Below are 57,671 nucleotides of genomic sequence, written 5' to 3' on the forward strand. Positions count from 1 at the left end.
ACTGCAGTTTGGATTCGTGGCTTTAATGCACCTTGAGGCTTTACTGCTTCACGGAGTTTGCCAGTTACGCTTTGGGTCTCTTGTCGAGCCCAAGTCTTGTCGAAGTTTGGCATGACTTGAATTTAGAAATTTAGTCTTAATGCATAGTGTAAATTTAGATCAGTTTTTGGCTAAAATTAGCTAACAAACTATATTCTGAGACTCTTTTTGTAATGTTGTGGCTAGAATTGCAGTTTTTGATTCAGGACTAGGCTCACTATCCATAATTCAAGAGATGCAAAAATCATTCAAATCTCAAATCATCTATTTTGCTGATCAACAAAATTATCCATATGGCAAAAAATCTCAGGCTCAATTGAATAGAATCATGAAAAAATCTATCAAATTATTGCATGGTTTTTCACCAGATTTCATAGTTGTTGCATCAAACACACCAAGTCTTATGTTAAATTTGTCTACATCAAAAATTTTTGATGTAAAACCCCCGCTTAAAGAAGCAAAAAAACTCTCAAAGTCAAAACATATCGGAATTCTTGCAACTGAATCTGCCATAAGAAGTAAGGGGATGTCAAAATACATCCAAAAAAACATTTCAAAATCTTTTAAAATTTCCAAAATTAATGGTTCCAAACTTGTAGATTTAGTTGAATCTGGAAAATTTCTTACAGAAAAAAAATTTTGCAAAAAAATTATTAAAAAAGAACTAAAAATACTTGTTCAAAATCAAATTGATGTGGTCACATTGTCTAGTACACATTTGCCCTTCTTAAAAAAATATTTAGAACAAGAATTTCCAAATATACGATTTATTGATCCAGGAAATATTGTAGCTAAAAAAATCTTTTTAAAAATAAAAAATACACAATCAAAAAGAAATTCTTTGAAAATTTTTACCTCAGGAAACATAAAGAGTTTTCAATCAAAACTGTCAAAGATAGGAATCAAAAACAAAGTTAATTTTTTGACTTTTTAGCTTTTCTATAACCATGACTAAATTTTTTATCATATAATTTGGAATACTCGTATGTTTGTGGATCAATTACATCACTAATAATTACAATGGCAGTTCTAGTGATCTTTTCTTCTTTTAGTTTTTTTGCAATATCTGCAAGAGTTCCCTTGATTATTTTTTGATCCTTCCAACTTGCTCTATACACTACAGCAACAGGTGTTGATTTTTTGTATCCACCTGCAATTGCTTCTTTAACTAAATTTGAAATTAAATGAACACTAAGATAGAAAATTAAAGTTGCTTTGTGTTTTGCCAACTCTGAAATTTTTTCTCTTTTTGGAACTTTAGTTCTGGATTCTGCTCTAGTTACAATAATGGTTTGGGTAACTCCTGGAAGAGTCAATTGTGTTCCTAGAGCAGCAGCTGAGGCTAAAAATGCAGTAATTCCAGGTACAACTGTAGATTTTATTCCTTTCTTTGTAAGATTATCAATCTGCTCTTTTATTGCACCATAAATTGATGGATCTCCATCGTGTAGTCTTACAACAAGTTTGTCTTTTTTTGCGTTCTTGTACAATAACTCGAATATCTCTTCTCTTACCATTCCAGCAGCATCATAGAGTTTTCCTTTTTTACATAATTTCAAAATGGATTCTGGAATCAAAGAACCAGAATAAACTATAACCTCTGCCTTCTGAATCAACTTTTTTGCTTTGACTGTAATTAGTTCTGGATCTCCTGGTCCACAACCAACAAAAAATACATCAGACACGTTTTACCACCAGAATTGAAAAATATTTTGTAGTCAATGTATCATCATTTACTTCACCTAAAGTCATCTTTCTGATTATTTCATTTTCAGTTCCTAGGTCTTGTCCTATTGCAAATATTGAATTATCTGGGAAACCAGATTCCTTTAGAACATTAATTACTTGATCAAAATATCTACCATCTTTAAGAAATATCATGGATTCAGAATTTTTTGCAATCTCTTTAACACTGCTTAGATCATAACATGATGGGATTATTGCAACTTTTTCTGCACCTTCTGCAATACTTACTCCAACTTTTGATGCAAATGTAAACATTGAAACAATTCCGGGAATTACACTGATATCTATTTCAGGATATTTTTCAGTTATATCCCTGTGCATGTATATCCATGTACTATATAGAAATGGATCACCTACTGTAAGATAGACTACGTTTTTTCCTAATAATACAGTTTCAGCCATAATTTTTGCATTTCTTTTCCAAGTTTCTTCAAGGACATCTTTGTCTTTTGTCATAGGAAAGATTAGTTTAATGATCTCTTGATTTTTTGATTTGTCAATAATTGAATCAACAACAGATAATGCGATACTGGGTCTATCTTCTTTTGAGGCAGGACACATGATAATGTCTGCATTTTGAATTGCCTTTACAGCTTTGACTGTGAGAAGTTCAGGATCTCCAGGACCTACTCCTATTCCTATTAATCCAGGCATGAAAGAAGTGAATTTTCTCCCAATTAAAAGCTAGATTAGATTTTGGTAGCAGAAATTATGGTTACAGGATTTCTTGCAAGCATCATGGTTCCTGTAGTTGTTTTTCTGCTCTTTGATATCGTTACCTGAGTAATGTCAACTGCTTCAAATTGCAATTTATCTAAAACTTGTAACACGGAATATAGTGTTTCAATAAGGATAATTCCAATCACAATTCGCCCTCTAGATTTTAACTTATTCTCTGCCAACTCTACGATTTCTTTGGTATCTGCACCAGTTCCTCCAACAAATATTACATCAGCATCTTCAAGTTTGGATATTTCCTCTTTAGCGTTTCCAAATATTGCCGAAATATTTGAGATGCCAAATTTTTTTGCATTTTTTTTTGTCAAATCTACTGCGTTTTGATCATAGTCAATTGCCAAAACTTTTCCAGACGACTCTACCTGAAGTGCCGATTCTACAGAAATAGAACCGCTACCACAACCAATATCATAAACAGTCTGTCCTGGTTTTAGTCTTGCCTTGCTGATTTGTATGGTTCTTACTTCTTCTTTTGTTATGGGAACTTTTTCGGTTCTTTCAAACTCTTCATCAGGAATTCCAGGAGTTTTGTAATTCCACATTAGACAATCACCTTTTGTAGGATGATTCTGCTAGATGTTAATTCCAGTAGAAACACTTCCAGAATGAACTAGTGTATAAGTTACAATCCATGTAAACAAATACAAGAAAACATAGCTACCAATCGCTTGTGTAACAACCTTCTTTCTGTCTGAAGATGGTAACTGCATCTTCATTCCCTTTGCAATAATTATTGTTCCAAAAAATACGATAATCATAAATCCAATAGATGCCCATCTTCTTTCTTCCCCTTCAATGTCTTCAAAGATGAAGGTTGCTGCAGTACCAGCAATAACCGCTAGTGCTACACGTAGCCAAAATAATTTATTTAATTTTCTATCTTTTTCACTTTTCTCAGCCTCACTAATTTGAGGTTCCTTGGGTTTTTCAGGAGTCGTAGATTCTGGTTTTTCTGTTTCAGGAATATCTGTTGACTCCTCTTTAGACTCCTTCTTAGAGTCTTCAGGCTCAGGTGTGGGTTTTGATTTTTTCTTTTTGAATCTTGCCAATTAAATTTCTAGCGTGTCTCAAGCAAACCATGTTTAATATCTTTGGTCAAAAATTGAGCACGTCATAGCAAGGGTATAATTTTAGATGTAAAATATGATAGCTATGGCATTATCTGGAATAGAATTACGATATTTGGTAGATAAAATCTCAGAGCAAGTTGAAGACTACTATGTAAGTAACATCTATGGGATAACAAAAGACAGCATACTCTTCAAGCTACATCATACTGAAAAGAGTGATCTCTTCATGATGATCTCGACTTCAGGAGTTTGGTTAACTGAAGTAAAAATTGATCAAGTGGAACCAAACAAGCTACTCAAAAGATTACGAAGTGATCTTCTCAGGTTAAAATTAAAAAAGATAAAACAGATTGGGGCAGAACGAATTGCGTACTTTACATTTGAAGGATTTGGAAAAGAGTTTGTGTTAGTTGGTGAATTTTTTGGTGATGGGAATATCTTACTCTGTAATGATGAAATGAAGATTCTAGCATTGCAGCATTCAATTGATGTAAGACACAGAAAGCTAAGTGTAGGTTTAGAATATGTCACGCCTCCTCAAAGTGGGCTGGACATTTTTAATTTATCAGAATCTGACTTTGAAGATATTAAAACTACTGAACTGGTCGCAGCAAAATGGTTTGGAAGAACTCTGGGTTTACCAAAAAAATATGTTGAAGGTATTTTTGAAATTGCAAACGTAGATCCAAAAAAAATTGGAAATCTCTTAACTGATTTAGAAATTAAAAGAATCTTTGAGACCACAAAAAAAATTGTTTCAGATATTATTTCAGAAAATCATGATCCTGTAATTGTAAGAAATGAAAAAACAGAAGTTTTGCCAATCCAGCTTGGAAAATTAGAAGGTAATGTTACTAAAACAAACAGCTTCATAGAAGGACTAGATACTGTTTTTACACAAAACATCGTAGAGAAAGGAAAATCCATCCAATCAAGTGGTTCTAGTAAGAAGATAAAGGAACTCCAAACCCAAATTTCTGAGCAAGAAAAAGCAATTGAAACAGTAAAAGAGAGATCAAAAAATATCACAAATGTAGCAAATTCTCTTTTTGAGATGGTCTCAAAAGGAATTATATCAATTGAGGATGCATCGGCCCAAGAAATTTTATCAAATAACAATGCAAAACTGATTACTGAAAAAGGAATTCCACTAATTGTAATTCAGGATGAAAAAATAAAGATAAACATCAAAGCTCCTCTTCAGTCAATTGCATCTACATTATTTAATGAAGCAAAGAAGCAGTCAGGTGCAATCAGCTCAATCGAAGAGATCAAATCAAAAACCTTGAAAAAATTAGAAAAATTACAAAATAAAACGGACTCTGAAAAAGATTCAGTTCTGGTTTCTGAAATTAGAAAGAAGAATTGGTATGAAAGGTATAGGTGGTTTTACACATCTGATGGATTTTTGGTAATTGGTGGCAGAGATGCTGCATCAAACTCAGCTGTTGTAAGAAAACATTTGGCCAAAAATGATAAAATTTTTCACGGTGACATTTTCGGTTCTCCATTTTTTATTATCAAAGATGCACAAAATGCACCTGATACTAGTATGAATGAAGTTGCACATGCTACAGTTTGTTTTAGTAGAGCATGGAGAGAAGGAATGTATGGTGTAAGTGCATACTGGGTTAATCCAGAACAAGTGAAAAAATCTGCTCCAAGTGGAGAATTTCTTCCAAAAGGATCATTTACAATTGAAGGACAGAGAAATTTCATTAAGAGTGGAAATCTCAAACTAGCTGTGGGAATTATACCGCAAGAAGATGGCTATGCGTTAACATGCGGCCCTCCAGATCCAATTAAAAAAAACTCGATCTGTTATGCAATAATTGAACCTCAAGGAATTGAGATGGTGGATGCTGCAAAAAAAATTAAGATAGAGTTCTTAAAAATTCATGAAGAAATTACTAAAAAAATTAGTATTGATGAATTTGTTCGTGTAATGCCTGCAGGAAAAAGCCAGGTAAAAGATGTGAGTAGGGGCGAAGCAGATATTCAAAATTTTATTGATAGTGAATTGGATTAGCAGAATCAGTGTCAAGTGATAATTTCATTCCGTTATTAATTGAAGAAAATTCTTTCTCAGATAGAATTACTAGTGGTATGTTTGCAAGTGCACACCCAGTAGCCACTGTAAGATCTGCCTTTTGACAAATCATTGCAAGAGGTGCAGTACCATTTGATTTGATAGAATAAATTGTATATGCGCCAACACTACTTCCAACACCTGAAGGAAAAACTAGAATCGTATCTTTGATTGATTTTTGATATAGGTCATGACTTTTGTCACTAATGACTCCAGTTTTTTTATCTACCGTACCTAGAAAATTAATGGCATCTCTTGATTTTAGGACGGTCCCTTCAACTTTTCCTGAAACTAATACCTTCATCTCGTCTCATCTTCTATGATTTGGGATAGTGGTTTTAGATTTACACCAACACCATTGGAATTTTTTAGATAAAATGCACCCTTGATGCTATTAGTGGTGACTGCATCAACATTGTCTTTGTTAATTAGAGGAGTAAGACAGGTACAACAATCAGAGAGAATCTCGCATCCAGCACGTTCTAATTCATTTGTATAACCAATCTTTCTTGCTTGTTCTTTTACAGTTCTTGGAGTAAATACCATGCATCTCTTCTCAAATGAACGACCCTTTAGTTTTTCAGCAAGATCTGAAATCTCTTCTAACCCTAACTGTGGACTACCAAGTGTAATGATATCACCTTTCTCAGATGTGTTTAATTCATCATGAACGTTTTGCATTGCTTTCTCATCAAAATCTATTTTTTCAGAGTCTGGATCGCCTTCTCCAAAAATAAATTTGGCACACGTTCCAGAAGTTCCCATTCCACCACACATTGCCTTACATTGACGATTATCCATCTCGCCTAAACCCAAAATATTTACAGAAACATCTCCAACTTTACCTGCAAAAAATCCTAACATTCCATATGTGAGTTCATTTGGATTGTCCACTTTCATTTTGATTGTTACGTTTGGAGAATCATCTTTACGCAATGATGAATATGGACTTTTTCCAGTTAATGCACTAGCTAAAGCACTAAACGCACTTTCCTTATTTGTTTTCAAGTTATCATAAGAATTTGCATGAATTGCTGCATTGCTTTCTGCAAATGCAACCTGAGTTCCATCTTTTGGAATATCAAAAATTTCGTAAGGTATACATGAAAAAGATGGAATCACACCCATTGCCTCATAGGATTTTCTAATCGATAGTTGTTTTGAAATAAAATTCTCATCTAAACCATAATCATGTACATTGTCAATATCAAATCCCATTGGATTCAGAGTTGTCTTTACTTTTACTCTGGCATCTTTACTAATATTTGAGAGAAATTCCTCACCTGCATCACCTATGGTGTTGTAATTCACTCCTGAGAGATGGGTCCATTCAATTGGGATCAGTTTTTCTGCATCTGTTGCCTCGCCTGTTGCGACAAGAATTCTGTATGCCATTTGCATAATTTCACCTTGCTCGCCTTTTAGTGCAGATTCTTCTCCTCTAGTTAATTCCAATGAGAGTGATTTGGATTTACAGTTATAATACTTGTACGTAGTTTTTCATATGAAAATGGAAAAAATTCTAGCTAAAATGATGGATACGATGAACTCTGTAAAGACTCCACGAATAACTGCACTAAGAGATCTTCATGATGCAGAGACAGGACCATTTAGTATTTTGATTGGAACCATTCTTTCTGCAAGAACAAAAGATGAAAGTACAACTAAAGTGGTCAAAATATTATTTTCAAAATATAAAAATCCAAAACAACTTGCAAACGCTAAGCTAAAAGATGTTGAAAAAATAATAAAACCAATTGGTTTCTATCATGTAAAATCTAAAAGAATCATTGAAGTTGCAAAAATAATTGATTCGAAATACAAAGGCAAAGTTCCTGAAGATCTAGAAACACTAGTAGAGTTGCCAGGAGTGGGAAGAAAGACTGCAAACTGTGTCTTAGTTTATGCATTTGAAAAACCAGCAATACCAGTTGACATTCATGTTCATAGAATTTCAAACAGAATAGGCTTAGTTGATACAAAAAATCCTGAAGAAACAGAACAAGAATTGATGAAAAAAATTGATAAAAAATTCTGGATTGACATCAATGATACTTTTGTAATGTATGGCCAAAACATTTGCAAACCAATATCCCCAATGTGTGATGTGTGCAAAATAAAAAGAAACTGCAAGTTTTACAAATCTAAAATAACATAGACATGAACTGTTTTTCTTAAATTTTTTATTTTGATAAATTAAATTTTTCATAAAATATGAAATTATTTTAAATCGATCAAAATTAATTGAAATTTTTTTAAAAAATTATAATTTTTCCTGTTTCCAAATTGGTACTTACTTTAATCCCTAACAACCGTATTGGGCTCTCTTCTGACACATACTTTCCTCGTTTTTTATCTGTTTTAAAATTGAATTTTTTTCATTAGAAATGAATAAAAAATTTCACTCAATTGCGATCGTTTCGATATTACTTCTATCTCTGATGTCATTTGATTATTCATTTGCCATAAATTATGATTATGAAAATGATTTGACAAATAAACTTCCTCAAATATTGGAAGTAAATCTATCCGAACAAGTTGGAATTACCACAAATGATTTTCTAAATTCAATTGATAAAGAAAAATCAGAACACCACTCAATCCACTTAGTTGAAACTGTAGGTGTTATATCTCAAAACGAACTTCCATCAGAAATACATTTTGTGAAATCAATTGATGAAAAACAAACTATGATGGAAAGAATCTGGAATGCTGAAAAAATTAGATATACATCAAAACAAGTAAAAACATCATATTCTCAATTTCAAATTAACAATGAGTTAATTTATGTTAATAACGACCTAATCTTTGAACAACAAATACCTGATCACGGTTTTGACTTCTATGTTCTAGACAATGTTGATACTGCCATAATTCAATATGTAGGTGGTTTAAGTGATGAGGACACATCACTTTCATTTTTATCTTTAGTGTTATTCCCAATTGCAGCTTTTTCTTTGTTCCAGATAGAAAATAGAGAGAATAGAATTACAAATACTAGAAAAATGTTTTCCGCATTTTTTGTGGTTCTTCTTGTTTCAACTGTTGCTATCACACCATTATCCATATCTTCATCTTATTGGGGTATAGCTTATGCAGAAGAATTTTCTTTTGAAGGACTAATTGATGATGTCAATAATACGATACCCTCTGATTCTACTTATATTGAAAATTCAACCGATGTTGAACCCATTCTAATTCAAGTTATCGAATCAAACTCAACTTCTACACTCATCGAATCAAACTCAACTTCTACACTCATCGAATCAAACTCAACTTCTACACTCATCGAATCAAACTCAACTTCTACACTCATCGAATCAAACTCAACTTCTACACTCATCGAATCAAACTCAACTTCAACTGAACCTATTATCGAATCAAACTCAACTTCTACACTCATCGAATCAAACTCAACTTCAACTGAACCTATTATCGAATCAAACTCAACTTCTACACTCATCGAATCAAACTCAACTTCAACTGAACCTATTATCGAATCAAACTCAACTTCTACACTCATCGAATCAAACTCAACTTCAACTGAACCTATTATCGAATCAAACTCAACTTCTACACTCATCGAATCAAACTCAACTTCAACTGAACCAGAAATTATTATCCCGGAAGCTACTGTTTCATTCCAATTTGATGAACCTATTATCGAATCAAACTCAACTAAATCCAAATCTACATTGGAACTGAATGGAAATGATAATTTCATTCAGATTCAAAACGTTACAGTTACTGATGATGTTGATGGTATGACTGTAACTGCATGGATAAAACCTGATTATTCATCTGGTTCCCCTGAGTTTACAGTACTAAGTAAAGAAAAATCCTTCTCATTTACTATTAATAATAAACAAAATGATCATTCTGCTTCATTTGCAGTATTTGATGGAATTAAATGGACATCTGTTAAATCAACTACTCATATCACTGAAAACTGGAATTTTCTGTCATCTACATTTGATGGTGATAACATAGCGATATTTGTAAATGGAACAAGAGAAGGAACACAGGAAGTTGTAGGTATTCCTACACTTACAGAAAATGGAAAATTAACTACAACTACTGTTGAAAATATTCAATCCGAAGAAGACATTGTTATTGGTGCTACAATAAACACAAAGAACGAAATTCCGAAACCCAGCAACAAATTCTCAGGAGAGATAGATGATGTTTCGCTTTATGACTATGTTTTAGATGATGAACAACTTTTTGCAATGTATGAGCAAACAAAAGAAATCTATGAAGAATTAGCAGCCATCTCTGAATTAAGCATTGAAGAAATTATTGCACAAATAGAAGCAGAACAAGCAAATTCAGATATTTTATCAGAGAATCAAACTACAACAGAGCCTGAAAATGTTATCATTGCTAACCAAACATCATCTGATGTAGAATCTAAAGTAGTTGATTTGCCTGTATCTCCAAAATTATATCCAATAAAGAAGACATTTTCTATAAACGAAAATCCTAATCTGGAGTTTGAGTTTAACGACAAATGGGATGCTGAAGAACAAATTGTAACTGAAATCTTTGATGCAAACGGAAATCAAGTAACAGTTGATACTTCACTTGTAAAAATTAGAGATGGAAAATTCAAAATTGATCTAGATTTTAATGAAAATCAAAAACCTGGTCTATACAAAATAAAGACTACTCTCTCAGTTGATGGAGAGATTCACGTTGTAGAGTCGGAGTTTGCATGGGGACTGGTTTCTCTTAACACAAAAAAGAGCATATACAAACCTGAAGAGACAGCCGAATTCATTATAGTTGTTCTTGATTCTGAAGGACACCCAATAGATAATGCTGAATTGTCCATGTCCATAACCAGTCCAGCTAATGATGTCACTAACATTTCATCAGGAAACGGAATTTTTGCAGGAGATGAAGTTGGATTGTATGATGCAGAATATGATACCACAGTTGAGGGAACATACAATATTACAATACATGCAACAACTGATGAAATTGACACAGATTTTGAAACCACATTTGATGTAGCATCATCTTATAAGTTTGATATTATTAGAACTGCACAAAGTAAAATTGATCCTACTATAAATCTAAACGCATTTGATGTTATAATTGACATTGAATCATTTACCAATAAAGATACCATTACAATTACAGAAACCATTCCTACAATACTTGATGTAGAAACCGACGCAAACGTAGTAACAATTGGAGACAGAAAGATTTTGACTTGGACTAGGAATTTGATTGATAATAAAACAACAGTAGAATATACTTATTCTGTTCCATTTGTTTTTCCAAGTTTGTATGATCTGGGACCTGTTGAAATTAATGATGGTGATATAATATTCACTGAGGCAAGAGCATGGTATGTAGCAAATGATCCTTGGACTGGATGGCGAGTTCCTGGTGCTTCCAGTATTGCTAGTGGTACTGTGGGTAATTCTGGTACGGTTAGTGCTGTAACTGCAGTAGATTCAAGTTTTATGGGTGGCACTGGTGCATCGACATGGGATGCTACTGAGGCAGTTAATTTTTCTACTTTTGGTTTTACATCTCCAGGAAATATTCCTAGTGGTGCAACAATTAACAGCATTACTGTACAAGCTCATATGACAAGTTCAAAAACTGGTACTCTTGGTTACACAGTGACTCTTCTAGGTCCAAGTATTAGTGGCTCATGTTCACAGACTGATACTAACATTGTTACAACAAAAAATGTTTATGTAAATGGCACAACAACTGGCGTTGTTAATCAAGGTAGCAATGGATGGGATTGTACTGGTATTGATATTGCTGATATAACAGACACTGCTTTTGGAGCCAGAATTAGATTAGATAGTACTACAGCTACTGATATGGATCTTGATTATGTTGCAATACAAGTTGAATACGTAGTACCATTAACCAAATCACTCTCTGACTCAGTAACTATCTCTGACTCAGTATCTGCTTCTATTGTCCAAATCAAATCACTCTCTGACTCAGTAACTATCTCTGACTCAGTAACAACTACTATATCACTGAGCAAATCATTCTCAGAATCTGTCTCAGTATCCGATCAACTCTCACTCTCACTCACAAAATCACTCTCTGACTCAGTAACTATCTCTGACTCAGTATCTGCTTTTATAGTTCAAACAAAATCACTTTCCGATTCTATATCGATATCAGACTCTATCTCATTGTCCCTCACAAAATCACTCTCTGACTCTGTAACCACTAATGACACCATATCTAATGCTGTTGATGGTCTTGCTGGTTCCACTGGAACTAGTGGAAATGCAAATCCTATATTATCAATAACCGCAGATGCCTCTGATACTATTCTTGTGGCATGGATTACTGATGAAGCAAATCTTGATACTACTGCAGTATCATCCAATCTAAACTCTACTGGTTGGCAATTTCTTGGTGGAACCACATCTGCTCCAAGATTAGAAGTATGGTATGTTCAAAACCCAGCAATTGGTTCTCACACAATTACATTTACCAAAGCAGGAGGAGATGCAGGATTTGGAGCTTTGCTCTTAACTAATACTGACATATTTACTGATCCTATTTTACTTGATACTACTATTGGTACTTCTGTAAGTCCTTCAAGTGGTGCATTTGATACTGCAACTGCAGGAACAGATAGCACTGTCTTAGGATTTGTAGGAGCTAACGAGGCAGATGATTTTACAGCTGATCAAGGAACTGATATTCTGGGAGTATCTGGAAGTGGTGGTAACAAAGTAAGAACTGAAGTATCATCTCAAGATAATGTAAATGCAGGTTCTGTAACAGTTACTTCGTGGACTCAAACTAATCAAGGTGGTCAAGATCCTGACTGGTCAGTTGTTGCAATGGAGATATTTGAAGCAGGTACTGATTACAATGAAAATCCTGCTGAATCAATATCAATATCAGACTCTCTTACACTCTACTCTGTATCAGTATTTGATTTAGTAATGACTTCTGTAGCTCAATCGCATTTACTCTTTGATGGTGTAGCCATTAACGATACAATACGTTTCTCTCTCCTAAAGTCACTCACTGACGCCGTATCAGTATCAGACCGCATATCTCTGACACTTGCAAAATCACTCTCTGACTCTATAATCATTACAGATACTGTAGATACTGAAAAATTGATTAACATAGTTTCATCTAAAGTGATTTCAGATACTACAATTGATTTGACATTCTCAGCAAATATTGATTCTGCTACCGTCTCTACATCTGACTTTACAATTAGCGGATTTACTGTAACTGGAGTATCTGTTGTTAATAGTATAGTTACACTAACTATTTCACCTGCATTATCTGCCAGTGCTACTCCAACAGTCCAGTTAACAGGATCTGTATCTGATGTTTCAGGAAATGTTTCAGTAAATAATCAAAATATAGTGTCTAGTGCTGATACTGCCGCAGCTGCACCAAAAATTACCATACTTTCTACAAACGGTACTTCAATAACAGTATCTGGTACATCCGAATCAAATTCATCAATTGAAATATTTGCAGGTATTACTTCTATTGGAAATTCTACTGCAAACAGTGATGGAAACTGGAGTAAAACAACAACTATTCTTGGTAATGGTACTTACTCAATTACTGCTAAACAAACAGACACTTCAAATAACATATCTGTGGCATCAACTGCCACTTCTGTTACACTTGACTCTACCAATCCAACTAAATTACTAAAGACAACATCTTCTACCACTAGAGTTCAAGTAGACAGTAATAATTCACAAGTCATTATGACTACTAATTCCAGCGTTAATACAATAGTTATGGATGATGATGTAGATGAGTCTGTCATATTAGATTATTCTAGTGATGCTTCTGGTGGCAAGGTTCCTGCAATATCTACAGGGTTTGATGTACAATTCAAAACTTCTCCGCTAAACAGTACTTCAAAAATATCTAGCAAAGTCACGTTTGCATCTGGCACGTCTTTTACTGGATCTTCTGGATGGGATGGAAAATTAAAACTCCCTACAAAAACTACTGTCTCTGTTCCAACTGTGACATCTAATGGAGTTACAAAGACATTCACTAACACAATTGTCTTTGAAATAGGTGACAGCTCCACTTCTATTAGTTTAGACAAGCCTGCAAGAATTGAATTGACTGGACTTGCTAATGATAGCTATGAAGCATTCTTTGTGTCTCCTGGTAATACTTTGAAATTCATTGATAAACAATGTACTGCTGATTCTGCTGATGGATTGGGTTCAAACAATGAATGTACACTTGAAGTAGGTAATGATGTCGTCATTTGGACTAATCACTTTACACAGTTTGGTGCATCTAAGGCTACATCCACCAGTTCCAGTTCCAGTTCCAGTTCCAGTTCCAGTGGTGGTGGTAATACAGGTGTGGGACCAATTGGTAAGGGCTCTGGCCGTGGAGGATTTGCAGGAATCTTGGGAACTCCACTTACAATTAATGAAGTATCATATGACAAGTGTGAAGAAAACATTGCACACATCCTAGTTTCTAGCGATGCTCAAAATCCACCAAAAGTCATAGTTCATACAACAAAGACTGGAACAGTAACTGCCACACTATCTGATGATCAACCCTATGAAGAACTAAACAAGATCACTAGAGTTGACAAATACCTATATGAAATTCCAATTTCCTCAAGTGAGATATTCTTGATGGTAACTGTAACTGAAGAAAAAGGAACAATCCAAAATACTGTAAATGCTGCAATCCATCTCACATCCTGTGACGGAGTTGTTGTGATTTCAGATATTACTGAAGACAAGGCAACTGAGATATCACTTGATGCACCTAGAATATTTGATGTGAAATTCCAAATTGAGAATGGAACAAAACACATAGCAGATGTTGATTCCGAGTACTTTTATGTATCAGACCAAGATCTTACAATCTCGGCAATTATTGATAGCAAGACTGCTATAAAGAGAGTTGAACTTAGAACAGTCACGCTAGGACAATCTGATGATGAGTATGTTGCAATGAAGATGGATGTAGAACCAATAATCTATACTGATTCAGCTTATCAAGTTACAACAAACATGCCTTCATTCCTAATGCAAGGTCCTGCAATTGAATACTGGATACATGTCACTGATGATGGACTACGTGAAGTTGAATCAAGACATTATACAATGGGTGTTGAGCCAATAACAGTTCCAGACGTATCTCTGGAATTAGATGTGCCATCCATTAGTGCAAGTAACTCCATAGTAAGACCTAACTTGTATGTGGAAAATGATCATGCGCCAACATATGGTATTGCATCTCTACTAGTTGATGGTAAGGTCGTTTCAAAACAAGCTCGATTCTTTGAAAATGGCCAAACCAAAGTATCATTTGATTGGAAGACTTCATTCCATGAAGGTTTATCCTCATATGAGATTCAAGGCAAAGTAGACCTGTATGGAACCTCCAAAGTTACTGATTCAGCAGTGCTTTACAACTATCCAAAGACTGTTTCAATGTCTGCCTATGATATGAAAGCTATACAACCAATTGAGGTTGATGGAAATGTCTTGTCTGAACCAGTATTGATTTATGCATCAGATACTCAAGACGAATTCAGATTCAATGTAATTGCACCAAACGGTCAGTGTATTATTGGTTCATCTGATGAATGTTCAGTTCAAGATAATACTAGAGGAAATAGAGGAGGATTGCAAAGTGTAGAATATGAAGGACAAATCCTACGTGTAAAGTATAGTGGTTCTGAAAATGTACTAGAAAGATTCTCTATTACATCAATTGATCCTATTGTGGGTGATTGGATAGTCACTTTGGAGACTGAAGAAGGGCTGATCCCACAAGCACAAGCAATCAAAGACTTGACTGTCAAAGTAAAACAAAAGATAAACTCTGAAATGATTACAGTCTACTCTGATTAGTCTAGGGGAATGCTACTGATTCTAAAAGAATTGAATCAATCTCAGAAATTTTTATTCTAGTCTGCTCCATAGAGTCTCTTTTTCTTAGAGTAACTGTATCGTCTTCTAATGTCTGATGATCAACTGTAACTGCAAAGGGGACCCCAATCTCATCTAATCTTCTATACCTCCTACCAATTGCACCTGAATGATCCAAAAATGCATCAAACTTTCTTTTAATGGAAAGATAAATCTCATCTGTTTTTTCCTTCAAACCGTCTTTTTTGACTAGTGACAAGATTCCTACATGTGTTGGTGAAAGATATGGTTTTAGTGATAATACTGTTCTTTCATGTTCTTTGTCATCTTTTAGTGAATGCTCTAAAATTGTGTAAAGACTTCTGTCAATTCCCATCGAGATCTCAAATACGTGTGGTAGAACCTTGTTATCATTATCCATGATCTCAAATTTTTCTTTACTCTTGGTTGCATGACTAGACAAATCATAATCTGATCTATAATTGCATGCAACTAGTTCCAACCATCCAATTGTAGTTTCAACTTCAAAATCAAATGCAACTTCAGCATAGAATGCTTTTTCCTTGTCTCCTAATTTTCTAAATCTACTCTTTGAGATATCTATTCCAGTTTTTTCATAAAATTCAGTCAAAATACCCAAATAATATGCCACAAACTTGTTTGGAACAGTTCCGGATTCTACTGCTTCTTTACAGCTCATTGAAACTGGCTCAGAATCTGTCTGAACTCTGATTATTGTATCTTGAATCTCTGCAAACTTTTCAACTTCGTCAAGCTTGGCAGGATTGCAAAATACTTCAATTTCTGCCTGATAAAACTCTCTTAAGCGCAGTAGACTTTGTCTTGGTGCTATCTCATTTCTAAAACTCTTTCCTACTTGTGCTATTCCCAAAGGTAGCTTGCCTCTCATGGTTTTGTATAATCTAGGAAAATCTACAAAGATTGATTGGCATGTTTCTGGTCTAAGATATGCCTCTTCTTCTTCAGGACCAATTCCTACTCTGAACATCATGTTGAAATTCTTTGTTTTATCAAAATCGCCTTTACATTTTGGACACTTTATGTTGTTTTGATTAATTACATTGTCAAATTCTTCCAAATCAGCACTTTCAGGAATCTCAATATTTGTCAACTCTGCAATAGTTCTATCAGCTCTAAATGTTGAATTACATTTTGTACATTTTATTATTGGATCAGCAAAATTTCCCAAATGACCTGAAGCCTCAAAAACTGATTTTGACATTATCTGAGAACCGTCAATCTCAAGCATTCCGTCTCTTCTGACAAGCTCCCTTCTCCACAACTCTAGAAACTTATTTTTCAAACCGACGCCTGTTGGACCGTATTCCCAAAAACCAGCTTGTGCATCAGAATATATCTCACAACTGGGAAAATAAAATCCGCGTTCAAGCGCTAATTTCATTACTGCTTCATAGTCCATGTCTACTCACTAAAACCATTGAATAAATTTCTACGCAAATTCTTTTGCCTTTCTAATGTTCTCAAAGTCATCTCTATCATCATCAATTGGAGTTTCTAAAACTATGGGTATTTTTTTCTTGTTTGCAAACTTTACAATGGCAGAAATTCCTTTCTCTCCAATTCCACCCAATCCTAAATGATAGTGTCTATCTAGGTTGCAACCAATCTCACCTTTTGCATCATTTAGATGAAGAATTTTCAAATTATCCATTCCTATGTATTTATCAAATTCTGCAAAAGTCTTTTTCACTGCATCTTCAGTTCTCAAATCATATCCTGAAACGAACGCGTGACATGAATCTAAACATACGCCAAATTTTTTTGAAGGCTTTAGTTGTTTGAATATTTCTCCTAATTGTTTAAAGTTTGAACCAACAGAATTTTTTTGTCCTGCGGTGTTCTCTAGTAGAATCATTACATCATTTTTTGTTTGCCCAGCTTTGGTTAATCCTTTAACCAGTCTCTTTATTCCTGCTTCTTCTCCTGTGCCCAAATGACTTCCAAGATGAGTTACAAGATATGGAATTCCTAATTGTGCACATCGTTCAACTTCATCTATCAGAGTTTTTACTGATTTTTCAAAGCCATCATCTTTTGGAGTTGCTAAATTTGGAAGATATGGCATATGGGCACAAGTTGCAAATCTGTCAATCTTACTTTCTTTTAGTTTTGATTTGAATTTGGTAATGTCTTTTTTAGTGAGCGCTTTTGCATGCCATCCTCTTGGATTTCTAGTAAATATTTGAAATGCAGAACATTCTCTTTCAATTGCGTTGTCAACTGCTTTGTCAATGGAACCTGAAATTGATACATGACAACCAATCTGCATTATTCTAATTTTACTCAAACATAATTTAAATCAGCATCAAAACGATGAAACCAGATTTTTAAGTAAACTAGGTAAATTACTAGTATGCTTGCACTAGGCCAAGACGAAATTGCAAAGTATCCGTTTTTAGCTGATGCTGGTCAATATCTCAAAGACAAAGGATTTACTCTGGAACAGTTTGGAACTGATCCTGATCTAAAAGATCTGGTGATCAAAGCATATGAAAGAATTCAGGTAGCTGCAGACGGAAAGATCTACAAATCTGACCTACTTGGAGATCAAGTGTCTAAAGAGGCTGCACTGCCAAGGGAGGTTTTCTCGTTTTTACTGGCTATAGTCTTGCTCAAACTCAGTGGCATGCACACTCTAATCAAAAGATTTGCACTTGCAGAAGCTAGACGGGCAGAAAAATATCTAGAAAAAGACCTGGCAAATATTTCAGATGAATCAAAAAAACAATTGGCAATTAAAATAATTGATGATTTATTTTCAGTTCAGATAGAAAAATTTAATGATTATTTTGTAATTCCTGTATCTGATTATCTAAAACACTCAATTAACTTTCATGAAAGGGAATGGAAGCTAACTAACAGACATGTGGAAAATGGGCAAGTGTTTCTTACCCCTCATGAAACAGTAAGATTAATCAGAAAAGAATTAGGCACATACATTAATTCAAAAATTGTAAACGCAAAAACTCCTACAATGATTCCTGGTTTTGAGGACTCTGTAAACAAACTTGTAATGCTTTCAAAAAAATTCTCAACTTTTACAGTAACTACTGGGGAATATCCCCCATGTATCAAACATGCCATTGATATACTTGAAAAGGGAGAAAACCTTCCGCACTCTGGCAGATTTATGTTAGCTACTTTTCTTTTATCCAAAGGTCAGTCGGTTCAACAAATCGCACCACTATTCAAAAACGCACCTGACTATAACGAACGCGTAACGCTTTACCAGTTAAATCATTTAGCTGGAACATCTGGAAGCGGCACTCAGTATTCTTGCCCTTCCTGTGAAAAACTAAAAACACAAAGTCTATGTTTTGCAACATCAGAGTGTGATGGAATAATTAGTCCTTTACAATTTGGAAAGAAGAGAAAATAATGAAAGAGACTGAGATAAAATTTTTAGAAAACTCGTTCAAAAAATATTATTTTGAGCATTTTGATCTTATTCGTGTACCTGAACGTACATCTGAAAGAGAGTTTGGTTATCAAAAATTCAACTCTGGAATGACTCGTCATATTTCAGTCAAAGATGATAAAGAATTGCATTTACTATTAATGCAAAATGTTCCATCTGATGTATACTGCTCAAATGCATATTATTCATTTCCAAACTTACCTATGAATGAAAAAGACTGGAAAGAGGCCGATCTCATTTTTGATATTGATGCAAAAGATCTTAATTTATCATGTAGAAAGGATCATACAGTATCTATCTGTAATGAATGTGATAACATTTCAGATAATTCTGAAAAATGTGTAAAATGTAATTCAACAAAATTAGAAAAAAAATCTCTACCTTGCAAAAACTGTATAGAATCATCAAAAACTGAAGTTTTAAAATTATCTGAAATTTTAACAAATGATTTTTCAATAAACAATGATGATATTCAAGTATATTTCTCAGGCAATGAAGGATTTCATATCTATGTATATAATTCCCAATTTCAACAAAATGGTTCTAGAGAAAGATCCGAGCTTGTCGATTACATAATGTTTAATGGCGCAATTCCTGAAAAGTTTGGAATGAAAAAATTCAAACCCGATAGAAAATCCTTTCCAGATTTTGATGAGTTTGGATGGCGGGGTAGATTTTCAAAATATGTATTTGGTTCAAAATCAAAAAGATCAAAGATTATTTCAGAATTACTTTCAAATGGATATTCATCTTTTCAAAAAGTTTTAGATGATGTTTCTGAAAATATTGGTGCAAAAATTGATCCTAATGTAACAATGGATATACACAGAATTTTTCGTTTACCTGGTTCAATTAATAGCAAGAGTGGTCTTACAAAAATTCATTGTAAGAACTTGGAAAAATTTGATGCTTATGCGGATTCATCTTTTCTTAGTGAAGACACTGTAGAGGTATTGGCAAATTGTCCAATTGAGTTTAAACTAAAAAACAAAAAATTTGGACCCTACTCTAATGAAAAAATAAGTGTGCCTACATTTGCTGCAGCTTACATGATCTGCAAAAAACTAGCAACAATTGCTTGATTTTGCCGGTAAGACATTAATTTGCCGAAACTCAACTCAACTTGATTTTGTATAGCGCCTCTACAGATAAGCAGACTCCTCCACCTGATGCTGGAAAGTACATACGATTAGGAATTGTTGCAGTAATTGGTATTGTTATCTTTGCAATTGTAGGTAATCAAGCAGTAATTTTATCAATGAATTTTACCGAATTTGGCGATCAGTTTACCAAACCTCTCTATTACACGCTTGTGTCTACCATAATTCTATCTGCAATCGCACTAGTTCGTGTGAATATTTTGGGAAGATCTTCTATTTTCTGGTATGCAATTAGTACTGCAATCGGATTTTTGGGAAAAAGCGGCCAACAGCCCATATCCAACGTGGTCCCAAGTTTTAGGGATTACAAACTTAGTTCAGCACAATTTGTAATCTGGCAAATCACCAAAATTTTCCTTTTTGGCGCATTCTTTGCAAATGTCATGTTTGGATTTGCTGCAATGTCTTTTATTGATGGAAATTATCTTGGAGTGGAAAATCTACCAAAATTATTCTCATTACCATTTGTAACACCTGAAACTGATCCAAATTATGCTGCAGAAAATGTAGTTCCCATGATTCCTGCATTAGTAATTTTGATTCCTCCAATACTTGCAGCTATTGGATTACGTTTAGTTCTGTATGTTGGTATACACAGAATAATCAATGTGATAACTTCATTTCTTCAAGATTCAAATGAAGGTAAACCACGATACCTCAACTATGTTTCAACTATTGAAGGAATAATTGGTATTGGAATAATCTGGGCAGGGTTTAATCTATTTTTCACTGACCAAATTGACTATAATACAAGATACGTTATTGGTGGAACACTGATAATTGGATTTGCATTAATTGCATTTTCAGTTATTGATAGGATTAGAGCACGTGTTCTAACTCATATGTTTAAGAGAGATGTATACATTCGAATTCTTACGATAATTGCAATTGCTATAATTGTTGCAGGTTTTGTTTCTGTAAACAATAGTATTGCAGATGCAAAAAAGATTGAATATTTAGGACCATACACTGCTCAGCAAATTGGAGTTAATAGATATCTTGGAGAACTAAACAACATTCAAGAAAACACTCATGATGTTCAATTAACAGCTGTTTCTCCAAATAATATCAAAAACTATGTATCTCAAAATAGTGATGTTCTTGATGTCATTCGAGTTTGGGACTGGGAAGCAGCTTTTGCTAAATTAAAGCCTGAAATCGGCCTTATTCCTTATGTAGACTTTGAAGATAATGATATTCTTAGGTTTAACAATACTTTGTATTGGACTGCATCTATGAAACCAATCCTTCCAACATCTGTTAGTCTTGAAAATAGATGGTATAACGAACATCTCGTGTATACTCATGTTCCAGAAGGATTCCTTACTTTAGAGGCAACAGATGGACAAATTGTTGAAAGTGACCAGTTCTTCAAACAAAGAGAAATTTACTATGGTGAAGGTGGCCTGTTTGAGCAAACATGGTCAGGATATCCAAATTCCAGAGGTTCTACTAGTGCAGAACTTGGTGGCGCATCATATTCTGGACTAGGAGGATTAGATGTATCCCCTCCATTAAGTTGGATGTTTGAGCCAAACTTTTTGCTCTCATTTCCAGCAGAATCTGTTCATATTATGAGATACAAAGATGTTAATGATAGAATGGAAACATTGTATCCTTATTTCCTCTATAACCTATTTGGTAAAGAATTAGATTCACTTCCTGTAACTGATGGAGAAAACTCCTATTGGCTAATTCCATTGATAATCGGATTTGATACAAGAGATGTTCCATGGTCAGTAGGCAATCCGTATTTACGTCTAGTCGGATATGCTTTAGTTGATTCATACAATGGTGATATTCAATTACTAAAAACTGGAGATGATTTCTTTACAGAAATGTTTGCTAGTCAATATGCTGAACAATTTCAACCAATGCCCGCTTGGTTAGAAGAACAAATCAGATATCCTGTTGAATTGTTTAACTGGAAAACAGAAATGTATAATGTTTACCATGTGACAAATGTAGAAACATTCATTCAAGCAAATGAGTTTTACGAGATCCCTCGTGGTCTTGATACCTATTATGTAGAAGCAAAACCACCCGGATTTGATCAAACTGAATTTATAGGATTACTATCACTAGAATTGAGAGGTTCTCAAGGAAGAAATCTTGCAGGATACATGGTAGTTGAAAATGATCTCACTAACTTAGGAAACTTGCAGTTCTATGAAGTTCCATTAAATTCGACTACCAAATTAATTGGCCCAACCGCAGTTAGGGAAGCTCTTGACAGAGATCCTGAATTTGCTCAATTAAAGACATTATTGAGAAATCCAAGAATAGGTGATAACATTTTGTATCGTGTAGGCGTTCATGATGTTTACTTTATTCCAGTTTACACTGCTGGTGCTGGTGGTGTAGTGGCACAATTAGGCACAATTGCAGCGGTTGGTGCTGCATTTAATGGTGAATATTTTGTTGGACTAGGTGATACTCAAGAAAAGGCCTTTGAAGCTTACTTGAAAAAAGTTTCAGGTGTAGCAGGAGCTGTAACCGTAGCTGATGATGATTATATTGAATTAGATAGAGACGACAGAATTGAAATAATCAAATCTGTATTTGAAGAAAATGAAATTACTGTTTCAGAACCTACATCAATACAAATTCCACTATCGTTTAATGAAGGAGAATTATTCTTCTTTACTGAAAATGATAAGGAAGATACTGTAGAGTTCTTATCTCAATTCATTGATGACTTTGTAAAACCAAGAAGTGATAGAGTATTCATGTGGCAAGAAGAAAATAATCTCAACATTGGAACAATATTTGTCAAAGATGGAATATCTGAAATCCATTATGTCTCAATTGAGGTAGGCAACTAATTGCTTCTAGTTGTTGATAATGGTTCTGTTTACACAAAAAATCTAATTGATTTTCTTACAAAAAAAAATATCTCATTTGCCAAACAAACCCCAAATATTTTAGATCTAAATTCATTACAAAATTTTGACTCTTTTATCTTGTCTGGGAGAAGAAAAAATGAAAAAAAAATTAATGAGGTCAACTCAAAAATTATACTACATTCAATTGAAAATAATTCAAAATTACTAGGAATCTGTTATGGTGCAGAAATTTTAGCACTTACCTTGGGTGGAACAATAAAAAAAAGTCCTTCACTTAAGAAAGGAAATGAAATTATTCATATTCTAAAAAATACATTGATTGCCAATGATTCTATATCCGTATTTGAAAGTCATGGTTTTGAAATATCTAAACTTCCTGAAAAATTAATTCAACTTGGAGAATCAAACAACTGTAAATATGAAATCATACAATATGAAAACAAACCAATTTTTGGAACACAATTTCATCCAGAAATGACTCCTGATGGAAATGATTTGATTGAAAAATTTTGTTTACTATGAAGGATTTTAATTACTCAAAAAGCACACTAATTCATGGATCAAGAAGATCATGAGCTGCTCTTACCTTTAGTTGAAGAAGAAAACATTTGTCTTCCATTGCCTGTTAATGTTGTCTCTAAATATTGGAATGTTGATTTACCTATGGCCGAAGCCGCTGAAACTGCAAAAAAATATTCAGGATTCAATGGTAGTGTGATAATTGAAGGAATAGAATCAGCTGAAAGACATGGATTAGTATGCAAAATAGTACATTCTTCTTTAAACGAATTAAAAAAAATAATTGACTCTGGAATCCCTCCAATAGTAATTCTTCCTGGAATTCCAGAAGTTACACAACATGCTTCAATTATTACTGGATATGATGATAAAGAAAAAACAATTCTACATTATATTCAGAAAGGAAATCAAAAAGGAGAGATGCAGGAAGGTGCGATTCCTGAAGATATTTTTGAAAAAGAATGGTCTGAAGAAGGAAAAATATTGATATTGTTAGCTCCCTCCGATATTATGTCTTCTATCAAACTTGAAAATGACTCTTTTGAAAAATCAAATAGATTATGTTTTGAATCAGAGAGACAAAATATTTTAAAAAATTTTTCTGAATCAATTGAATTACTAAAACAAGCAATTGAGATTAATCCTAATAATTCAACTGCTCTTCATCTTTTAGGAACTATGATGAATGAACAAAAATCACCTGAATGTGTAAAGTGTTATGAAAAATGTTTAGAAATCAATAATAGATCATATCTTACCTATAACGGTCTTGGTAACTTTTATCTAAAAACAAACCAATTTGAAAAGGCTGAAGATAATTACACAAAAGCAATTGAAATTAATCCAAAACGTTCTGCTAAAATTTACAAAAATAGAGCCTATCTTAGGGAGAAACAAAATAAGAATGATGATGCAAAGGAAGATCTCAAAAACTATTTGAAATATTTTCCAAAAGCACCTGATAGGGGAATTATAGAACAAGCAATTAGAGAAATTTGATGCGGAGTGCGGGATTTGAACCCGCGGCCTTCAGCTTGGGAAGCTGACGTCATACCAGACTAAACTAACTCCGCTTGAGCCATGTTTGTTAACTATGATTAAATATCTTAATCTGTAAATTACAATATGGATGCAAAATGTCCTGAATGTGAAAAAGTCGCAATACTGGATGATAAAATTACGAATGTAAGGTGTCCGCATTGCAATTTTGAAGCAGACTATGATACGTATATTGAAATCATGAAAGACCAGGCAATCAATATGTCCTCTGAGTATATTCCTGACAGACCTGGATTGTAAACTACCAATAATTTCCCTTATCTGAACAATCTAGATGTGACCCACAATTTGGGCAAAACATATGGCAAGCTTGCATGTCCACCATCTTATTATCGCATTTAGGACATCGTATATCCTCTACCATGATTCTTCTTGTGATTATTAATTTAAAAATAATGTCCAAAGGTTAATTAGTCGTTTCACTTTTTTTTCGAATACTTGGCAAACTTCAAGATAACCATATCTGATATCAAAGGAAAATCAATGTCAAAAGAGCTCAAAGACAGTGATGCTAATCCTCTTCTTGGCCTTGAATTGGGAAATGAAACTGATGCTTCTATTGTTGGTTTAAGTGGAAAACTAAAACTTACTGGTGGAAGTGACAAGTCTGGTGTTCCAATGAGAAATGATATTCATGGTTCTGCAAGAAAATATGTTTTACTTTCTAAAGGAGTCGGTTTGCAAGCAGCAGAGAAAGGACAAAGAGTAAGAAAGTTAATGCGTGGAAATGCTGTTTCAGAAGAAATCTATCAGATTAATTGTAAATATGATGGTGAATTACCCATTGAAGCTCCTGCTGAGGATGCAGTAGAGTCTTCAGAAGAAAAACCTGAAGATAAAAAAGAATAACTTAACATATACCGCTTCTACATTTTGACTCATGCATTGGAGAGAGACACTTCCTGATTGGTACATCAAAAAATATGGATATCAACCATGTGTTAACATTGGAACTGCAGGTCATGTAGATCATGGAAAAACTACTCTTATTCAGGCATTAACTGGTTCTTGGACAAGTGTTCATAGCCAAGAATTAAAACGTGGAATTACAATTCGTGTTGGTTATTCTGATGCAGCATTTTACAAATGCAAGAGTTGTGAAGAACCCTTAGGCTATTCTACAACACCAAAATGTAACAATTGTGGAAAAGAAAGTGAACTATCTAGAGTTGTTAGTTTTGTTGATAGTCCAGGACATGAAAGCCTGATGGCAAATATGTTATCCGGTTCTGCACTAATGGATGGAGCCTTATTACTTGTAGCTGCAAATGAAAAAGTTCCAAAACCACAAACAAAAGAGCATCTTTTAGCACTTCAGACTCTTGGAATTCAACAAATTGTAGTTGTTCAAAACAAAGTTGATTTATTATCATACAAAGAGGCATTAACTAATTATCAAGATATTACAAAATTTGTTAAAGGAACGCATGCTGCAAAAGCACCAATTATTCCAATTTCTGCCCAATCTGGTCTAAATATTGATGCTTTGATAGGTGCAATAGAGGCAAATATCAAAACACCAGATAGAGATGAAAAACAAGATACCGTTATGCATGTTCTGCGTTCTTTTGATGTTAACAAACCTGGTACTAAATTAAAAAACATCAAGGGTGGTGTAATTGGTGGTAGTTTAACACAAGGCATCTTCAATGTTGGTGATGAGATTGAGATTAAGCCAGGAATTTTAAATGAAAAGAAAAAAGTCTATGAACCCCTAGTCACAGAGATTACATCTCTAGGTACTGCTGCAGGAATTGTTGATTCAGTAAAACCTGGAGGGTTGGTTGCAATTGGAACCAAACTTGATCCATCAATGACTCGAAGTGATTCATTTATTGGATCAGTTATTGGCAAACCTGGAACCTTACCAGAAAACTCTACACAACTAAAACTTGATGTGACCTTATTTGATTCAGCAGTAGGAACCACTGAGGATATCAAAGTCCAACCAATACAATCAGGCGAATTACTACGAGTAAATATTGGAACAGCTCCTCTTTTAGGCAAAGTAACCAAAGTAAAATCAAAAAATATTGAAATTGAATTGAGAAGACCGGCTTGTATATTTGAAGGTGGAAACGTAGCACTAAGTAGAAGAATTGATGAAAGATGGAGACTAATTGGTGCAGGAATAGTTGGTTGACGTAATCTGCGACACAAATTTTCTGATTCATATTGCTACAAAAAGAATAAAAAACATTGATAATCTTGATGTAGAAATTGGTTCAATTTCTTTTGTGGTCCCAGAAGTTGTAAAAACAGAATTATTGAAATTATATACAATTCCTGAAAAAAAACAAGATATTGAAAAAACATTAAACTACATAAAAAATTTTAAATCTATTCAATTATCTGGAAATTTTGCTGATAAAGAATTACTAGAATATGTAAAATCTAAAAAATCAATCGTTGGAACCATGGACAAAGAATTAAAAAAACAGATCAAACAAAATGGTGGTTCTATATTGTCTCTTTCTAATGATAAAATTGTTTTAGAATCTTAGAAAAATTTAACTTTGAGCATTAAAGTTAATGTAGTATATGAAATTAGAAAGTCCTTCTTTTAAAAATGGTGAAACTATTCCAAAAAAATATGGTTATAAGAATGGAAATATTAGTCCACCATTAATTATTAACGATGTTCCAGAATCAACAAAATCTTTGGCTTTAATTATGGATGATCCTGATGCGATGGGAGCTGTTGGAAAAGTTTGGGTTCATTGGCTTTTATGGAATATTCCTAAAGATATAGAAAAAATAGATGAAAACTCTATACCTGAAAATTCAATAGAAGGGAAAACTGACTTTGGAGAAATTGGTTATGGTGGACCTGCACCTCCTGACAAGGAGCATACTTACATTTTCAAACTGTATGCACTTGATACAACACTTAATCTAAACAATAAATCAACAAAAGTAGATTTAGAAAATTCTATGAAAGATCATATTGTTGCTGAAACAAAATTAACAGGAAAATATGCTCCTCAATAAGGAAAATTCGCTTATGTATAATATTTTCATATAAAGAGTAATAAGCCCAGTTTTTATTCAAAAAAATATTGAATTCAAATTCTACGTTAATATCTGTTGGAAATTTTGATTTTAAATTAAGTCATCTACTGATAATTGGGATTCTTGCACTGTCTTTTTCAATTTCTTTCTTAGTAAGATCTCAACCTGCCGAATGGGGTTGGGAATTAAATGAATTTGATCCTTTTTTCAATTACCGAGCAACTGAATATTTGGTAAATAATGGGGTTGATGCATATTTTCAATGGGATGATGAATTAAGTTGGTATCCTCATGGAAGAAACGTATCTGAAACTTCACAAGTAGCATTACACCTAACTGCTGCTACAACTTATTGGGTATTTGGTGCTGGAGGAAATCTGTATGATTTTACTATACTTTTTCCAGTAATTTTTGGTTCTTTAACAACTATAGTGCTTTTTGCGCTAGTTCGAGTAATTGGTGGAACCACTGCTGGATTGTTTTCAGCTTTGCTTTTTTCAGTATCTATTCCGATTTTAACCAGAGGTACAATTGGATGGTTCAAATCTGAACCACTTGGTTTGTTTTTTGCAATTTTAGCATTGTATCTTCTTTTAAGTGGAATTAATTCAAAAAATAATAAAATTGCCATTCCTAAGCTTGTTTCTGGTGGATTTTTTATTATATTGGGTTTATCTGCATGGGGTGGCAATCAATTCTTCATAATTCCTTTAGGATTATTTTTCTTAATACTACCTTTCTTACGTAAAGATCATAAATTTTTGATTTGGGCAATTCCAATTTTCAGTTTATCTGCAACTGTTACATCTCTTGGTTTTGAAAGAATTACATCCAATTTTATAGTAGGGTTGGGTGGTTTTGCATTACTAATACCAACAGTTTTTCTTGTATTGTGCATAGTTGTTCAAAACAAAAGTAATGAAAAATACAAAACTAGAAACGGTTTATTATTTTTATTATCATTTTTAGTTGCAACCTCTGCGTTTCTTGTAATCAACGCCTCTGAAGAGTTCATACCATTGCCATCTCATAGATATCTTAATGCAATTAATCCGTTTCTGACTACTACCGATCCATTAGTTGATTCTGTTTCAGAACATGCTACGACTACTATCCAACATTCATTTTTCTTCCATTCTGTAATAATGCTCTTTGCTGGCATTGGAATTTGGATGTTGATAAAAAATTCTAAATCTTCTATCATTCAAAATGATATGAAATCATTTTCATTAATCTTGGGAATTACTGGTGTCTATACTGCATCAGCATTTCTAAGATTGGAAGTATTTGCATCAATATCTGTTATAATTCTGGCCTCATTAGGAATATCGATTTTATGTCAATCGTTCTTTTCAAATCAGACACAATTGAGTAATCTGAAAAATTCCATAATTAAACTATCTTTTGGTATTGGTTTGATAGTACTACTGATAATTCCACTAACTTCGTACTCTCCACTAAATGTGTTTCAAGTAGGTGATAATCCATTTACCATGCTTAATGGTGGAACTAATTACGCTGTAGCAACTAATGACTGGAATGATTCCTTGGAATGGATAAAAAATAATACTCCTGAAAATTCTGTTGTTGCAGCATGGTGGGATTATGGATATTGGATCCAAGCGAAATCTGATAGAACTACTCTTGCTGACAATTCAACAATTTATACTTCAATTATAGAAAAAATAGCAAAGATTTTCCTTTCTACACCAGATGAAGGTTGGAAAAAACTGCAAATAATGGAAGCAGATTACTTTGTAATCTTTGTTGCTGGTCAGAGACTAACTTTAGACGGAAACGAAAATCAACCAATTTACATTTTACAAGGTGGTGGTGATGAATCGAAAAAGCAATGGTTTATGAGAATCGCGGGTGAGCCACTCAATAAACATCTTCAATCAGATGGAATTAGTGGAACTGATCATTTTTGGAATAACACACTATTAGGTAAGATGATTCCGTTTAATTTGATTGGATATGTTAATTTTCAAACAAACCAACAATCATTATCGTATCAACCTGGATTCACAGCAATTTATGAAAAAGATGTAAAATTTTCACCAGATGAAGATGGCCCATTAAGGTTGGTTTACTCGTCACCCAGCTTTGATGCTTCAAAAGGTGAAGCTGTAATAGGGGTTTTTATTTATGAAATTAATAAAGACTATGTTCCATTAGATTAATTTTCTAATTGTATCTCTCAGCTAATCTATATCTCATATACTTGTCATCTGGTGAAAATTTTGCAGGATGTGCAGATATGGTTTGCTCATCACATCTAGAGCATTTTTCTTTTAATGTATATTGATTACATCTTGTACACTTTCGTAACTGAAATCTCATTTTAGTTCTCTCTAGTTTTCTTTGATTCTTCTCTGGTGAATTTGAATGATCCTTTCTTTTTTTCTATATTAGTTTGAATTTCTGCAATAATTGGTTTTAATGATTTTTCTGCAGATTTAAAATCTTCTGAGGTGATAGACAATCTATATTTTGGTGCACCCAAATATGTAATGTCAATGGTAGAATCTTTTTTTAGTTCATCCAAAAGAACTTTTTTAATAATTTCAATTCCATCTGATTTTGAGTTAATAATTTCCATAATTCCTCTAATTTCTACCGATGGAAGTTTGATTTTAGAACAAATTTCTTCGATCACATTTGCCGTTTTCTTTGGAATTTTTAATTCTTTGACTGAATCAATTCCATTTCTTCCAATTTCAATAAATGCATCATAAATCGAATCATATTTTGAATAAATACTGTCTTCTAGTTTTTCAATATCTTGGTCAGATAATTTTGCTTTTTCTTGAACATTCTGTAATAGAGTTTTTCCTTTCTCAAATTTTTTAACTTCTTTTAATTTTTGCTTTTTCTGATCTTTTGAAACCTGTTTTAATGAAAGGTCAATGTCTCCACGTTGAGGATTTACTTTTTTTACTAGAAGAACTTTTTTCTCTCCGTCTTTAACAAATCTATTTACTGATCTTATCCAACCAGGTGCAATTTCGGAAATGTGTAAAAACCCTTGTAAATTATCATATTCATCTAATGTAACATATGCACCATGATCCATGACTTTGGTGACTGTCGCAAGGACAATTTCTCCCTGTTCAGGCATTTCTTGAACTTCTGTAGACATTTCTTCTAAAACTCTTGTTGTGTAAATTAATGTTGCTGGTTAGAAATCAATTCCTTTTTTGGCTTTGATCCCCTTTTGAAAAGGATGTTTGATCTCCTTCATTTCTGTGACTAAATCCGCAATTTCTATTACTTCTTCTTTTGCATAATTTCCTGTTAGAACTAAATCCACATCCTCAGGTTTTGCTTTAATCAATTCTAGCACATCATCTACAGAAATTAGATTCAAATTAACTGCATAGTTAATTTCATCTAAAATCACAATATCATATTTTCTTGATTGAATCTTTTCATTACTAATTTTTATTGCTTCTTTTGCAACTTTTTCATGGTCTTCTTTTGGACTTTTGTCGTCAATAATGCCTACAAATCCCTTTCCAACTGTAACCATCTCAAATTCTGGTTCAAGTTTTTTTGTTGAATCCATCTCTCCATAATGCCACGAACCTTTGATAAACTGAATCATACAGATTTTTTTATCATAGCCTGTAGCTCTTAATGCAAGTCCTAAAGCAGCAGTTGTCTTACCTTTGCCTTTTCCTGTATATACAATTGTTAAACCGTCACTCATGACATTTCATTTCATCATCTAACTAAAAACATTGAGTATTTTACAAATACATCGATTTAAATAAAAAAATAATAGTATTCATGCAAATTGAAAATTCCAAGAATTGTGTTGGCAGGTGCTAGTAGTGGAGTTGGAAAAACATCTATCACCTGTTCAATAATTTATGCATTACAAAAAAGAGGTTTTTCTGTTCAACCATTCAAGGTTGGTCCTGATTATATAGATCCAAGTTATCTTTCAAGTATTTCAAAAAATGAAACATTCAATTTGGATGTTTGGTTGATGGGAAAAAATCATTTGTTGTCTAGTTTTGTCTCAAACTCAAAATCTGATGTATCTGTTATTGAAGGTGTCATGGGATTTTATGATGGGTTTGATGGTAATTCAAATTATGCTAGTACTCATCATGTATCTGAAATAACAAAATCTCCTGTGATACTTATTCTTGATGCCAGCAAAACTGCTCGGTCTATTGCAGCAACTGCTTTGGGATTTCAAAAATTTCATAAAAATTCTGGAATCTCTGCAATAATTCTTAATAAAATAGGTAGTAAAAAACACGAAAATCTGTGTAGGCAAGCATTACAAAAAACAAAACTTCCAATAGTTGGAGTGATCCCAAAAGATTACTCTCTTAATCTAGAATCAAGACATCTGGGATTGTTCTCTACCTTAGACAGCAAAACATTATACAATAAAATTCAAAAAATTTCAAAAATTATTTCAAAAAATTTAGATATTGATCAAATCATTAAAATTCTAAAAAATACTTCTGAAATGCAAAACATTTCAAAATCTCTTCATAAAAAACCACAAACAACAATAGCAGTGGCATTAGACACATCTTTTAATTTTTATTATCAAGATAATTTGGAAGCTCTTAGAAGAGAAGGAGCATCATTAAAATTCTTTAGTCCTACAAATGATAAAAAAATTCCAAAATGTGATGGATTGTACATTGGTGGCGGGTTTCCAGAAATTTTAGGTTCTAAATTAGAAAAAAATCAAATCATGAAAAAACTTATCAAAAATCTTGCTGAAGATAATCTTCCAATATATGCAGAATGTGGTGGATTAATGTATCTCACAAAATCTATTTCATCAGAAAATAAAAAATACAAAATGGTGGGCATTTTTGATGCAGAAACTTGTATGACAAAAAGAATGAAACTAAATTACACAAAAGGAAAAATTAACCGCTCAATAATTTCTGAAAAACCCCATAATATTCAAGGTCATGAATTTCACTATTCAAGATTAGATTCTATATCTTCTGATTCAAAGTTTGCTTATGAACTAGAAATTGGTGATGGAATAAAAAATCACAAAGATGGATTGATTCAATACAGTTCTCTTGCGTCATATGGACATCTTTATTTTGATAGTTCTAACTATGCAAAGAATTTTGTTAAAAACTGTATAAAATACTCACGGAGCTGATTCTGCCCTAATCAATTTGAAAATGGCGTTTATGATTGCGGATGCTGAAGAACTACCTCCTTTTCTGCCCAAATTTGTAATAAATGGAACCTCATCCAACCTAGATAATTCCTCTTTTGATTCTGAAGCACAAATGAATCCCACTGGAATACCTATGATTAATGCGGGTTTGACAATTTCCTCTTTTACCATTTTTATCACTTCTTGAAGTGCTGTAGGGGCATTTCCTATGGCTACAACTCCTCCATCAATATCTGATTTTGCAATCCTCATTGATACTTGAGAGCGTGTTTTTCCCTCTTTTTTTGCCAATTCCATAATTTCTGGCTTTGAGATATTGCAAACAATATCATTTCCAAAATCTTTAGGATTTTGTTTATTGAGGCCTCCAATTACTCCATTTACATCTACTACTATGCTGCAACCATTTTTCAAAGCTTTCATCCCACTTTCAATTGCATCTTTGTGAAAAATTATTCTGTTTTTATCTGCAAAATCAAAATCTGCTGTAGAATGAATGATTCTCCTTACAATAGGCCATTCTTTTTCATTGTATGGATGAGAACCAATTTCATCTTCGATCATCTGCATACTTGCATCTTCAATTGATTGACCTTTTTTAGTTTGCATCTTCTACCTCTCTTGCTCTTTCAATAATCAAATCAATAATTTTTTCATCTGTTCCAATATGTTTTGTAATAAAAACATCTTTAAGATTTGACTCTTTTAGAGCTGGGATCAAATCATTATTAATATCAGTTTTAACATGTGCTCCTTCATGTAAGAAATAAAATACAATTATCAATACTTTTGGTTGATCTTTTTCACATTTTTTAATTCCCTCAAAGATATCAGGTTGTTCAATCTCTAACCAACAACGACTTACATTTCTATAGGAATTTTTTAGTTCATCTACAATATAGTTCAATGACATTTGTGCATTAGGATCTTTACTTCCATGACCAATAATCATCACATCTACATCTTTGTTAGGTAATGCAATGTTGTTTTCTTTCAGGGTAGTTGCAATTCTGTTTTCAACAATGTCCACCAAAGTTTTATGCATACTCATTGGTTTAGTTATTAGAAATTTTACTTCTGTATCTTTTTGTAATTTCATTACATCAGTTACTGCAATCTTGACTTTTTTTCCTGGATACAAAAAATATGGTACTATTGTCAATGAATCAATGTCTTCCTTTAGGCATTTTGAAATTCCGTCTTTAATGAATGGTGGTTCTACCTCTAAAAAGCAAAAATCAGTAAAAACATAATCTCCTTTAGCCTTGATTCCCGCACAAATTGTCTCTAATTCTTCAGATGCCTCTCTTTCTCTACTTCCTCTATCAATAATCAACAATCCCCGTTTCAATCCTCAATCCTCGCTATAGCTATGGTCAAATTTGGTGGGAATTTCTGCTTTTCTACAATTAATTTACCATTTGACACTAGAATTGCTGCTGCTTCTGAAACACTGGCTGTTCCTTCAAAGGCTTTTACAGTATCAGATGGGTTGGGTGCTGTGATTTTAGCCAAATCATCTCTATTAACATATTCTACTGGAATATCCATTTCTTTTCCAACGTCTATCAATCCCTGTACATCTTGTGGTTTTTTTATTGAAGCTAGTTTCGCTATTGATTTTGAACTTAGTTCAAATTTTTTTAGACAATCTTCAATACCATCTCTGATAGTTTCTTTTGATGTGTCCCAATGTAATCCCACACCAACTACCAAACTTGGAGGTCTGTAAATAACCGATTTAGATGCTAAATCATTTTCAATAATTTTATCTGAAATTATTAAATTTGCTTTAGATTTTGAATTCTTTAATTCATCTATGGTGTTGTATAATGAAACATTTTTTGGTAATTGTTTATGCCACTTTTTCTCTCCTGCCTCTTGAAAAACCCCTATTGGTTCCTCATTTACCATATGGGCACTAATTTTTGTAACATTAGAATCATCGTCGATCTTCCAACCCAAATCCCTTCCAACCAAGTCTACTGCAATAGTTTTGTTTACATCAGCTGCTGTGGTAATTACTGGTTGTGCTTGTAATTTCTGTGCAATTTTTTCAGTAAGTTCATTTGCTCCTCCTATATGTCCTGATAATACACTAATTACAAAATTTGTTTTATCATCAATTACAATTACCGCAGGATCTGTTTTCTTGTCTTTAAGATGAGGTGCAATTAATCTAATTACTGCACCTAAAGAAAACAAGCATATTAAAGCATCATTACTATTGAAAAGTTCAACAATTTTCTCTGATGTGGAATCGGAATACCATGTAATTGAGTTATTTTGATTAGCAAATTTGGATGGTGCAAAAACAGTCCATTCTGGAAAACTTTCTTTGAGATTCTGACCTATATTGATACCATTTTTAGTAATGGCAAGAACTGAAATCTTTTCCATATTCAGAACTTTGTTGATTTAATAAAATACCTTACCCTTTTTGCTCTCTTGCTAAGATGTTTCCTTCAAAATCAAACAATATGACATCAATAGGAACTTTTTCTTCACTGTGTTTTCTCATATGTCTATATACTTCACTACAAATTAATTCAAAAAAACCACTCACATTATTTTCTTGAATGATTTCTGATACATGTCTTGCTGTATTTGCTTTTTTTATACTTTGAATAATTTTTTCGTCAGCATTGACTTTTTTTGCTAATTCTGCTAAAAAATTCATATCTACTTTTGAGCCCTTTACATGAGTTTGCTTCACTCCTGCAGCCATTTTTGCAAGTTTTCCAATAAATCCAACAACATATGCCTTTCTGATATTTTTCTTTGCGCATTGTTGAATAGTGTATCCAGAAAAATCTCCCATCTGTACAAAACAATGTTCTGGAAGATCTACAATTTTTTTTGCAAAATCTTCACTTCTTCCTCCAGTTGTTAACACTACTGTATCATTTCCCATCGCAATTGAAACATCCAAATTTTGTCTAATTGATGCAGCATATGACGCAGTTGAAAATGGAATTACTATGCCACTAGTACCTAAAATTGAAATACCGTCTTTGATACCTATTCTAGGATTATCCGTTTTTGGTCCTAATTCTTTACCTTTTGGAACTGATATTATGACTCTGATTCCTTTTTCTTTTAGGACATTTTTGCCTATTTCTTTTAGATTTTCTGTAATCATTTTTTTTGGAACTGGATTGATAGCAGGTTTGTTGATTTCTAAACCTAGGCCTGGTTTAGTTACTATGCCTACACCTTCTCCACCATCAATTTCAATTTGATTTTTGTTATCATTGAATGTCAACTCAACTATAATTTCTGCACCATGTGTGACATCTGGATCATCTCCTCCATCCTTTATTACCGAACATTTAGCCTTGTTTTTTTCAAACTGACATGAATTAACAGGAATCTTGATAGTAGTTTTTTTAGGTAAGGTGATTTCAACTTCTTCAATCTTTTGTTGATTAATAATTGCTAGTAATGCTGCTTTTGATGCTGCAGTAGCAGAACTTCCTGTTGTATAACCTGTTCTTAATTTTTTTTCTTCTGCCACAAATTAATGCATTCATTTTACTGTATTAACTCTTGTTTACCATTTTTATTTTCCAAATAGATTTAAAATAAAAGTACTTGAAATTTCTATGGACAAACCTCTTCAAATCGTAATTACTGGTGCTAGTGGGTTTATAGCAAAAAATCTTAGGAAATACTTATCTGAAAAAAATGTTAATCTGATTTCAATATCTAGAAAAAATTTTAAATCATTCAAAAATGAAACTAAAATCGTTTCTAAAAACTATGAACAAAAATTACTCCTTCCAAAAATAAAAAATTCTGATGCCGTGATTCATCTTATAGGAATCGGAAAACAATCAATAAAAACTGATTATGAATTAATTAATGTCCAATTAACGCAAAAAATTGTTGATTTATCAAAAAAAGCAAAAGTCAAAAAATTTGTCTATACAAGTGGACTTGGTGTATCAAAAGATACGCCCTTGGGATATTTTATCTCAAAACTAAAGGCTGAAAAATCTATTATCAATTCAAAAATTAACTATACCATTTTTCGACCTTCGTATATTGTAGGTAAAGACGACCTTTTTACCAAACATCTAAAAAAATCTATCAAAAAAAATAAAGTCATTATTCCAGGTTCTGGAAATTATTCGATACAACCAATTTTTATAAATGATGTTACAAAATTAATTTTTCAATCTATTATTGATGATAGATTTAACAATAAGATAATTGATCTTGTTGGGCCTGAAATAATTTCATTTAAAAAATACATTCAACTGTTCTTACAAAAGAAAAAAACAAAACTATCTCATATTGATATTGAAGATGCATATCATCTTGCAATAACTAACTCAAAATTTGATTATGGTGTAGATGATCTAAATATTCTGGTTGGAAATTTTGTTGGAAATCACAAAAAACTTAAGAATCTATCAAAAATTAATTTTCAATCAATTAAAGAATTGTTAAAGACCGGCTCCTTGCTTTAATGCATCCACCTTGTTCGTTTTTTCCCAGCTAAATTCTGGTTCGTTTCTTCCAAAATGACCATATGATGCTGTTTTTTTGTAAATTGGCCTTTTCAAGTCTAACTGAGAAATAATTCCAGATGGTTTCATATCAAAATTCTTTCTAACCAAGTCTTCAATTTGATTTTCAGGAATTTTGTTTGTTCCAAATGTGTTCACGTATAATGATACTGGTTCTGCAACTCCAATTGCATATGCAAGTTGAACCTCACATCTGTCTGCAAGACCTGCTGCAACTAAATTTTTTGCAATATATCTACACATGTAACAAGCTGATCTATCTACTTTTGATGGATCCTTGCCAGAGAAAGCTCCTCCTCCATGTCTTCCAAAACCCCCATAGGTATCTACAATAATTTTTCTTCCAGTAAGACCTGCATCTCCATGTGGTCCTCCAATTACAAATTTTCCAGTTGGATTGATATGAATTTTAATATCGTCATTCCATAAATCCCCTAACACTGGTTTGATAACCTTGTCGATAATTTCTTTTCCAATCTCTTCTTGAGATATTTCTGGTGCATGTTGAGTAGACACAACAACTGTTTCAATTTTAGTAGGTTTGTTATCTTCATATCTCACAGAAACCTGAGTTTTTCCATCTGGTCTTGCCCATGGAAGCGTATTGTTTTTTCTTACTTCAGATAATTTTTGTGCAAGTTTTTGTGAAAGTAATATGGGCATTGGCATAAGTTCTTTTGTTTCATTTGTAGCATATCCAAACATCAATCCTTGATCTCCTGCTCCTTGTTCTTTTTCTTCAGTAGCTGTAACTCCTTGACTGATATCTGGGCTTTGTGAATGGAGACGTAAAGTTACTTCACAAGATTCTGTATCAAACATCAAATCTTTATTATTATATCCAATTTCTCGTATAGTTTTTCTGACAAGTTCTTCTTGAGCTTTTTTATCAAAATTTGCCTTTGATGTCACTTCTCCTGCAACTGCTACAAAATCTGTAGTAACCATTGTTTCAACTGCAACTCTTGAATCTGGATCTTGTTTAAGAAATTCATCTAAAAAAGCATCTGAAATATTGTCGCAGATCTTGTCTGGATGACCTTCTGTTACTGATTCAGATGTAAATAGAAAATTATTTGTCATAAAACTCACTGCCTACTAGAGTTCATTTTCTAGTTTGATGAATAATACGTTGTTACCTCTTACGATAACTCTACCATAATTTGCAATAGTTTTACCTTCGTGTAATTCCTCAGCATCCGTCATAATCAAATTCATGTATGAGTCAACATTATCCATCTTACCTTTGTATTCGACTTCATTTTTCAGTCTTACAGTAACTTTCTTCTTTGTACTTTTTTGAAGAGTTGTTAGAGGTCTTTTTGCGCTATTTGATTGAGACACTAATTGTTCACTTGCTTTGCAACTTTGTTCTCTAGAATAAAAGCCTTACCTCCTTTGAAAAAATTGTAATTCCTTAAATTTTTTCTTCTTTTTCTAGTATTAGTACAGATGATCTCTACTGGTTTAGAAAAAATTGACAAATTTCTATCGGGTGGAATTCCTGATGGTGTAATTGTAGATATTTTTGGAAAAAATGGAACCGGAAAAACTCAACTATTGTTACAATTAGCAATAAATTCTATAAAAAATGGGGGTCATGTCTTGTATTTTGATACTACTGGAGGATTTAGACCTGAACGGATTCTGGAGATTCAAAAAAAATCTGAAACTCAATTAGATCTTCTTAATCAAATTACAGTTTCAAGGTTAACTAATACTTCTGAACAAATCAATTCAATAAAAAACATCGATAATAATTTTTCATTAATCGTAATTGATAATGTAACTGATCTGTTTTCTTATGAATATAAAAAAGATGAATCTGTATTTGAGAAAAATTCATTATTTATGAAATACATGCAAAAATTATCCTATCTTGCAATATCTAAAAAAATCCCTGTAGTTGTTACTAACATGATCAGAAACATAGAAGGAAAAGAAATTGAAAATATGAAAAGCGCAATTGATCCATTTACACATATCAAAATTCATCTTATAAAAAATTCATCCAAATTTAACGGAAAAATATATTCTGCCTTTGCAGAAGATTCGTTTTCATACATAATTGATAAATCTGGATTATCTGAAGATATTTAACGGTCTAACATAAAGAATACTAGTGGCAGATATTTTTGATTATTTACCGACTATAACTATAGTGTTATTTGCACTTGGGTTGATTGGTGTAATTGTTTATGAAAGATCACGTTCCAAGAGCACAGATGAATCAGACTCCTGAGTCTCTATTTGCAAATTTTGGTTTTTCTAATCTAACTGAAATACAAAAAAAGGCATCACCTATAATTTTACAAAAAAAAGATTGTCTAGTAATTGCTCCTACTGGTTCTGGAAAAACTGAATGTTCTGTAATCCCAATTTTTTCCTTATTGACAAATTCTAAAAAAGCTGGAAAAATTAAAGCTCTTTACATTACTCCATTACGTGCATTAAATCGAGATGTTTTTAGACGAATTACAAAATATGCTCATCAAAATAAACTATCTATTGAAATCCGGCATGGGGATACCTCACAAAAAGATAGAAAAAAAATTACTGAAAATCCTCCTGATGTTCTAATTACAACTCCTGAAACTTTGGTTATTCTTTTAACTCAAATCAAATATCTTGACGCCCTATCTGATCTAGAATGGATTATAATTGATGAAGTACATGAATTATTATCTAGTGAAAGAGGCACTCAACTCTCTCTAAGTGTTGAAAGATTGGAATTTAATTCTAAATTTCCCCTTACAAAAATAGGCTTATCTGCTACTGTTGGAAATTTCGAGGAAGCAGGAAAATTTGTTGTAGGTACTAAAAGAAAATGTGAGATAATTAGAGATACTTCTGTAAGAAAATATGATGTAGAAATAAAATACGTGGATGGAACAATTTCTGATGTAGCAGAAAAAATTGTTGAACATGTATCTGAATTGAATTTAGATTCACCCGTTCTCTTATTTACAAACACTAGAGGCGAATCTGAATTTTTAGCCTCAATACTTAAAGAAAAATCCAATATTCCTATTGAATTACATCATGGTTCTCTATCAAAAGAAGTTAGAGAAGAAACTGAACAAAATTTACGTGAAGGAAAACGAGGAATTGTCGTCTGCACATCTTCCCTTGAATTAGGCTTAGATATTGGTTCTGTTGAATTAGTAATCCATTATGGTTCACCTAGACAAGTTTCCAAATTAGTTCAAAGAATAGGTCGAAGTAGACACAACCGTAATGCATCTGCTAAAGGATTAATTATTACAAATAACTCTGATGATGAATTTGAAGCACAAGCAATACTTCAAAGAATTCAAGAAGGTTCTATTGAAGAGCAAAAAATTCATGATGGCTCACTTGATGTTTTAGCTCATCACCTTGTTGGACTAACAATGCAAATTGGAGAAATTTCAATTGATAAAGCATTTGATCTGATTATAGGAGCCTATCCATTTAGAAATCTAAAACTAGAAGAACTTGTAGATGTTTTAGATTTACTTGATTCGAACTATTTGATATTTTTTGATAGAACAAATATGACTTTTTGGAAGAAAGGACGTTCTTTCAAATATTACTTTGAAAATCTTTCTACAATTCCTGACATTCTTAAATTCAAGGTATTTGACAGTGTTGGAAAAAAAATTATTGGAACTCTAGATCAAAGATTTGTAGGTGATTATGGTGATTCTGGAAATATTTTTGTTTTAAAAGGCTCACAATGGAGAATTCTAAACGTTGATGAGAAATCATTCACAGTAAATGTTGAACCTTTTAGAGGTGGAGGAATTACTGTTCCGTATTGGGAAGGTGAAAACATTCCTATTGATTATAAAACTGCCAGAAAAGTGGGTAATTTTAGAAGCAAAGTTAGGAAAGGCTTACTCCAGTTAACAAATAAAACAATTGAAAAATTAAATTTTGATGAAATTTCTGATGATGATAACATAATAATTGAATCAAGTAGATCTCAGGGTTCAATTGTAATCCATTCTTGTTTTGGCACAAAAATTAACTCTACACTTTCAACATTACTTTCTTCTATGTTATCTTCTGTGTTGGGTTCTGTAGTAGATTCTCGTTCAGATGGTTATAGAATTGCAATATCTTCAAGATCCAGAATTTCAGAAAAATTATTTCTTGAGGTCTTAAAAGATGACTATGATCTGTTTTCAATGATTACTGCATCTCTTGCTGGTACTCATAATGTTAATTGGAGAACTTGGTGTGTTGCAAAAAAATTTGGTATTGTAGGTCGTGGTGCAATTTATGAAAGAAAATCTGCACGATTTTTGTATGAGAGGTACTCAAAAACTGCACTTGTACATGAAGCATTACGCGAATTATTTCATGACAAATATGATCTTAAAAATACTGATAAACTGTTAAAAGAAATTCGTGAAGATCAAATTCATATTAAATGGTTAGAAGTTGATCAATTTTCAAAACTAGCAGAACCTATTTTGGATCATACATCAAAATATTATTCTTCTCCTGCAAATCTTGATAAAGGAATTCTAGATCTTGTAAAAACTAGACTTGAAAAAACAAAGCACCGTTTGATCTGTGCTAGATGTGGAAAATGGGAACGTGTAGTTGAAACAAACGAAGTAAAAAACATCCTGATTTGTCCTTATTGTAAGGGACGACAAATTACTGCAACATTTTATTCTGATTATGATCTTCCAAAAATTATTCGAAAAAAATATGAGGGTAAAAAACTGACTAGTGAGGAAAAACACAAGGCAGATCGTGCCTGGAAAGTATCTTCTTTAGTAGAAAATTTTGGTAAGACTGCAATTATTGTCATGTCTGGTTATGGGGTTGGTGCAGATACCGCTGCACGAATTCTTCGCAATATGGTTGATGAAGAGCATTTACTCAAACAAATCTATGAGGCAGAAAGACAATACGTGGTTACTAGAGGTTTTTGGGATTCTTAATTCTTTTTTGTAATTTTGGAAAAAGCTGTTAGGAACATCTCTATTCTGCCCTCTAGTCCGGCCTTTGCATTAAGGCCTGTTATTGAAACAATTTCACCTAATTCACATTTGTCAATTAATCTTGCTTGATTTCTCCATCCTTTAACCCAAATTTGTCCAGTATCGTCTTCCACAAACATTTCTGAAAGTGCAATTGATTCTCCAGTTTTTGTTTGAACTTCGCGTCTTTCTGGAACTTTCAAAATTATAGCTTCTATACAATAACTTCCATCAGCTTTCACATCGTTAATTTTTGTTCTAATCTGAGACAATGAAGGAATGTTTTCATCATTTTCTAATTTTCTTACAAAAGAATTCTCATCAAGCGTAATTGAATTTCCATAAACTTTTGATGGCATACATTCTATGACATCTCCTTCGACACAAATGCTAGTTGAATTTGATGAATCACTAATGTTGTATAGATTCTTTTTATTGTCAACAGCTAAAATCATATTTCTTCCATTTTCTGTTGGTGACATTGAAAGAACTCTTGCAATTACTGGTTCTGCTTCTTTACCTCCTTCAATCTCAATTATTGTTGCATCATTTCCATGAATTTCTAATCCTTGATTTCCAGATTTGACTCTGACTCCAAGTAATCTTACTTTAGCTGATTGTGAAATCATGTTTGGAATTGATGATTCATCTTTTCCCCATAATACTACTCTCATTCCATTTCCATCTTTCCCCTTTAGCCTCATTCGCAATGCTTTTCCAGGCATACCTCTAGAATTTGTAAATTCCATACCGCTAATCACACCATCAATTTCTCCTAAAACAACTAGATCTTTTTGACCCTCTTGCAATTCACTTACATCTCTTGTAATTCTATCAATAGTTGGAATTTCACTTGTAGAATCGATAGTTTCTACATTAGAACCTGAACCAATATTGATTGTTGGTGATCCATCAAGATCTGATTTGACATAAGCTTTAATGATTTTAATTAGGTCTCCGGGTTTTAGATTTTCAATTCCAGGAAGGTTTGCTTTTTCATCCCATAGTTTTACACTCGCTGTAGAGTTTGCATCATCATATACTGTCATAGTTCTAAGATAAAATGGAGAACCATCTTTTCTTGAAAATTGTTTTGCAGGTGATAAATTCAAAACCCTTGTTTCTAATGAAATTTCTTTTGCCCCTGCATAGAGATCTTTTAAACTCATTTCAATTTTTAGTGGTCCTGACAATGTTACGCCATAGTCTGATGCAATTAAGAATAAAGCTCCTTGGTCAGTCAAATATCCTGCACCAATTTTCTCTTTTTTTAGTTTGATTTGCTCTTCAATTATCTCTCTAGTTAATTCTGGTTTTTGTTCAATTAATTTTTCAATCAGGCTGTCAAATTCCGACAATTCATAATTGCTACCTTTGTTCTATTAATAAAAATTTCATTATGTTCTTACATTGTGTTTCTGTCAAATTAGATCGCTTTATCATCAATTCCAAATCATCAATTCCAAATTTTTTCTTGTTTTGAACATATTATCTCTTAATTTGATAAACTCCAACAAAATCTATGATGAAACAACTGATTAACTAAATTAGTAGGATGATCGCAGTTTTAACATGTCCTGTATCGATGTTAGCCATTTATCAAAATCATATGGTTCAATTAAAGCTGTAGATGATATTGTATTAACAGTAAAACCTGGACAAGTTTTTGGATTTTTGGGACCAAATGGAGCAGGGAAATCCACTACCATCAAATTACTTACTACCTTAATTCCTCCTTCAACCGGCTCCCTCACAATATTGGGAATTGATGCGATCAAAAATCCCTTGGAAGTGCGTCACAAAATTGGAGTAGTTTTACAACAACCTAGCTATGAACCTACTCTGTCAGTTGAAAAGTCACTTGACAAATATGGGATGATGTGGAATATTACAAGAACTGAACGCAAAAAACGAATGGAACAACTTTTGAAAGATTTTGATCTAGTTGAAATTAGAAAGAAAAAAAATGAAGATCTTTCTATTGGTCAACGAAGAAGAGTACAAGTTGCACGAGAATTTATGCATGATATGGATTTATTATTTTTAGATGAACCTACAGTAGGATTAGATCCTAGTGCCAGACGAAAACTGTTGGATTATTTAAAAAATAAAGTTAAAACAGGGTTGACAATTTTTTACACGACTCATATTTTAACAGAAGCTGAATATCTCTGTGATAAGATTGCAATTATTGATAAAGGAAAACTTATCACAGTTGATTCTCCTGAGGCACTAAAAAATAAATTTGGAAAAGAAAAAACTATTAAAATTCATTTATTAGAAAAAACCCTAAAATTTCTGACTTGTTAAATGGAATTTCTGATTGCAAAATAAATTTTGAATCTGGAACAAATATAGTTATTCACTCTGAACAATCTGAATTAGTTTTGTTAAAAGTCTTGAAAATACTAAATGATAATAATATTGAGATAGAAGACTTATCTGCAGTTCCTACAAATCTTGAAGAAATATTCTTAAAAATGGTGAGAGAAAATACATCCAATAATTAGACTCGTAAACAGAAACATTACAATTTCTTTAAATCCTGGATTTTTAATCTGGCAAGTAATTTTTCCTCTGATCTATATTTTTGTAGCAGGTTTTGCATATGCCCCGTTAATTCAACATGTACCTTTTGGTGCAAAGGAACTTGATTATCCTGCATTTCTAGCCTCTGGTATGATTGGATTCAACATAATGAACAGTACTCTTGTTTCAGGAATCATAATCTGGAACGATAGACGACATGGTATGTTTGAGCAAATAATGTCTGGTCCTTTTACGCGAAGTCATTACATTCTTAGCAACATTTGCACTATAGGCATAATTGGTTTAGTCAGTGCTTCTTTGATCGCCTTGGTAGGCTATCCTGTATTTTTTGAATCTATAGAATTTTCATTAATTACCATCCCAGTGATTGTTTTTGGTGCAATTACTGGCTCTGTTTTATTTGGTTCATTAGCATCTATAATCTCAACCAGATTACGTTCTAGTGAAGGATTTAACGTAATTATTAACACTGTTTTTCTATTTTTTGCATTTGTTAGTTCAGCATTTTATCCTGCAGATAATGTTCCTGAACCATTACGTACAGCATTTTATCTAAATCCATTAACTTATCTAGTTGATGTAATTAGAGCAGGAATTTTTGGAAATATTACTGATTTTGTGATTATTGAAATGTTGGTACTTGTTGGAATTGCTTCCGTATTTTTTGTTATTGCATCAAAGCTTCTAACTAAGTTAGATTTTTAGAAAATTAAATTATTTTTTAAACTTTTCATACATTTCGTTAATTTTTTTAATTATATCTAGATCTTCATATTCAATTAAATTCAAATTTGGTATAACGCAATGACCTCCAATAATTCCTGGATACATTTTTGGCCTGTTTCCTAAATTTTCATGTATTTCATCTGCAAATTTCCACATTTCATCAAAATCTATGCCTTCTTTTTCACAAATCATCTTTGTTATCTGTGCATAGTTGATGAGCCATCCATAATATGATGTATCCACTAAAATTTTTGCAAGCTCCCCTGTTTTTGTAGTTGACATCCAATCAACTTTTTGAAATCTTTTTTGTAAATCTAATTTAATTTCAGAACTAATTTCATTATTGTCTGACGCAATAAATTTTGTATATTTTTTAATATCGTCTAAAAACCTTCTATGAACGCCACGAACTGGTGAAAATAAAACTGGAATGTTAGATTTATCCTGAATATTTTTTGTTGTACCTGGTCTAACTGTTGAATGAATAATAATTGCTTTCAGACCAATCAACTTTGGAATCCAACTTAATGTAATGTCTATAAATTGTGTTAATTCTCCTGGCAGACAAACATGTAGGTATTCTGGATTTTCAATTGTCTTGTTTTCTGAATAATTTTTACATTTTGAAGATTCTATGTCTATGCCAACACAATCAAAATTTCTTTCATTCAGTAAACCAAACAAAGTTTCACCTACTTCTCCCATACCTAATACTATGTCTGACATTGTACCTATTGTCTGAAAAATACTTCATGCTATATTCGTGTTACATTTTTATCATTTTTTTAAAAAGTAGCCCGAGGCAGATTCGAACTGCCGTCACGGGCTCCAAAGGCCCATATGCTTGACCTCTACACTATCGGGCTGCTAAATCGAGCACACTAACTCCCTTAATGAACTTTTTATTCTAATATGCCTAAAATTATCCTGACTTAATCTTTGATTACACTAATTAATTTTTTAACAGGATCTTCCATTTGGTTTAGAATTTTTTCTGCTTTTAGTTGATTTGATTGTTTTGTAGATTCAAAAAACTTTGTTATTTGATTTGAAACTTTTTCAGGATTTGTTTCTCTCTTTATCAATTGTTTTCTCACCAAAAAATTTTCTATGATGTTTGGAACTGCATTATACGATATTGTGGGAATGCCCATTAATGCAGATTCTGCAGTCATTGTGCCTCCTGAACCAATGAAAACATCTGTATTCTTTAACAAATATTTTCCATCAAATGACATTTTTACAACTTTAGCTTTTTTACCTACATTTTTTTGCAGTTTTTGAATTTGCTTTGTGTATCTGCCTAAAATAACAATATTTTCCTCACCAAATTTAGAAATTATATTAGCAATAATTGGAATAGTTTTATTTGATTTTTCTGTATATGATGCCTCCTCCTCCTCTACTCTTATCAAAATATTTTTCTTATCATTATTTTTGAATGGAAGTCGCCCATGTTCATTTATCTTTCTTTTGATTGTTACTGCTGCATCAATTGCCTTGTATGAAATAATATTTTTTTCCATTATCCCATATTTTGAAAATTCTTTCTTTGGAATTGTGTAGGGAATTAACAGCTTTTGAATTAACGGTAATGTTAATTTCATCACTGCTTCGGCCTGTGGAGAATCACAAAATGCAATATGTTTAATTCTTAAACCAAATGAAATTCTTGCAGCTTCAGGTGAACAAAAACTAATTACAAGATCTGGTGCAAATACTTCGATTTTTCTAACTAGTGTTCCCATTCTGTCAATACCTGCTTTTAGTTTGGAATTTTTACTTCCACCACCATGTTTACCTACAAAAATCAGGTCAAAATTACGGATTTTTGCTAATTTTGAAACTTCTCCATAATTTCTAGAAGTGCATAAAATACTGTTTTTTTTACCTAATTTTTCAATAATAGGTTCCGAAAACAATAATTGCTTCGGAGTTAGAACATCTATCCATATTTTCAAGTAATTTTCATAATTGAAGTTAGTTCAATAAGTTTTTCTTAGTCTAATCCCATGCTTAGTGTAATGGGGGGAACAAAAGTTGTTGTTTATGGTCTTAGTACAGAAGGATATGCTATTGCATCACAAATGGCCATTAAAGGAGCCGATGTTTACATAATTGATGAATCGACCCCGTCTGCAATTTCACTAAAAGCAGAAATTGCAAAAACTTATCCTAATGTAGCATCTCTAAAAGAAGATGAACCACTATTGTCTATGGAACCAATAGAAGTGGCAATTTCCAAAGCTCAATATCTCTTCTTTACTCCCAGAATCAGAAAAACTGGACAAGATATAAAAACTGAAATTCATTCAAAATTCAAGGATGCAACTACCTCTTTAAAGAAAAAAAGTTCTGTTGTTTTTACTCTTCCAACAGGATTTGGTGGGAATAATGAAAATATTTCTTTACTTGAACATGTCACGGGACTTGAAGTCGGAAAGCATATCTCATATTTTTATTATCCTTTAGAAGGTACTGATCAACAACCAAAAATTATTGGTTCTTTCAATGGCAAAAAAGATCCTGTTTTGTCTGATTTATTGACTACTGGAAAAAAAGAAAAAATTTTTGTTGCAATTTCATCCTCTGAGCATTTTCATGCAATTAACATTCTTTCAAGATTTTCAAGTCTGTGTAGTGTATTAGAAGTTTGTAAATATGCACAAGACGAAATCACTAAAAATGATTTATCTTCAGATGATTTTCAAGAAATATTCCTCGATGATATGGTTGCTGGTTTATTAGATCTTAAATCTTTAGGCTCATCTTTTGAGGGTGCAAATACTCTCATGTATCTGATTAATGGAAGTGTCAAGGGAATTGATGGCTACATAAAACGATTGATAGATGAAATACGTACAACATTAAAGAAAAATGATCTTAAGGCCAGCAGAACTAAAATTGCATTATCTTGGACACTTGATCAACATTCGATGCGTGGAGATAAAATTGAAATGCTTCAAAATCTGACTTCAAGATTACGTGATTATATTGGTGATGTTGAGGCATATGAGGATCCGAACTTTGATTTGTTTCACAGCGATAAAACAACGATTGTTGTAGCTTGTTCAAAATCTGATCTTGAAAATATTAAAAAAACTAAACAAGATTCTGATTTGATTATTGTCAAAGCAAATCCTTTATGCGAAACAACCCAATAATGGTATAAATTAGCTAAACTAGTATTCTGTTTGAATTGTCTACTGATAATGAATCCGATGAAATCCCTGTAGATGTTGTTTCTGAGAATGAAGACTCTATTCAAGAATCTGAGTCTTCAGATACAATGAAAGAAAACTTTTCAGAGTTATTGGATGTAGAAAAACAAAAAACTACAGAATGTGAAGAAAAACTAAAACGCATTTTAGCAGACTTTCAAAATCTTACTAGAAAGACACAATCTGATATTGAAAATGGTGTTAATGCTAAAGTAGATGAATTTGTATTGGATTTTTTAAAAATTTATGATGACTTTATTCGTGCTAGGGATGTTTTTTCTCAAAATAAAATCAACACCGAAGGTCTTGATTCAATTTTAAAAAATATGGATTACTTATTAAAAAAATACGATATATCTCCAATTGATGCGTTGGGAGAAATTTTTGATCCCAATCTTCATGAAGCAATATCTGTTATTACTGATCCTGATTTAGATGACAATACAATCACCAAAGAGATCAGGAAAGGATATATTTCTCAAAAGAGGGTTATAAGACCAACATTAGTAGAAATTTCAAAAAAAGGATGATGATTAAAAATGGCTAAAGTAATAGGTATCGATTTAGGAACAAGTAACTCTGCTGCTGCAGTAATGATGGGTGGAAAACCAACAATTATTCCAGCAGCTGAAGGTCAAACTGCAGCCGGAAAAGCATTCCCATCAGTAGTAGCTTTCTCTAAAGATGGTGAACTTTTGGTTGGCGAACCTGCTCGTAGACAGGCAGTTACAAATCCGGATAATACCATAGTTGCAGCAAAAAGAAAAATGGGCTCTGATTATACTTTTAAAATTCAAGATAAGGAATACAAACCTCAACAAATCTCTTCATTTATTCTACAAAAAATAAAAAAAGATGCCGAAGCATTCATTGGCGAATCTGTTGAGAAAGCGGTTATTACAGTTCCCGCATATTTTGATGACAATCAACGTCAAGCAACAAAAGATGCAGGAACAATCGCAGGTCTTGATGTTGTTAGAATAATTAATGAACCCACTGCTGCTTCTTTAGCATTTGGATTAGATAAAGCAAAAGAAGACATGAAGATACTTGTCTTTGATTTTGGTGGTGGAACATTAGATGTTACTATCATGGAAATGGGAGGTGGTGTTTTTGAAGTAATGAGTACGTCTGGAGATACTCAATTAGGAGGAACTGATATGGATAAAGTTTTGATTGATTACATTGTTGATGAATTCAAGAAAAAAGAAGGGGTTGATCTTTCTCAAGATACAACTGCAATGACAAGAATAAGAGAAGCAGCAGAAAAAGCAAAAATTGAATTGTCTACTGTAATGGAAACTGAAGTTAATCTGCCATTTATTGCACATGATCCTTCATCAGGCGCAAAGAATCTTGAATTAAGATTAACTAGATCTAAACTCGATGAATTAATTGGACCTATTGTTGATCGTTGTAAACCTTCTATACAAAAAGCACTTGAAGATGCAAAACTCTCAAGTTCTGATATTGACAAAATAGTAATGATTGGTGGTCCAACAAGAATTCCACTAGTTAAAAAATTTGTCAGTGGAGTTATAGGAAAGGAAGTTGAATCAGGCGTTGATCCTATGGAGGCAGTAGCAATGGGAGCTGCAATCCAAGCAGGAATTATTGCTGGTGATGTTACTAGTGACATTGTTCTGTTAGATGTAACTCCATTAACTTTAGGAATTGAAACGCTTGGAGGTGTTCGAGAACCATTAATTGAAAGAAATACTACTATTCCAACTTCAAAAAGTAAAGTGTTTACAACTGCAGCTGATAATCAAACAGCTGTCACTATTCATGTTGTACAAGGTGAAAGACCTATGGCCACAGACAATGTCTCCTTAGGTAGCTTTAATCTTACTGATTTACCTCCTGCTCCAAGAGGCGTTCCTCAAATTGAAGTAAAATTCGATATTGATGCTAATGGAATCATCAATGTAACCGCAAAAGATCTTGGAACTCAAAAGGAAGCAAAAATTACTATTGAAACAAAAACCAAATTGTCAGAAGAAGAGATTAAAAAATTAAAGGAAGACGCTGAAAAATTCTCTGAAGAAGACAAAAAGAAGAAAGAGAAAATTGATCTTAAAAATGAAGCAGAAAGTTACATCTACACAACTGAAAAATTAGTTAATCATGATCTAAAAGATAAAATTTCTCAAGAGCAAGGAATCAAAATTACTGATGCTGTTAAAGAAGTAAAAGAATTTTTAGACAAAGAACCTAAAGAATTAAAACCAAAACTTGAAGCATTACAATCTTTAGTAAATGAAGTAACTACAGAACTATACAAGAACGCTGCCCCCCCACCTGGTGCAGATGGACAACAAGGTGCAGATGGACAACAAGGTGCAGATGGACAACAAGGTGCAGATGGACAAACTACAGAATCATCTTCAAATGATGAAACAAAATCTAGTTAATTCTCTAAATTCAACCATTTATACAGCAATTAGAATAAAGGAATGATTCATGTCTGCAAAACGAGATTATTATGAAGTTTTAGGAGTATCTAAATCATCTTCAAATGATGAAATCAAAAAACAATATAGGAAATTAGCATTAAAATTCCATCCTGATCGAAATCAATCTGCTGAAGCTGCAGAGCATTTTAAAGAAATTTCTGAAGCATATGCAGTTCTTTCTGATACTGAGAAAAGGCAACTTTATGATCAACATGGTCATGCAGGTGTAGATGGAAGATATTCGAGCGAAGATATTTTTCAGGGTGCAAGAGGTGATTTCAGCGATATATTTGGTCGTGGAGGCGGCGGATTTGATTCCATTTTCGAATCAATATTTGGTCGTGGAGGCGGCGGATTTGGATTTGGTCAAGAAAGGGGTTCTGACATTCTCTATCAAACATCAATAACATTAGAAGATGTTTTACATGGCAAACAAATGGAAATTGAGCTACAAAAACAAATTCAATGTGATACATGTAGTGGTTCAGGATGTAAACCTGGAACTGATAAAAAAACATGTTCTTCATGTAATGGACAAGGTCAAGTAAGACAAACACGAAATATGGGATTTGCATCATTTGTTACTGCAGCGCCATGTTCTTCATGTAGAGGGCAAGGCTCAATTATTGAAACACCATGTGGTGATTGTAAAGGCCAGGGAAAGAAAAAAGGTACAAAAAAAGTTACGTTTGATATTCCACCTGGAATTGATTCAGGCGATTATACTGTACCAAATGAAGGAAATGAAGTGCCTGGAGGTTCTAATGGTGATCTGATTGTTAGAATTAGAGTACAACCTCATTCACAATTCAACCGAGATGGAAAAGATATTTTCTATGATCAAGATGTTTCTATGGTTGATGCAGCATTAGGGTGTGAAGTTACTGTTCCAACTTTAGAGGGAACTGAAAAAATTAAAGTTGATTCTGGAAGCCAACCAAACACAATTATCAAATTAAAAGGAAAGGGCGTACCTCACATCAATTCTAGGGGTAGAGGAGACCAGTATGTTAGAATTGTAGTAAACATTCCTCAAAAACTTACCAAACATCAAAAAAATCTTCTTGATGAATTTAAACAAACTAGTGATTAACTGACTATGAAGATTGCATTAGATGTTGATGGTGTACTTGCTGATGTAATTCAATTGTGGTTAAATTATAGTAATTCAATCAGGCCAGAAATTCAGAAGCATGATATTACTGATTGGGATTTTTGGAAAAAATTTGAAATTAATCGCTATGACTTTTATGCTGAATTGAGTTCGTGTTGGAAAAATTGGATCTCAATCCCGCCCACCGAAGAAAATTTAGCATCCATCACAAAAAATCTCTCTGATCTTGGTCAGGTGGATGTTGTTACTGCAAGAGAACGTTCTACTGATTCTTTTGTAAAGAACTGGCTAAAACACCACAAAATTTCTTTTGATAATTATGTTTCAGTAATTGATGGTCCTATGAAGGCTGATTTGGATTATGATGTTTTTATTGATGATTCACCATTAAATGCACAAAAATTTCTACAAAATAAGAAAAAGGTAATTCTATACTCTCAACCATGGAACCAACATGTTGTTGGAAATAATGTTCATAGAATTTCAAGTCTTTCTGAAGCAATTAAAAAATTAAGTTAATCTTTTACAAATTTTTTAATATTTACTTGATGTCCTTTTCTTACATGAGTTGAATGAGTTGTCTTTAACAACTCTGAAATTTTATCATCATCGTAAAATTTAATGTTATAACGTCCTAGCACTTTTTTACAATTCATACAATAAACTTCTTTAAATTCCATTTTGAATTGATAGCTGTTGTACTTTCAGTATAATAAAGAAACTTATTCTAGATTTCAAAAATTTATAGTGCGGGAGTCGCCCAGCCTGGTCAACGGCGTAAGGTTCAGATCCTTATCTTCTAGGAGTTCGTGGGTTCAAATCCCACTTCCCGCATAATTCAGTTATTTTCTAATTTATTTTTGATATTTTTCAAAAGAAGTTTATTGATTGTTTCACCAGGTGCTTTACCTCTTAATTCTTTCATAGCAATTCCCATTAGAGGTCCAATCGCTCTTTCTTTTTGATTTTTTACAATTTCTTGGTTGTTTTCAACAATTTGATGACATATGTCCTCTAATTCTGATTCATCTACAGTCTCAATTGAGGCGTAATTCATTGCATCTTCTATTGTCTGAGATTTTCCATTCATAATATTTTCGAAAATAATTTCAACTGATTCTTTAGTGATTTTTCCTTCTTCCAAAAATTGAAATGTTTTTGTGATTTCTTTATTTTTTAGTAATTTTGAATCTAACCCATTTCTCTCTAAATTTGTTATAGTTGAACATAATACTGATGCGACAAACGTGGGATTTACATTGGTTTTCTTAATTATATTTTCAAATAATTCAAAATAGTTTGAATCAAAAAGCTGTTCCGACAATTGGAGATTTAGTTGGTATTTTGTTTCTAGTTCTTTAATTGAGTCATCCCATGATTTGGGAATGTCCTTTATTGCGTTGTCTAGATCTTTTTTTGAAATTATTATTGGCGGAATATCTGTTTCTGGATACATTCTTGCTGCACCGGGTCTTGGTCTTAGAAATTTAGTCTCTCCGCTTTGAGTTGCTAATCGCGTATCAATTGGGATTCCTTCCTTTTTGATGTATTCAATCCTCAAAATTATCTGGTCTATGACCTGATTCATTTTTTCTTCTGGTGCTGCCAAAATTAAAAATCCATCATTGTCATTGATTTCTAAAGTTTTTTTCAAATCCTCAATATCTTCATTTTCAATACCATAATTTGGTAATTCATCAGAATGAAAAACACCTCCTATTCCAAAAAATCTGACTAGTTCTGCTATTTCTTTTCCCAATCTAATTCCCTCATGTGGTGTATATCCAAACATGCCTGACATATTTCTAAATGAAATCCCAAAAATTTTCTGATTTTTCTTTATGGCGTTTTGAACAATTTTTGATTTACATTTTTTAAATAACTCTGTGATATCTTTTCTATCTTTTTTATTGTGAGCCCAATCAATATTCTGTATTTTTTTTGAGATTTTTAACAATCCATGCTGCCTTTTAGCCTCATATTCTACTACTTTTTCTAACTGATCAAGTTGCTGAACTCCTTTAACTTCAATTACAACACTTCCATCTTGAATTGAAATATTAACATCTTGTCGAATTGAACCTAATCCTCTTTTTACCTTTTTGGTACTTCTTAAAATTCTCCCTAATGTTAATGCGATTTTTTTAATTTCATATGGTTTTACTTCAAATGGTTCAGTGGCAATTTCAACCAAAGGTATTCCTAAGCGTTCTAAACCGTATTTCTTTATTGAACCATCTTCTCCCAAAATCTTTGCAGCATCTTCTTCAAGACAAATAGACTGAATTCCAATTTCTTTGCCGTCTACGTTAAAAGAACCTCCTTGGGAAATTAGCATTGTACGTTGAAATCCTGTTGTATTTGAACCGTCTACAACTGTTTTTCTCATTGGATATATCTCTCTAAATATATTTGATTTTAGAGCTGATGCAATAACCAAAGAAATCTTCTTTGCATCCTCATCTAACTCGTGTGGTGGTTCTTCATCTTGCTCAACCAGACAGCTGCTTTCTGGGTTTGCAAAATACATTATGGTTTTTGATTTTGATTTTTCAAATAATGCCGCTGGGTCATATTCTCCTAATTCACTTTTAGCAGCACGTAATTTTCTTTGAAATTTAATAGAATATTCATCTGTATCGACAGGTGTACAATTACAAAATAATTTCTTATTTGTATCTAGTTGTTGATGAATCTCAAGTCCTACCTTTACTCCTAATCCATCTATTAAAAATTCTGACATTTCTTCTCCTAGATTGACATTTCAGATGCAATATTGTCAAGCATAATTTCTTTTACATCTTCAATATTCTGAGTATTCCCAAGGGCCCACATTGCTTTTACTAGTGCTACCTCTGAAATCATATTTTCTAGAGGAACTATGCCTAAATTTAGGAGATCTCTTCCACTTTCATACACAGTCATTCTTACTCTTCCATCAATACACTGTGATGTCATGCCTAGAAACATCCCTTTTTCATTGGCTTTTTTTATGGAATCATACGTGACTCTTCCAACATGTCCTAACCCTGTTCCTTCAAAGATTATTCCCTTGTATCCCCTATCAATAATATGTTCAATTAATTCTGGATCATATCCAGGATAATACTTTACCAAAGCAATTTTTGTATCTAGGTTAATTTTTGGTTGAAATTCTTGAGTCTTGTAGAATTCTTTAGACATATTTTTTTGAATTTTTTCTTCTGCAATTATGAACGCAGGATCGTCCCCTACTGTTTGAAATGCTCCTCGTTTACTTGTATGATTTTTTCTAACTCTTGTTCCAATATGGCATGCAACAGTATTATCATTTTCATCATTATGCATCACAATGTATACTCCTTTTGCTTTACTTTTTGTAATGAATTTTGTTGCTCCAATCAAATTTAATGCTGCATCAGATGATGCTCTGTCTGAAGATCTTTGTGAGCCAACTAAAACAATTGGAATTGGAAATCCTGCTAATGCAAATGAAAGAAATGATGATGTATAATGCATTGTATCAGTTCCATGAGCAACAATGATTCCTAAATAATCTGAATTTGAATAACTACTAATTTTTTTTGCAATATCTAACCAGTTTTCTGGCATTATGTTTTCAGAATATTCTGATAACAAAACTTCCGCATCAATATTTGCAATTTTAGAAAGTTCAGGAACTGATGAATTCAATTCTTCAGCAGTTAACACTGGAGTAACTGCTCCTGTTCTATAGTCAACTTTACTTGCAATTGTTCCTCCAGTTGAAAGTAGCAATATTTTTGGTAATCCTTCTATTTTGTTTATTTTTTCAGACTCATCAACAATTTTTTCTGAAGATTGGATTTTCTCAACTCTCTTAATTTTTACAATCTCTAATCCGACATTATATCCACTCTTTAATTTCAAAACAATGTGTTTGTCATCGCTGTGCTCATATCTGGGCATAATTATGCCTGAATACGTGATGTCTGAGAGAATTTTTACTGAATCGCCAACTATCACTTGATTATTCTTTAGAAATTCTAATGAATCTCCTTCATATCCCCTATATTCTGACATTTACGAGAATTAGATTTGCTATTTAATTAAAACTAGCTATCTCTTCATTTTTCTTATTTTTGGACACAAAAAATCTATTCCAACAATAATATAATGCACGTTCATACGTATTTGGAATTCTTTTGTATTTTATATGGCAACCAATATCTACTAAACTCCAATGAGCTTTTTTTGGACCTAACAATAACCATTTTAGTAATCTTAAATCAAGTGACATCTGCAAATATTTTTCAAATTTTGAAATATCTTTTTCATTCATTATTAGTTGGGTTCCATCTCCGTTACATGGTATTGCAATAGCTATGGGTTCATCATCTTTTTTGTTATTATTTACATCTAGTCGTAAAATAATTGTAGTATCTGATGTCCAGCCAATTTTTTTTCTAACCAATTCAAAATTTTCATAAGCTTTTGGAATTAATTCTAACAATTCAGACATTTCTGGAATTTCTTCTTTTTCATAATCAAATGATTTGTTCAAAAAATTATTTTTTACATAATTTTGTTTTTCTTTAAGGTTTATTGGTTCATATTCTTTTGAAATTTGATTTTTACTGATATCAAAAAATTCATTATGATTTAAGATTATTCCTTTATGTTTTTCTTTTGGGATGTTTTGCTTTAACCATTCAAAAGCATACTCTAATTCTGGTTCTCCTCTAAATTGATTTAATTCATTAAATCTCCCTGTTAGAGTATATCTTCCTGCAAATGGAATATAAAATTTAGGTTCAAATAAATTAATGAAATCTTTTGTAGTCTCTAATTTTTGTTCTTGTTTCTTTTTTGATTCGATTATTTTGTCTTTGGTTTCAAGCTCAAATGTTTGTGGGTAGGATGATGCCTTAACATATCCTACTAACAATACATCAATTTTTGGATAGAGTGTTTTTACTAATTTTGCTGTATTTCTTGCAATTTGGAATGGACAATCATTAGTATTAACAATCACCTCTTTTTCATTATCGATAACTGACATTGTATCAATTTGTGTGGTGCCAAATTTTGCTTCTAATAGTCCACAACCCATTAATTTTCCACAAATGTTTGGATCACAATTATCTGCTGCAAGAATATTTATGAAAACATTATTTTTTAATCTAATTCTAATATTATGTTCAAGTTCAATTACTTTGAATCCCAATTCTTCAATTTTGAATTTCAACGATTTCTCAGGAAAATTGTGAATTATGATTGGAATTTTCTTGTCAAGATTTTGTAGAGTTTGTTTGCTACAATGATCCGGAT

General features: G+C 32.6%; 51 protein-coding genes and 3 tRNA genes (1 of these 54 running past the window's edge). 28 read left to right on the top strand and 26 right to left on the bottom strand.

The features are described 5' to 3' along the window. The first annotated feature begins 217 nt into the window (after positions 1-217). A complete protein-coding gene (locus NKOR_RS00005) occupies positions 218-973 on the top strand; it encodes a glutamate racemase (protein ID WP_014962321.1) in 756 nt (251 codons plus the stop codon). Here the strand turns inward: NKOR_RS00005 and cobM are convergent. The 4 genes from cobM to NKOR_RS00025 are packed head-to-tail and all read right to left on the bottom strand — an operon-like array spanning position 954 to position 3,572. Further along, complete coding sequence (gene cobM / locus NKOR_RS00010; RefSeq protein WP_014962322.1) at positions 954-1,724, bottom strand: precorrin-4 C(11)-methyltransferase; 771 nt, start codon at positions 1,722-1,724, stop codon at positions 954-956. The genes NKOR_RS00005 and cobM overlap by 20 nt on opposite strands. Next, entirely contained in the window at positions 1,717-2,439 is a 723-nt protein-coding gene (cobI, locus tag NKOR_RS00015) for a precorrin-2 C(20)-methyltransferase (protein WP_014962323.1), read from the bottom strand. Before cobI ends, cobM begins: the two co-directional genes overlap by 8 nt. 35 nt (positions 2,440-2,474) lie before the next feature. Continuing rightward, positions 2,475-3,065 (bottom strand): precorrin-6Y C5,15-methyltransferase (decarboxylating) subunit CbiT, encoded by a 591-nt coding sequence (cbiT, locus tag NKOR_RS00020; protein WP_014962324.1) that lies wholly within the window; start codon positions 3,063-3,065, stop codon positions 2,475-2,477. A gap of 30 nt (positions 3,066-3,095) precedes the next feature. After that, on the bottom strand, positions 3,096-3,572 hold the full coding sequence (locus NKOR_RS00025; RefSeq protein WP_014962325.1) for a hypothetical protein: 477 nt from the start codon (positions 3,570-3,572) through the stop codon (positions 3,096-3,098). Positions 3,573-3,675: 103 nt separating this feature from the next. On the opposite strand from NKOR_RS00025, the gene rqcH reads away from it, so the two are divergent. Next, positions 3,676-5,622, top strand: a complete 1,947-nt coding sequence (gene rqcH, locus NKOR_RS00030) for a ribosome rescue protein RqcH (RefSeq protein ID WP_016939454.1) — start codon at positions 3,676-3,678, stop codon at positions 5,620-5,622. Here the strand turns inward: rqcH and NKOR_RS00035 are convergent. Next, positions 5,600-5,986, bottom strand: coding sequence for an aconitase X swivel domain-containing protein (locus tag NKOR_RS00035; RefSeq protein ID WP_014962327.1), 387 nt, complete (start codon positions 5,984-5,986; stop codon positions 5,600-5,602). The genes rqcH and NKOR_RS00035 overlap by 23 nt on opposite strands. After that, positions 5,983-7,137 carry an aconitase X gene (locus NKOR_RS00040; protein WP_014962328.1) on the bottom strand — a complete coding sequence of 385 codons (1,155 nt, stop codon included), beginning with the start codon at positions 7,135-7,137 and terminating at the stop codon, positions 5,983-5,985. The genes NKOR_RS00035 and NKOR_RS00040 overlap by 4 nt, the downstream gene beginning before the upstream one ends. 55 nt (positions 7,138-7,192) lie before the next feature. Here NKOR_RS00040 and NKOR_RS00045 point away from each other — a divergent pair, with 55 nt between their 5' ends. Together NKOR_RS00045 and NKOR_RS00050 are read left to right on the top strand one after the other, a co-directional pair. Further along, positions 7,193-7,840, top strand: a complete 648-nt coding sequence (locus tag NKOR_RS00045) for an endonuclease III domain-containing protein (RefSeq protein ID WP_014962329.1) — start codon at positions 7,193-7,195, stop codon at positions 7,838-7,840. Between the two features lie 229 nt (positions 7,841-8,069). Further along, the gene (locus NKOR_RS00050; RefSeq protein WP_148679353.1) at positions 8,070-15,554 is read left to right on the top strand and encodes a LamG-like jellyroll fold domain-containing protein; all 7,485 of its coding nucleotides are present in this window, start codon (positions 8,070-8,072) and stop codon (positions 15,552-15,554) included. A 1-nt stretch (position 15,555) separates the two neighbouring features. On the opposite strand, the gene glyS is transcribed toward NKOR_RS00050, so the two are convergent. Next, positions 15,556-17,013, bottom strand: coding sequence for a glycine--tRNA ligase (gene glyS / locus NKOR_RS00055; RefSeq protein ID WP_014962331.1), 1,458 nt, complete (start codon positions 17,011-17,013; stop codon positions 15,556-15,558). Positions 17,014-17,043: 30 nt separating this feature from the next. After that, positions 17,044-17,883 carry a deoxyribonuclease IV gene (locus tag NKOR_RS00060; protein ID WP_014962332.1) on the bottom strand — a complete coding sequence of 280 codons (840 nt, stop codon included), beginning with the start codon at positions 17,881-17,883 and terminating at the stop codon, positions 17,044-17,046. Between the two features lie 84 nt (positions 17,884-17,967). Here NKOR_RS00060 and NKOR_RS00065 point away from each other — a divergent pair, with 84 nt between their 5' ends. Genes NKOR_RS00065 through NKOR_RS00085 form a run of 5 tightly spaced genes read left to right on the top strand, consistent with a single transcriptional unit; the run spans position 17,968 to position 24,556 of the window. Next, positions 17,968-18,993: a DNA primase gene (locus NKOR_RS00065; RefSeq protein WP_014962333.1), complete on the top strand. Its 1,026-nt coding sequence runs from the start codon at positions 17,968-17,970 to the stop codon at positions 18,991-18,993. Continuing rightward, positions 18,993-20,114 (top strand): DNA primase small subunit domain-containing protein, encoded by a 1,122-nt coding sequence (locus NKOR_RS00070; RefSeq protein ID WP_014962334.1) that lies wholly within the window; start codon positions 18,993-18,995, stop codon positions 20,112-20,114. Before NKOR_RS00065 ends, NKOR_RS00070 begins: the two co-directional genes overlap by 1 nt. A gap of 47 nt (positions 20,115-20,161) precedes the next feature. Next, entirely contained in the window at positions 20,162-23,017 is a 2,856-nt protein-coding gene (locus tag NKOR_RS00075; protein WP_016939502.1) for a UPF0182 family protein, read from the top strand. Beyond that, positions 23,018-23,560: a type 1 glutamine amidotransferase gene (locus tag NKOR_RS00080; RefSeq protein WP_014962336.1), complete on the top strand. Its 543-nt coding sequence runs from the start codon at positions 23,018-23,020 to the stop codon at positions 23,558-23,560. Between the two features lie 33 nt (positions 23,561-23,593). Continuing rightward, positions 23,594-24,556, top strand: coding sequence for a tetratricopeptide repeat protein (locus NKOR_RS00085; protein WP_014962337.1), 963 nt, complete (start codon positions 23,594-23,596; stop codon positions 24,554-24,556). On the opposite strand, the gene NKOR_RS00090 is transcribed toward NKOR_RS00085, so the two are convergent. Continuing rightward, a tRNA-Gly gene (locus tag NKOR_RS00090) sits at positions 24,557-24,630 on the bottom strand. It abuts the gene before it with no gap. A 52-nt stretch (positions 24,631-24,682) separates the two neighbouring features. On the opposite strand from NKOR_RS00090, the gene NKOR_RS00095 reads away from it, so the two are divergent. The 6 genes from NKOR_RS00095 (at position 24,683) to NKOR_RS00120 (ending at position 29,811) form a co-directional block, all read left to right on the top strand. Further along, entirely contained in the window at positions 24,683-24,856 is a 174-nt protein-coding gene (locus NKOR_RS00095) for a hypothetical protein (protein WP_014962338.1), read from the top strand. A 198-nt stretch (positions 24,857-25,054) separates the two neighbouring features. Next, on the top strand, positions 25,055-25,465 hold the full coding sequence (locus tag NKOR_RS00100) for a S6e family ribosomal protein (RefSeq protein WP_014962339.1): 411 nt from the start codon (positions 25,055-25,057) through the stop codon (positions 25,463-25,465). Positions 25,466-25,496: 31 nt separating this feature from the next. Next, entirely contained in the window at positions 25,497-26,759 is a 1,263-nt protein-coding gene (locus NKOR_RS00105; RefSeq protein WP_014962340.1) for a translation initiation factor IF-2 subunit gamma, read from the top strand. Continuing rightward, positions 26,752-27,120, top strand: coding sequence for a PIN domain-containing protein (locus NKOR_RS00110; RefSeq protein WP_014962341.1), 369 nt, complete (start codon positions 26,752-26,754; stop codon positions 27,118-27,120). Before NKOR_RS00105 ends, NKOR_RS00110 begins: the two co-directional genes overlap by 8 nt. Before the next feature lie 37 nt (positions 27,121-27,157). Further along, positions 27,158-27,607, top strand: a complete 450-nt coding sequence (locus NKOR_RS00115; protein WP_014962342.1) for a YbhB/YbcL family Raf kinase inhibitor-like protein — start codon at positions 27,158-27,160, stop codon at positions 27,605-27,607. 68 nt (positions 27,608-27,675) lie between these two features. After that, positions 27,676-29,811: an STT3 domain-containing protein gene (locus NKOR_RS00120; protein ID WP_014962343.1), complete on the top strand. Its 2,136-nt coding sequence runs from the start codon at positions 27,676-27,678 to the stop codon at positions 29,809-29,811. Positions 29,812-29,815: 4 nt separating this feature from the next. Here NKOR_RS00120 and NKOR_RS00125 read toward each other — a convergent pair whose 3' ends face one another. The 3 genes from NKOR_RS00125 to cobO are packed head-to-tail and all read right to left on the bottom strand — an operon-like array spanning position 29,816 to position 31,340. Continuing rightward, positions 29,816-29,971 (bottom strand): RNA-protein complex protein Nop10, encoded by a 156-nt coding sequence (locus tag NKOR_RS00125; protein WP_014962344.1) that lies wholly within the window; start codon positions 29,969-29,971, stop codon positions 29,816-29,818. A 1-nt stretch (position 29,972) separates the two neighbouring features. Further along, positions 29,973-30,770, bottom strand: coding sequence for a translation initiation factor IF-2 subunit alpha (locus tag NKOR_RS00130; protein WP_014962345.1), 798 nt, complete (start codon positions 30,768-30,770; stop codon positions 29,973-29,975). Between the two features lie 39 nt (positions 30,771-30,809). Next, positions 30,810-31,340, bottom strand: a complete 531-nt coding sequence (gene cobO / locus NKOR_RS00135; RefSeq protein ID WP_014962346.1) for a cob(I)yrinic acid a,c-diamide adenosyltransferase — start codon at positions 31,338-31,340, stop codon at positions 30,810-30,812. A gap of 87 nt (positions 31,341-31,427) precedes the next feature. Between cobO and NKOR_RS00140 the strand changes: the two genes are divergently transcribed. Further along, the gene (locus tag NKOR_RS00140; protein WP_014962347.1) at positions 31,428-32,780 is read left to right on the top strand and encodes a cobyrinic acid a,c-diamide synthase CobB; all 1,353 of its coding nucleotides are present in this window, start codon (positions 31,428-31,430) and stop codon (positions 32,778-32,780) included. Here NKOR_RS00140 and NKOR_RS00145 read toward each other — a convergent pair. The 4 genes from NKOR_RS00145 to NKOR_RS00160 are packed head-to-tail and all read right to left on the bottom strand — an operon-like array spanning position 32,769 to position 36,318. Beyond that, positions 32,769-33,410, bottom strand: coding sequence for a precorrin-8X methylmutase (locus NKOR_RS00145; protein ID WP_014962348.1), 642 nt, complete (start codon positions 33,408-33,410; stop codon positions 32,769-32,771). The genes NKOR_RS00140 and NKOR_RS00145 overlap by 12 nt on opposite strands. Beyond that, a complete protein-coding gene (locus tag NKOR_RS00150; RefSeq protein ID WP_014962349.1) occupies positions 33,400-34,152 on the bottom strand; it encodes a sirohydrochlorin chelatase in 753 nt (250 codons plus the stop codon). Before NKOR_RS00150 ends, NKOR_RS00145 begins: the two co-directional genes overlap by 11 nt. Next, the gene (locus NKOR_RS00155; RefSeq protein ID WP_014962350.1) at positions 34,149-35,201 is read right to left on the bottom strand and encodes a cobalt-precorrin 5A hydrolase; all 1,053 of its coding nucleotides are present in this window, start codon (positions 35,199-35,201) and stop codon (positions 34,149-34,151) included. Before NKOR_RS00155 ends, NKOR_RS00150 begins: the two co-directional genes overlap by 4 nt. 31 nt (positions 35,202-35,232) lie before the next feature. Next, positions 35,233-36,318 carry a cobalt-precorrin-5B (C(1))-methyltransferase gene (locus NKOR_RS00160; protein ID WP_014962351.1) on the bottom strand — a complete coding sequence of 362 codons (1,086 nt, stop codon included), beginning with the start codon at positions 36,316-36,318 and terminating at the stop codon, positions 35,233-35,235. Positions 36,319-36,406: 88 nt separating this feature from the next. Here NKOR_RS00160 and NKOR_RS00165 point away from each other — a divergent pair, with 88 nt between their 5' ends. Next, positions 36,407-37,276, top strand: a complete 870-nt coding sequence (locus NKOR_RS00165; RefSeq protein WP_014962352.1) for an NAD-dependent epimerase/dehydratase family protein — start codon at positions 36,407-36,409, stop codon at positions 37,274-37,276. On the opposite strand, the gene metK is transcribed toward NKOR_RS00165, so the two are convergent. Further along, entirely contained in the window at positions 37,253-38,419 is a 1,167-nt protein-coding gene (gene metK, locus NKOR_RS00170) for a methionine adenosyltransferase (RefSeq protein WP_014962353.1), read from the bottom strand. The two genes, NKOR_RS00165 and metK, sit on opposite strands and share 24 nt — an antisense overlap. A 15-nt stretch (positions 38,420-38,434) precedes the next feature. After that, complete coding sequence (locus NKOR_RS00175) at positions 38,435-38,680, bottom strand: U6 snRNA-associated Sm-like protein LSm6 (protein WP_012214473.1); 246 nt, start codon at positions 38,678-38,680, stop codon at positions 38,435-38,437. 108 nt (positions 38,681-38,788) lie between these two features. Between NKOR_RS00175 and NKOR_RS00180 the strand changes: the two genes are divergently transcribed. Next, positions 38,789-39,436: an ATPase domain-containing protein gene (locus NKOR_RS00180; RefSeq protein WP_014962354.1), complete on the top strand. Its 648-nt coding sequence runs from the start codon at positions 38,789-38,791 to the stop codon at positions 39,434-39,436. A 98-nt stretch (positions 39,437-39,534) separates the two neighbouring features. Next, on the top strand, positions 39,535-42,276 hold the full coding sequence (locus NKOR_RS00185) for a DEAD/DEAH box helicase (protein ID WP_014962355.1): 2,742 nt from the start codon (positions 39,535-39,537) through the stop codon (positions 42,274-42,276). Here the strand turns inward: NKOR_RS00185 and NKOR_RS00190 are convergent. Further along, positions 42,273-43,673, bottom strand: a complete 1,401-nt coding sequence (locus NKOR_RS00190) for a single-stranded DNA-binding protein (protein ID WP_014962356.1) — start codon at positions 43,671-43,673, stop codon at positions 42,273-42,275. The genes NKOR_RS00185 and NKOR_RS00190 overlap by 4 nt on opposite strands. Before the next feature lie 214 nt (positions 43,674-43,887). Between NKOR_RS00190 and NKOR_RS00195 the strand changes: the two genes are divergently transcribed. The 3 genes from NKOR_RS00195 to NKOR_RS00200 all read left to right on the top strand — a co-directional run bounded on the left by NKOR_RS00195 (position 43,888) and on the right by NKOR_RS00200 (position 45,570). Further along, on the top strand, positions 43,888-44,625 hold the full coding sequence (locus tag NKOR_RS00195; protein ID WP_232212226.1) for an ABC transporter ATP-binding protein: 738 nt from the start codon (positions 43,888-43,890) through the stop codon (positions 44,623-44,625). Then, positions 44,619-44,825: a hypothetical protein gene (locus tag NKOR_RS10170; protein WP_232212227.1), complete on the top strand. Its 207-nt coding sequence runs from the start codon at positions 44,619-44,621 to the stop codon at positions 44,823-44,825. Before NKOR_RS00195 ends, NKOR_RS10170 begins: the two co-directional genes overlap by 7 nt. Before the next feature lie 76 nt (positions 44,826-44,901). Beyond that, positions 44,902-45,570: an ABC transporter permease gene (locus NKOR_RS00200; protein WP_232203012.1), complete on the top strand. Its 669-nt coding sequence runs from the start codon at positions 44,902-44,904 to the stop codon at positions 45,568-45,570. A gap of 9 nt (positions 45,571-45,579) precedes the next feature. On the opposite strand, the gene NKOR_RS00205 is transcribed toward NKOR_RS00200, so the two are convergent. From NKOR_RS00205 to NKOR_RS00215, 3 genes are all read right to left on the bottom strand, one after another. Next, on the bottom strand, positions 45,580-46,317 hold the full coding sequence (locus tag NKOR_RS00205; RefSeq protein WP_014962358.1) for a Rossmann-fold NAD(P)-binding domain-containing protein: 738 nt from the start codon (positions 46,315-46,317) through the stop codon (positions 45,580-45,582). 67 nt (positions 46,318-46,384) lie between these two features. Then, a tRNA-Gln gene (locus tag NKOR_RS00210) sits at positions 46,385-46,457 on the bottom strand. Between the two features lie 66 nt (positions 46,458-46,523). Further along, entirely contained in the window at positions 46,524-47,552 is a 1,029-nt protein-coding gene (locus NKOR_RS00215; protein ID WP_016939863.1) for a DUF354 domain-containing protein, read from the bottom strand. A 63-nt stretch (positions 47,553-47,615) separates the two neighbouring features. On the opposite strand from NKOR_RS00215, the gene NKOR_RS00220 reads away from it, so the two are divergent. From NKOR_RS00220 to NKOR_RS00240, 5 genes are read left to right on the top strand one after another with little or no spacing between them, the layout of a single operon-like run. Continuing rightward, the gene (locus tag NKOR_RS00220) at positions 47,616-48,755 is read left to right on the top strand and encodes a hypothetical protein (protein ID WP_016939505.1); all 1,140 of its coding nucleotides are present in this window, start codon (positions 47,616-47,618) and stop codon (positions 48,753-48,755) included. A 35-nt stretch (positions 48,756-48,790) separates the two neighbouring features. Next, positions 48,791-49,342: a nucleotide exchange factor GrpE gene (locus tag NKOR_RS00225; RefSeq protein ID WP_014962361.1), complete on the top strand. Its 552-nt coding sequence runs from the start codon at positions 48,791-48,793 to the stop codon at positions 49,340-49,342. A 9-nt stretch (positions 49,343-49,351) separates the two neighbouring features. Continuing rightward, a complete protein-coding gene (gene dnaK, locus NKOR_RS00230; RefSeq protein ID WP_014962362.1) occupies positions 49,352-51,226 on the top strand; it encodes a molecular chaperone DnaK in 1,875 nt (624 codons plus the stop codon). A gap of 49 nt (positions 51,227-51,275) precedes the next feature. After that, complete coding sequence (gene dnaJ, locus NKOR_RS00235; protein WP_014962363.1) at positions 51,276-52,361, top strand: molecular chaperone DnaJ; 1,086 nt, start codon at positions 51,276-51,278, stop codon at positions 52,359-52,361. Positions 52,362-52,367: 6 nt separating this feature from the next. Beyond that, a complete protein-coding gene (locus tag NKOR_RS00240) occupies positions 52,368-52,901 on the top strand; it encodes a 5' nucleotidase, NT5C type (protein ID WP_014962364.1) in 534 nt (177 codons plus the stop codon). Here the strand turns inward: NKOR_RS00240 and NKOR_RS09795 are convergent. Further along, on the bottom strand, positions 52,898-53,038 hold the full coding sequence (locus tag NKOR_RS09795) for a hypothetical protein (RefSeq protein ID WP_014962365.1): 141 nt from the start codon (positions 53,036-53,038) through the stop codon (positions 52,898-52,900). The genes NKOR_RS00240 and NKOR_RS09795 overlap by 4 nt on opposite strands. Before the next feature lie 93 nt (positions 53,039-53,131). Here NKOR_RS09795 and NKOR_RS00245 point away from each other — a divergent pair. Next, positions 53,132-53,216: transfer RNA gene (locus tag NKOR_RS00245), tRNA-Leu, on the top strand. A 4-nt stretch (positions 53,217-53,220) separates the two neighbouring features. Here the strand turns inward: NKOR_RS00245 and gatE are convergent. The 3 genes in view from gatE to NKOR_RS00260 are tightly spaced (at most 22 nt apart) and all read right to left on the bottom strand, a layout consistent with a single transcriptional unit that may run on beyond the window. Beyond that, positions 53,221-55,125, bottom strand: coding sequence for a Glu-tRNA(Gln) amidotransferase subunit GatE (gatE, locus tag NKOR_RS00250; RefSeq protein WP_014962366.1), 1,905 nt, complete (start codon positions 55,123-55,125; stop codon positions 53,221-53,223). 8 nt (positions 55,126-55,133) lie between these two features. Continuing rightward, positions 55,134-56,423: a Glu-tRNA(Gln) amidotransferase subunit GatD gene (gatD, locus tag NKOR_RS00255; protein WP_014962367.1), complete on the bottom strand. Its 1,290-nt coding sequence runs from the start codon at positions 56,421-56,423 to the stop codon at positions 55,134-55,136. 22 nt (positions 56,424-56,445) lie between these two features. Then, on the bottom strand, positions 56,446-57,671 hold the 3' portion of the coding sequence (locus tag NKOR_RS00260) for an MBL fold metallo-hydrolase (RefSeq protein WP_014962368.1). It continues 178 nt past the right edge of the window; only the last 1,226 of its 1,404 coding nucleotides appear in the window; its start codon lies off the right edge, out of view; its stop codon occupies positions 56,446-56,448.

It is taken from the genome of Candidatus Nitrosopumilus koreensis AR1 (genome assembly GCF_000299365.1).
In the GTDB taxonomy this organism is placed as follows: Archaea; Thermoproteota; Nitrososphaeria; order Nitrososphaerales; family Nitrosopumilaceae; genus Nitrosopumilus; species Nitrosopumilus koreensis.

Bases quoted from the DNA above. Each gene is read 5' to 3' on its own strand.
- cobI (WP_014962323.1), bottom strand. From the start codon at position 2,439: ATGCCTGGATTAATAGGAATAGGAGTAGGTCCTGGAGATCCTGAACTT.
- cbiT (WP_014962324.1), bottom strand. From the start codon at position 3,065: ATGTGGAATTACAAAACTCCTGGAATTCCTGATGAAGAGTTTGAAAGA.
- rqcH (WP_016939454.1), top strand. From the start codon at position 3,676: ATGGCATTATCTGGAATAGAATTACGATATTTGGTAGATAAAATCTCA.
- NKOR_RS00035 (WP_014962327.1), bottom strand. From the start codon at position 5,986: ATGAAGGTATTAGTTTCAGGAAAAGTTGAAGGGACCGTCCTAAAATCA.
- NKOR_RS00045 (WP_014962329.1), top strand. From the start codon at position 7,193: ATGGAAAAAATTCTAGCTAAAATGATGGATACGATGAACTCTGTAAAG.
- NKOR_RS00050 (WP_148679353.1), top strand. From the start codon at position 8,070: ATGAATAAAAAATTTCACTCAATTGCGATCGTTTCGATATTACTTCTA.
- glyS (WP_014962331.1), bottom strand. From the start codon at position 17,013: ATGGACTATGAAGCAGTAATGAAATTAGCGCTTGAACGCGGATTTTAT.
- NKOR_RS00060 (WP_014962332.1), bottom strand. From the start codon at position 17,883: ATGCAGATTGGTTGTCATGTATCAATTTCAGGTTCCATTGACAAAGCA.
- NKOR_RS00065 (WP_014962333.1), top strand. From the start codon at position 17,968: ATGCTTGCACTAGGCCAAGACGAAATTGCAAAGTATCCGTTTTTAGCT.
- NKOR_RS00070 (WP_014962334.1), top strand. From the start codon at position 18,993: ATGAAAGAGACTGAGATAAAATTTTTAGAAAACTCGTTCAAAAAATAT.
- NKOR_RS00085 (WP_014962337.1), top strand. From the start codon at position 23,594: ATGGATCAAGAAGATCATGAGCTGCTCTTACCTTTAGTTGAAGAAGAA.
- NKOR_RS00095 (WP_014962338.1), top strand. From the start codon at position 24,683: ATGGATGCAAAATGTCCTGAATGTGAAAAAGTCGCAATACTGGATGAT.
- NKOR_RS00105 (WP_014962340.1), top strand. From the start codon at position 25,497: ATGCATTGGAGAGAGACACTTCCTGATTGGTACATCAAAAAATATGGA.
- NKOR_RS00115 (WP_014962342.1), top strand. From the start codon at position 27,158: ATGAAATTAGAAAGTCCTTCTTTTAAAAATGGTGAAACTATTCCAAAA.
- NKOR_RS00125 (WP_014962344.1), bottom strand. From the start codon at position 29,971: ATGAGATTTCAGTTACGAAAGTGTACAAGATGTAATCAATATACATTA.
- NKOR_RS00130 (WP_014962345.1), bottom strand. From the start codon at position 30,770: ATGTCTACAGAAGTTCAAGAAATGCCTGAACAGGGAGAAATTGTCCTT.
- cobO (WP_014962346.1), bottom strand. From the start codon at position 31,340: ATGAGTGACGGTTTAACAATTGTATATACAGGAAAAGGCAAAGGTAAG.
- NKOR_RS00145 (WP_014962348.1), bottom strand. From the start codon at position 33,410: ATGCAAACTAAAAAAGGTCAATCAATTGAAGATGCAAGTATGCAGATG.
- NKOR_RS00155 (WP_014962350.1), bottom strand. From the start codon at position 35,201: ATGGAAAAGATTTCAGTTCTTGCCATTACTAAAAATGGTATCAATATA.
- NKOR_RS00165 (WP_014962352.1), top strand. From the start codon at position 36,407: ATGGACAAACCTCTTCAAATCGTAATTACTGGTGCTAGTGGGTTTATA.
- metK (WP_014962353.1), bottom strand. From the start codon at position 38,419: ATGACAAATAATTTTCTATTTACATCTGAATCAGTAACAGAAGGTCAT.
- NKOR_RS00180 (WP_014962354.1), top strand. From the start codon at position 38,789: ATGATCTCTACTGGTTTAGAAAAAATTGACAAATTTCTATCGGGTGGA.
- NKOR_RS00185 (WP_014962355.1), top strand. From the start codon at position 39,535: ATGAAAGATCACGTTCCAAGAGCACAGATGAATCAGACTCCTGAGTCT.
- NKOR_RS00195 (WP_232212226.1), top strand. From the start codon at position 43,888: ATGTCCTGTATCGATGTTAGCCATTTATCAAAATCATATGGTTCAATT.
- NKOR_RS00205 (WP_014962358.1), bottom strand. From the start codon at position 46,317: ATGTCAGACATAGTATTAGGTATGGGAGAAGTAGGTGAAACTTTGTTT.
- NKOR_RS00220 (WP_016939505.1), top strand. From the start codon at position 47,616: ATGGGGGGAACAAAAGTTGTTGTTTATGGTCTTAGTACAGAAGGATAT.
- dnaK (WP_014962362.1), top strand. From the start codon at position 49,352: ATGGCTAAAGTAATAGGTATCGATTTAGGAACAAGTAACTCTGCTGCT.
- dnaJ (WP_014962363.1), top strand. From the start codon at position 51,276: ATGTCTGCAAAACGAGATTATTATGAAGTTTTAGGAGTATCTAAATCA.
- NKOR_RS00240 (WP_014962364.1), top strand. From the start codon at position 52,368: ATGAAGATTGCATTAGATGTTGATGGTGTACTTGCTGATGTAATTCAA.
- NKOR_RS09795 (WP_014962365.1), bottom strand. From the start codon at position 53,038: ATGAATTGTAAAAAAGTGCTAGGACGTTATAACATTAAATTTTACGAT.
- gatE (WP_014962366.1), bottom strand. From the start codon at position 55,125: ATGTCAGAATTTTTAATAGATGGATTAGGAGTAAAGGTAGGACTTGAG.
- gatD (WP_014962367.1), bottom strand. From the start codon at position 56,423: ATGTCAGAATATAGGGGATATGAAGGAGATTCATTAGAATTTCTAAAG.